The sequence below is a fragment of the Priestia sp. SB1 genome, from assembly GCF_038898415.1.
On the sequence record NZ_JBBJSS010000012.1, the window covers coordinates 62,707 to 111,015 of the forward strand.

60 protein-coding genes and 1 riboswitch (1 of these 61 only partly in view) are annotated in these 48,309 nt (G+C 38.1%); of the genes, 36 read left to right on the top strand and 24 right to left on the bottom strand.

Annotation, left to right across the window (positions count from 1 at the left end; all coding sequences use genetic code 11):
• On the top strand, positions 1-1,470 hold the 3' portion of the coding sequence (locus WKH56_RS31550) for a phospho-sugar mutase (RefSeq protein ID WP_310884171.1). It extends 285 nt beyond the left edge of the window; 1,470 of the gene's 1,755 nt are visible here — the last part of the coding sequence; its start codon lies off the left edge, out of view; its stop codon occupies positions 1,468-1,470.
• A gap of 34 nt (positions 1,471-1,504) precedes the next feature.
• Here WKH56_RS31550 and WKH56_RS31555 read toward each other — a convergent pair whose 3' ends face one another.
• Both WKH56_RS31555 and WKH56_RS31560 read right to left on the bottom strand, forming a co-directional pair.
• The gene (locus WKH56_RS31555; protein ID WP_014461709.1) at positions 1,505-2,113 is read right to left on the bottom strand and encodes a biotin transporter BioY; all 609 of its coding nucleotides are present in this window, start codon (positions 2,111-2,113) and stop codon (positions 1,505-1,507) included.
• Between the two features lie 210 nt (positions 2,114-2,323).
• Positions 2,324-2,575, bottom strand: coding sequence for a YhdB family protein (locus WKH56_RS31560; protein ID WP_013055267.1), 252 nt, complete (start codon positions 2,573-2,575; stop codon positions 2,324-2,326).
• A gap of 321 nt (positions 2,576-2,896) precedes the next feature.
• Here WKH56_RS31560 and WKH56_RS31565 point away from each other — a divergent pair, with 321 nt between their 5' ends.
• The 3 genes from WKH56_RS31565 to WKH56_RS31575 all read left to right on the top strand — a co-directional run bounded on the left by WKH56_RS31565 (position 2,897) and on the right by WKH56_RS31575 (position 5,260).
• Complete coding sequence (locus tag WKH56_RS31565; RefSeq protein WP_033580662.1) at positions 2,897-4,306, top strand: SpoVR family protein; 1,410 nt, start codon at positions 2,897-2,899, stop codon at positions 4,304-4,306.
• A 126-nt stretch (positions 4,307-4,432) separates the two neighbouring features.
• Complete coding sequence (locus tag WKH56_RS31570; RefSeq protein ID WP_063247708.1) at positions 4,433-4,762, top strand: antibiotic biosynthesis monooxygenase family protein; 330 nt, start codon at positions 4,433-4,435, stop codon at positions 4,760-4,762.
• Between the two features lie 66 nt (positions 4,763-4,828).
• Positions 4,829-5,260 carry an Rrf2 family transcriptional regulator gene (locus WKH56_RS31575; protein WP_013081642.1) on the top strand — a complete coding sequence of 144 codons (432 nt, stop codon included), beginning with the start codon at positions 4,829-4,831 and terminating at the stop codon, positions 5,258-5,260.
• A gap of 52 nt (positions 5,261-5,312) precedes the next feature.
• Here WKH56_RS31575 and WKH56_RS31580 read toward each other — a convergent pair whose 3' ends face one another.
• The gene (locus WKH56_RS31580) at positions 5,313-6,308 is read right to left on the bottom strand and encodes an NADPH:quinone oxidoreductase family protein (RefSeq protein WP_028412585.1); all 996 of its coding nucleotides are present in this window, start codon (positions 6,306-6,308) and stop codon (positions 5,313-5,315) included.
• A gap of 179 nt (positions 6,309-6,487) precedes the next feature.
• Between WKH56_RS31580 and WKH56_RS31585 the strand changes: the two genes are divergently transcribed.
• The gene (locus WKH56_RS31585; RefSeq protein WP_028412584.1) at positions 6,488-7,432 is read left to right on the top strand and encodes a nucleoside hydrolase; all 945 of its coding nucleotides are present in this window, start codon (positions 6,488-6,490) and stop codon (positions 7,430-7,432) included.
• 34 nt (positions 7,433-7,466) lie between these two features.
• Here WKH56_RS31585 and WKH56_RS31590 read toward each other — a convergent pair whose 3' ends face one another.
• From WKH56_RS31590 to WKH56_RS31600, 3 genes are read right to left on the bottom strand one after another with little or no spacing between them, the layout of a single operon-like run.
• Positions 7,467-8,201 carry an amino acid ABC transporter ATP-binding protein gene (locus WKH56_RS31590; protein WP_013081645.1) on the bottom strand — a complete coding sequence of 245 codons (735 nt, stop codon included), beginning with the start codon at positions 8,199-8,201 and terminating at the stop codon, positions 7,467-7,469.
• 30 nt (positions 8,202-8,231) lie between these two features.
• Positions 8,232-8,936, bottom strand: coding sequence for an amino acid ABC transporter permease (locus WKH56_RS31595; RefSeq protein WP_013055275.1), 705 nt, complete (start codon positions 8,934-8,936; stop codon positions 8,232-8,234).
• Positions 8,920-9,741 carry an amino acid ABC transporter substrate-binding protein gene (locus WKH56_RS31600; protein WP_034268043.1) on the bottom strand — a complete coding sequence of 274 codons (822 nt, stop codon included), beginning with the start codon at positions 9,739-9,741 and terminating at the stop codon, positions 8,920-8,922. Before WKH56_RS31600 ends, WKH56_RS31595 begins: the two co-directional genes overlap by 17 nt.
• A 323-nt stretch (positions 9,742-10,064) precedes the next feature.
• Between WKH56_RS31600 and WKH56_RS31605 the strand changes: the two genes are divergently transcribed.
• The 9 genes from WKH56_RS31605 (at position 10,065) to thiD (ending at position 16,072) form a co-directional block, all read left to right on the top strand.
• Entirely contained in the window at positions 10,065-10,481 is a 417-nt protein-coding gene (locus tag WKH56_RS31605) for a fluoride efflux transporter FluC (RefSeq protein ID WP_481861972.1), read from the top strand.
• On the top strand, positions 10,482-10,868 hold the full coding sequence (gene crcB, locus WKH56_RS31610; RefSeq protein WP_028412580.1) for a fluoride efflux transporter CrcB: 387 nt from the start codon (positions 10,482-10,484) through the stop codon (positions 10,866-10,868).
• A 51-nt stretch (positions 10,869-10,919) separates the two neighbouring features.
• Positions 10,920-11,135 carry a hypothetical protein gene (locus tag WKH56_RS31615; RefSeq protein ID WP_013055279.1) on the top strand — a complete coding sequence of 72 codons (216 nt, stop codon included), beginning with the start codon at positions 10,920-10,922 and terminating at the stop codon, positions 11,133-11,135.
• 158 nt (positions 11,136-11,293) lie between these two features.
• Positions 11,294-11,395: riboswitch (TPP riboswitch) on the top strand.
• A 121-nt stretch (positions 11,396-11,516) separates the two neighbouring features.
• Positions 11,517-12,140 carry a thiamine phosphate synthase gene (locus WKH56_RS31620; RefSeq protein WP_028412579.1) on the top strand — a complete coding sequence of 208 codons (624 nt, stop codon included), beginning with the start codon at positions 11,517-11,519 and terminating at the stop codon, positions 12,138-12,140.
• Complete coding sequence (gene thiO, locus WKH56_RS31625) at positions 12,124-13,251, top strand: glycine oxidase ThiO (protein WP_028412578.1); 1,128 nt, start codon at positions 12,124-12,126, stop codon at positions 13,249-13,251. The genes WKH56_RS31620 and thiO overlap by 17 nt, the downstream gene beginning before the upstream one ends.
• Positions 13,248-13,451 carry a sulfur carrier protein ThiS gene (gene thiS, locus WKH56_RS31630; protein WP_028412577.1) on the top strand — a complete coding sequence of 68 codons (204 nt, stop codon included), beginning with the start codon at positions 13,248-13,250 and terminating at the stop codon, positions 13,449-13,451. The genes thiO and thiS overlap by 4 nt, the downstream gene beginning before the upstream one ends.
• A gap of 5 nt (positions 13,452-13,456) precedes the next feature.
• Entirely contained in the window at positions 13,457-14,224 is a 768-nt protein-coding gene (locus WKH56_RS31635; protein WP_013055283.1) for a thiazole synthase, read from the top strand.
• Positions 14,221-15,240, top strand: a complete 1,020-nt coding sequence (locus tag WKH56_RS31640) for a thiazole biosynthesis adenylyltransferase ThiF (RefSeq protein WP_028412576.1) — start codon at positions 14,221-14,223, stop codon at positions 15,238-15,240. Before WKH56_RS31635 ends, WKH56_RS31640 begins: the two co-directional genes overlap by 4 nt.
• Positions 15,241-15,262: 22 nt before the next feature.
• The gene (gene thiD, locus WKH56_RS31645; RefSeq protein ID WP_028412575.1) at positions 15,263-16,072 is read left to right on the top strand and encodes a bifunctional hydroxymethylpyrimidine kinase/phosphomethylpyrimidine kinase; all 810 of its coding nucleotides are present in this window, start codon (positions 15,263-15,265) and stop codon (positions 16,070-16,072) included.
• Positions 16,073-16,102: 30 nt separating this feature from the next.
• Here the strand turns inward: thiD and gpmA are convergent, their stop codons facing one another.
• Positions 16,103-16,828: a 2,3-diphosphoglycerate-dependent phosphoglycerate mutase gene (gpmA, locus tag WKH56_RS31650; RefSeq protein ID WP_028412574.1), complete on the bottom strand. Its 726-nt coding sequence runs from the start codon at positions 16,826-16,828 to the stop codon at positions 16,103-16,105.
• A gap of 181 nt (positions 16,829-17,009) precedes the next feature.
• Between gpmA and WKH56_RS31655 the strand changes: the two genes are divergently transcribed.
• Positions 17,010-17,207 (top strand): hypothetical protein, encoded by a 198-nt coding sequence (locus WKH56_RS31655; protein WP_016762958.1) that lies wholly within the window; start codon positions 17,010-17,012, stop codon positions 17,205-17,207.
• Between the two features lie 38 nt (positions 17,208-17,245).
• Here the strand turns inward: WKH56_RS31655 and WKH56_RS31660 are convergent, their stop codons facing one another.
• On the bottom strand, positions 17,246-17,866 hold the full coding sequence (locus tag WKH56_RS31660; RefSeq protein ID WP_243495369.1) for an NAD(P)-dependent oxidoreductase: 621 nt from the start codon (positions 17,864-17,866) through the stop codon (positions 17,246-17,248).
• Between the two features lie 184 nt (positions 17,867-18,050).
• Between WKH56_RS31660 and WKH56_RS31665 the strand changes: the two genes are divergently transcribed.
• Positions 18,051-19,316: a hemolysin family protein gene (locus tag WKH56_RS31665; protein ID WP_028412572.1), complete on the top strand. Its 1,266-nt coding sequence runs from the start codon at positions 18,051-18,053 to the stop codon at positions 19,314-19,316.
• 65 nt (positions 19,317-19,381) lie between these two features.
• Here WKH56_RS31665 and WKH56_RS31670 read toward each other — a convergent pair whose 3' ends face one another.
• Positions 19,382-19,600: an alpha/beta-type small acid-soluble spore protein gene (locus tag WKH56_RS31670; RefSeq protein WP_013055290.1), complete on the bottom strand. Its 219-nt coding sequence runs from the start codon at positions 19,598-19,600 to the stop codon at positions 19,382-19,384.
• On the opposite strand from WKH56_RS31670, the gene WKH56_RS31675 reads away from it, so the two are divergent.
• Both WKH56_RS31675 and WKH56_RS31680 read left to right on the top strand, forming a co-directional pair.
• Positions 19,594-19,746 (top strand): hypothetical protein, encoded by a 153-nt coding sequence (locus WKH56_RS31675; RefSeq protein ID WP_155404575.1) that lies wholly within the window; start codon positions 19,594-19,596, stop codon positions 19,744-19,746. The genes WKH56_RS31670 and WKH56_RS31675 overlap by 7 nt on opposite strands.
• Positions 19,747-19,892: 146 nt before the next feature.
• The gene (locus WKH56_RS31680) at positions 19,893-20,135 is read left to right on the top strand and encodes a hypothetical protein (RefSeq protein WP_034268022.1); all 243 of its coding nucleotides are present in this window, start codon (positions 19,893-19,895) and stop codon (positions 20,133-20,135) included.
• Between the two features lie 23 nt (positions 20,136-20,158).
• Here the strand turns inward: WKH56_RS31680 and WKH56_RS31685 are convergent, their stop codons facing one another.
• From WKH56_RS31685 to WKH56_RS31715, 7 genes are all read right to left on the bottom strand, one after another.
• The gene (locus tag WKH56_RS31685; RefSeq protein ID WP_025752961.1) at positions 20,159-21,268 is read right to left on the bottom strand and encodes an ABC transporter ATP-binding protein; all 1,110 of its coding nucleotides are present in this window, start codon (positions 21,266-21,268) and stop codon (positions 20,159-20,161) included.
• A 139-nt stretch (positions 21,269-21,407) separates the two neighbouring features.
• Positions 21,408-22,310 carry a PucR family transcriptional regulator gene (locus WKH56_RS31690; RefSeq protein ID WP_048020602.1) on the bottom strand — a complete coding sequence of 301 codons (903 nt, stop codon included), beginning with the start codon at positions 22,308-22,310 and terminating at the stop codon, positions 21,408-21,410.
• A gap of 29 nt (positions 22,311-22,339) precedes the next feature.
• Positions 22,340-22,549 (bottom strand): YheE family protein, encoded by a 210-nt coding sequence (locus WKH56_RS31695; protein ID WP_028412569.1) that lies wholly within the window; start codon positions 22,547-22,549, stop codon positions 22,340-22,342.
• Between the two features lie 66 nt (positions 22,550-22,615).
• Positions 22,616-23,776, bottom strand: a complete 1,161-nt coding sequence (locus WKH56_RS31700; RefSeq protein WP_028412568.1) for a YheC/YheD family endospore coat-associated protein — start codon at positions 23,774-23,776, stop codon at positions 22,616-22,618.
• Positions 23,773-25,122: a YheC/YheD family endospore coat-associated protein gene (locus WKH56_RS31705; RefSeq protein ID WP_310884172.1), complete on the bottom strand. Its 1,350-nt coding sequence runs from the start codon at positions 25,120-25,122 to the stop codon at positions 23,773-23,775. Before WKH56_RS31705 ends, WKH56_RS31700 begins: the two co-directional genes overlap by 4 nt.
• 4 nt (positions 25,123-25,126) lie before the next feature.
• Positions 25,127-26,206, bottom strand: coding sequence for a YheC/YheD family endospore coat-associated protein (locus WKH56_RS31710; RefSeq protein WP_310884173.1), 1,080 nt, complete (start codon positions 26,204-26,206; stop codon positions 25,127-25,129).
• Complete coding sequence (locus tag WKH56_RS31715; RefSeq protein ID WP_168761451.1) at positions 26,203-27,549, bottom strand: YheC/YheD family endospore coat-associated protein; 1,347 nt, start codon at positions 27,547-27,549, stop codon at positions 26,203-26,205. Before WKH56_RS31715 ends, WKH56_RS31710 begins: the two co-directional genes overlap by 4 nt.
• A gap of 187 nt (positions 27,550-27,736) precedes the next feature.
• On the opposite strand from WKH56_RS31715, the gene WKH56_RS31720 reads away from it, so the two are divergent.
• The 6 genes from WKH56_RS31720 to WKH56_RS31745 all read left to right on the top strand — a co-directional run bounded on the left by WKH56_RS31720 (position 27,737) and on the right by WKH56_RS31745 (position 33,915).
• A complete protein-coding gene (locus WKH56_RS31720) occupies positions 27,737-28,087 on the top strand; it encodes a YlbF/YmcA family competence regulator (RefSeq protein WP_013055299.1) in 351 nt (116 codons plus the stop codon).
• 179 nt (positions 28,088-28,266) lie between these two features.
• Positions 28,267-29,145 (top strand): Cof-type HAD-IIB family hydrolase, encoded by an 879-nt coding sequence (locus tag WKH56_RS31725; protein WP_028412564.1) that lies wholly within the window; start codon positions 28,267-28,269, stop codon positions 29,143-29,145.
• 344 nt (positions 29,146-29,489) lie between these two features.
• Positions 29,490-30,992 (top strand): coproporphyrinogen III oxidase, encoded by a 1,503-nt coding sequence (locus tag WKH56_RS31730; RefSeq protein ID WP_196763254.1) that lies wholly within the window; start codon positions 29,490-29,492, stop codon positions 30,990-30,992.
• 114 nt (positions 30,993-31,106) lie between these two features.
• Entirely contained in the window at positions 31,107-32,720 is a 1,614-nt protein-coding gene (locus tag WKH56_RS31735; protein WP_310884174.1) for a long-chain fatty acid--CoA ligase, read from the top strand.
• Between the two features lie 6 nt (positions 32,721-32,726).
• Positions 32,727-33,530 (top strand): enoyl-CoA hydratase, encoded by an 804-nt coding sequence (locus WKH56_RS31740; RefSeq protein WP_310884175.1) that lies wholly within the window; start codon positions 32,727-32,729, stop codon positions 33,528-33,530.
• A 112-nt stretch (positions 33,531-33,642) separates the two neighbouring features.
• Positions 33,643-33,915, top strand: a complete 273-nt coding sequence (locus WKH56_RS31745; protein ID WP_013055305.1) for an HU family DNA-binding protein — start codon at positions 33,643-33,645, stop codon at positions 33,913-33,915.
• 40 nt (positions 33,916-33,955) lie between these two features.
• On the opposite strand, the gene WKH56_RS31750 is transcribed toward WKH56_RS31745, so the two are convergent.
• Positions 33,956-34,141: a YhzD family protein gene (locus WKH56_RS31750; protein ID WP_028412560.1), complete on the bottom strand. Its 186-nt coding sequence runs from the start codon at positions 34,139-34,141 to the stop codon at positions 33,956-33,958.
• Positions 34,142-34,282: 141 nt separating this feature from the next.
• Here WKH56_RS31750 and WKH56_RS31755 point away from each other — a divergent pair, with 141 nt between their 5' ends.
• From WKH56_RS31755 to WKH56_RS31775, 5 genes are all read left to right on the top strand, one after another.
• Complete coding sequence (locus tag WKH56_RS31755) at positions 34,283-35,182, top strand: ABC transporter ATP-binding protein (RefSeq protein WP_028412559.1); 900 nt, start codon at positions 34,283-34,285, stop codon at positions 35,180-35,182.
• On the top strand, positions 35,175-36,428 hold the full coding sequence (locus WKH56_RS31760; RefSeq protein ID WP_310884176.1) for an ABC transporter permease: 1,254 nt from the start codon (positions 35,175-35,177) through the stop codon (positions 36,426-36,428). The genes WKH56_RS31755 and WKH56_RS31760 overlap by 8 nt, the downstream gene beginning before the upstream one ends.
• Positions 36,429-36,572: 144 nt before the next feature.
• A complete protein-coding gene (locus tag WKH56_RS31765) occupies positions 36,573-36,725 on the top strand; it encodes a hypothetical protein (protein WP_342837373.1) in 153 nt (50 codons plus the stop codon).
• A gap of 172 nt (positions 36,726-36,897) precedes the next feature.
• The gene (yhaM, locus tag WKH56_RS31770) at positions 36,898-37,839 is read left to right on the top strand and encodes a 3'-5' exoribonuclease YhaM (RefSeq protein WP_013055309.1); all 942 of its coding nucleotides are present in this window, start codon (positions 36,898-36,900) and stop codon (positions 37,837-37,839) included.
• Positions 37,840-37,904: 65 nt separating this feature from the next.
• Entirely contained in the window at positions 37,905-38,087 is a 183-nt protein-coding gene (locus WKH56_RS31775; RefSeq protein ID WP_013055310.1) for a sporulation YhaL family protein, read from the top strand.
• A gap of 42 nt (positions 38,088-38,129) precedes the next feature.
• On the opposite strand, the gene WKH56_RS31780 is transcribed toward WKH56_RS31775, so the two are convergent.
• Positions 38,130-39,053: a peptidylprolyl isomerase gene (locus WKH56_RS31780; RefSeq protein ID WP_258358409.1), complete on the bottom strand. Its 924-nt coding sequence runs from the start codon at positions 39,051-39,053 to the stop codon at positions 38,130-38,132.
• Between the two features lie 307 nt (positions 39,054-39,360).
• On the opposite strand from WKH56_RS31780, the gene WKH56_RS31785 reads away from it, so the two are divergent.
• The gene (locus WKH56_RS31785; protein WP_074682953.1) at positions 39,361-39,450 is read left to right on the top strand and encodes a YjcZ family sporulation protein; all 90 of its coding nucleotides are present in this window, start codon (positions 39,361-39,363) and stop codon (positions 39,448-39,450) included.
• Positions 39,451-39,486: 36 nt separating this feature from the next.
• Positions 39,487-39,582 (top strand): YjcZ family sporulation protein, encoded by a 96-nt coding sequence (locus tag WKH56_RS31790; protein WP_016762974.1) that lies wholly within the window; start codon positions 39,487-39,489, stop codon positions 39,580-39,582.
• Between the two features lie 35 nt (positions 39,583-39,617).
• Here WKH56_RS31790 and WKH56_RS31795 read toward each other — a convergent pair whose 3' ends face one another.
• Complete coding sequence (locus WKH56_RS31795; RefSeq protein ID WP_013055312.1) at positions 39,618-39,797, bottom strand: hypothetical protein; 180 nt, start codon at positions 39,795-39,797, stop codon at positions 39,618-39,620.
• A gap of 476 nt (positions 39,798-40,273) precedes the next feature.
• Between WKH56_RS31795 and WKH56_RS31800 the strand changes: the two genes are divergently transcribed.
• A complete protein-coding gene (locus tag WKH56_RS31800) occupies positions 40,274-40,618 on the top strand; it encodes a DUF1878 family protein (protein ID WP_033580648.1) in 345 nt (114 codons plus the stop codon).
• A gap of 3 nt (positions 40,619-40,621) precedes the next feature.
• Here WKH56_RS31800 and WKH56_RS31805 read toward each other — a convergent pair whose 3' ends face one another.
• Positions 40,622-41,218 carry an HTH-type transcriptional regulator Hpr gene (locus tag WKH56_RS31805; protein ID WP_014461677.1) on the bottom strand — a complete coding sequence of 199 codons (597 nt, stop codon included), beginning with the start codon at positions 41,216-41,218 and terminating at the stop codon, positions 40,622-40,624.
• 113 nt (positions 41,219-41,331) lie between these two features.
• Positions 41,332-41,727 (bottom strand): YtxH domain-containing protein, encoded by a 396-nt coding sequence (locus WKH56_RS31810; RefSeq protein WP_028412556.1) that lies wholly within the window; start codon positions 41,725-41,727, stop codon positions 41,332-41,334.
• A gap of 118 nt (positions 41,728-41,845) precedes the next feature.
• On the opposite strand from WKH56_RS31810, the gene yhzF reads away from it, so the two are divergent.
• The gene (yhzF, locus tag WKH56_RS35195; RefSeq protein ID WP_465119511.1) at positions 41,846-42,019 is read left to right on the top strand and encodes a membrane protein YhzF; all 174 of its coding nucleotides are present in this window, start codon (positions 41,846-41,848) and stop codon (positions 42,017-42,019) included.
• Between the two features lie 257 nt (positions 42,020-42,276).
• Here the strand turns inward: yhzF and WKH56_RS31815 are convergent, their stop codons facing one another.
• Together WKH56_RS31815 and serC are read right to left on the bottom strand one after the other, a co-directional pair.
• The gene (locus WKH56_RS31815) at positions 42,277-42,807 is read right to left on the bottom strand and encodes a tryptophan transporter (protein ID WP_033580647.1); all 531 of its coding nucleotides are present in this window, start codon (positions 42,805-42,807) and stop codon (positions 42,277-42,279) included.
• 124 nt (positions 42,808-42,931) lie between these two features.
• Positions 42,932-44,029, bottom strand: a complete 1,098-nt coding sequence (gene serC, locus WKH56_RS31820) for a 3-phosphoserine/phosphohydroxythreonine transaminase (RefSeq protein ID WP_033580646.1) — start codon at positions 44,027-44,029, stop codon at positions 42,932-42,934.
• A 253-nt stretch (positions 44,030-44,282) separates the two neighbouring features.
• Between serC and WKH56_RS31825 the strand changes: the two genes are divergently transcribed.
• From WKH56_RS31825 to WKH56_RS31835, 3 genes are all read left to right on the top strand, one after another.
• Positions 44,283-44,837 (top strand): PadR family transcriptional regulator, encoded by a 555-nt coding sequence (locus WKH56_RS31825; RefSeq protein ID WP_275211656.1) that lies wholly within the window; start codon positions 44,283-44,285, stop codon positions 44,835-44,837.
• Positions 44,838-44,854: 17 nt separating this feature from the next.
• Positions 44,855-45,298, top strand: a complete 444-nt coding sequence (locus WKH56_RS31830) for a GNAT family N-acetyltransferase (protein WP_274863230.1) — start codon at positions 44,855-44,857, stop codon at positions 45,296-45,298.
• 302 nt (positions 45,299-45,600) lie between these two features.
• Positions 45,601-47,496: an acyltransferase family protein gene (locus tag WKH56_RS31835; RefSeq protein WP_310884177.1), complete on the top strand. Its 1,896-nt coding sequence runs from the start codon at positions 45,601-45,603 to the stop codon at positions 47,494-47,496.
• A gap of 85 nt (positions 47,497-47,581) precedes the next feature.
• On the opposite strand, the gene WKH56_RS31840 is transcribed toward WKH56_RS31835, so the two are convergent.
• A complete protein-coding gene (locus WKH56_RS31840) occupies positions 47,582-48,016 on the bottom strand; it encodes an HIT family protein (protein ID WP_014461670.1) in 435 nt (144 codons plus the stop codon).
• Between the last annotated feature and the right edge of the window lie 293 nt (positions 48,017-48,309).

The window sequence follows — 48,309 nt, forward strand, 5'->3', positions numbered from 1 at the left end:
CACAAATCGCCTGAATTTGCGATGGAAGCAGCAAAAACATTAGCAAGTCAAGGAATTAAAACGTATGTATTTGAAGAGCTAAGACCAACACCTGAACTTTCATTTGCAGTGCGTGAGTTAAACGCATTTGGAGGTATTGTTATTACAGCGAGCCACAATCCTCCTGAATATAATGGATACAAAGTATATGGCCCAGACGGTGGTCAGCTGCCGCCAAAAGAAGCTGATGAACTAGTTGGCTTTGTAAATGCTGTGGAAAATGAACTTACATTAGCTGTTCAATCTGAAGCGGAGCTAAAAGAAAAAGGTCTTATTGAAATGATTGGTTCAGCGATTGACGAAGCATACAATGAGAAACTAAAAACGATTTTAATTAATCCAGGGCTAGCTTCTGAAACAGGTAAAGACTTAAAGGTAGTTTTTACACCTCTACATGGTACAGCTAATAAGCCAGTTCGCAACGCGCTTCAATCAATCGGTTACGAAAATGTCACGGTTATTGAAGAACAAGAACTTCCTGATCCGAATTTCTCGACGGTTAAATCTCCGAATCCTGAAGAGCCGGCTGCATTTGAATATGCTGTTCGTAAAGGAAAAGAAATTGATGCAGATCTCTTAATCGCAACGGATCCAGATGCAGACCGTTTAGGAATTGCTGTCAAAGATCCAAGCGGCGAATATGCGTTATTAACAGGAAATCAAACCGGTGCTTTATTGCTTCACTATTTGCTTTCTCAAAAGAAAGAAAAAGGCGTGCTGCCTGCTAATGGCGTTGTGTTAAAAACGATTGTAACGTCAGAAATCGGCGCACAAATTGCTCGCTCATTTGGATTGCAAGTTGTTGACACTCTAACAGGTTTTAAATTTATCGGTGAAAAAATTAAGCAATATGAGAAAACGGGCGAGTATACATTCCAATTCGGTTATGAAGAAAGCTACGGCTATTTAATTGGTGACTTTGCTCGTGACAAAGACGCTGTACAAGCAGCCATTCTAGCGGTAGAAGCTTGTGCTTATTATAAAAAGCAGGGCATGACGCTATATGAAGCGCTTCAGCAAGTGTTTACTAAATATGGTTTCTATCGTGAAGGTCTGAAATCTTTAACGCTTAAAGGAAAAGAAGGATCTGAGCAAATTCAGCATATTTTGGCTACATTTAGAAATGAGCCTCCTACTGACATTGCAGGGTTAAATGTTTCGGTTGTAGAGGATTATACATTAAGTGAGCGCCAGCATATTAAAGCAGTAAAAGTAGAAGAGATTACATTACCAAAATCAAATGTATTAAAATATATCTTAGAGGACGGTTCTTGGTTCTGCCTTCGTCCGTCTGGTACAGAGCCAAAGGTGAAGTTCTATTTTGGCGTTGTGTCAGAAGATGAAGCAACGAGCATTGCCCATTTAGAAGCTGTACAAACAGCTGTAATGGGTGAAGTGGAGCGTGTACTAGATAAAGTGAAAACGGTATAAAAATAAAGCCTGCTCAAACTTGAGCAGGCTTCTTTTATGATACTTTATTTGATTGTGTATTTGACAAATATGAAGAAGATCGTAGGGCTTTATAAATTCTCGGAGCAAGCATAGCCCCAAGAACAGTGAAAATAAGATCCTTTACAGCAAACCACGACATAATCTTCCAAGCAGCTGCATATGTCATTGCAGGAGCTTCAAGCCAGTAGTTAACCGCTATATACATATACGTAGTACCAATTAAATAAATAACGGCAATACCAACTAGGGATGAAATTAAAAAGATAGAAAAAGTCGGCTTGCCGCGCATTTCCATAATTTTTCCTGTGATAAATGCAGCGACAATATAAGAAAGCAAAAAGCCGCCGGTGCTTCCAAATAAAATACCAATTCCTGCTTTAAATTGAGCAAATACCGGAGCGCCGGCAATGCCAATTAATACATATACAATCATCGAAATAGAACCCATTCGGCTCCCAAGTAAAAGTCCTGCTAATATAACAAAAAAAGGCTGAAGCGAAAGAGGCACGCCGCCTACTTGTAAAAAAGGTGCCCAAGAAGTAATGTTTGCACCAATAGCCATAAGAGCTGCAAACATACCGGCTAATGTTAAATCTAATGTGCGAAACCTTTTAGTATTCATATATGTTCCTCCCAGTATGTACTGAAATATCTTAGCGTATGTACTGAAGATTGTACGTCGAATTCACTTTTATGTCAACGATAAAAATAAATATGTTTACATATATTATTTGATGTTTTTTGAAATGAAATATGCATATTTTTAGTGCAACATAAAAAAATAAAGAAGGGAATTCATCCCTTCTTTGTCCAAGTGTGTGTATCAAAAATACTAGTACAATGATTCTTCCAGAAGCTCCGGGTTGTGCTCCGAATATTCCGTTGCATGATCAATGTAGCGTAGTAAAGAATAAAGCTCTTCTTGAATGATGCGGTAGTTTCGTTCAAAATTGTAGGCGTGCAAAAAATGTTCAATCTTTTTTGAAAGAAAATCGTCGTCTGTTCGAACCATTAAAATTAATAAGTTATCCCATTGTGAACGGTGTGTGTAATATAAAGCTCGATCATAATCAATTACATCCATTAATAACGTTCCTCCTTTTGAGGAGTTGAAATTAGTGTATGATATTTGCGGGAATTCTTACGCTGTAAATGTTGGGCAAAAGACCAGTGCATAATTAAAAGAGGTTGTAGTCATTATGTAAGAAGAATAAACGTACAGCACCGGATAAATGATAAGAAAGGCAACGAATAACGAAGCGTAACAGTTACATTACATCCATTATTTAAGACAACTAAATAAAAATCCCCTTTTCTTGAAAAAATAAAGCTTCTTTTTGATGAAAACACATGAATTGACATGTTTGTACATAGATTGAAGTAAGGAGTGAAAGGGGGAGCTGTCGTGAAAGAAGCAGATTATAAGCAATTATACCGTGCGATTGATGAAATTACGGAAATAGCTAGCGGTTTCGGTTTGGATTTTTATCCGATGCGCTATGAAATTTGCCCGGCAGATATTATTTATACGTTTGGTGCATATGGGATGCCAACTCGTTTTTCACATTGGAGCTTTGGAAAACAATTTTACAAAATGAAATTACACTACGATCTTGGATTGAGTAAAATTTATGAATTAGTTATCAATTCAGATCCTTGTTATGCATTTTTATTGGATTCCAATGCGCTTATTCAGAATAAATTAATTGTAGCTCACGTGTTAGCTCACTGTGACTTCTTTAAAAATAACAGCCGTTTTGCCAACACTAAACGGGATATGGTAGAAAGTATGGCAGCGACCGCTGATCGAATTAAAGAATACGAAGTAAAGCACGGTAAGCGTGAAGTAGAAAAGTTTTTGGATGCTGTCTTATCGATTCAGGAACATATTGATCCGTCTCTTATGCGTGCCAAGCTTTCTTGGAGCATAGATGATGTAGAATCATCGGAAGAAGAAATCACTTCTCCTTATGATGATTTATGGAATTTGGATTATAAAGAAAAGAAAAAACCAAAACCTCCAAAGTCTTTTAAAAAATTTCCGCCTCAGCCTGAAAAAGACATCTTATTATTTATTGAAGAATACAGTCCTTATTTAGAGGATTGGCAGCGGGATATTTTAACGATGATGCGAGAAGAAATGCTTTATTTCTGGCCGCAGCTTGAAACAAAAATTATGAATGAAGGCTGGGCTTCTTTCTGGCATCAACGCATTATTCGAGAAATGGACTTAACGAGTGATGAAGCGATAGAATTCGCGAAGCTAAATGCAGGGGTTGTGCAGCCGTCCAAGACGGGAATCAATCCATATTATTTGGGATTAAAAATCTTTGAAGACATTGAAGAACGCTACAACAATCCAACCGAAGATATGATTCGCCGGGGCGTCGAGCCCGGGTCAGGAAGAGAGAAGATGTTTGAGGTACGTGAGGTTGAATCAGATATTTCCTTTATCCGCAATTACTTAACAAAAGATTTAGTTATGCGGGAGGATATGTACTTATTCCAAAAACAAGGAAAAGACTATAAAATTGTCGATAAAGAGTGGACAGAAGTTAGAGATCAGCTTGTTAATATGCGCGTAAACGGAGGATTTCCTTACATCACAGTAACCAATGGAGACTATTTAAAAAATGGAGAGCTCTATTTAAAACACTGGTATGAAGGAATTGAATTAGATGTCAAATACTTAGAAAAAGTGGTACCTTATGTTCATCAGCTTTGGGGCCGCCCCGTTCATTTAGAAACGATGATGGAAGGCAAGCCAATTGCCTTCACGTATGACGGGAAAACAGTGCATCGAAAACATTTATAAAAAGGAGACCGCTTAAATAGCGGTCTTTTTGTGCTTCTGTAATTTTATTATCCATATAAATTGAAAAAATAAAATTACTATGCAATAATTTGGTGAGAATCATTTTCATTTAGAAAGGGAGATAAGATGTTTGTTGTAAACGCAAGTTTTGAAACAGAAAAGAAATTTGAAGAAAAGCTCAAGCAAAAAGCTAAGAAAAACAAAACAGAAATCGAGGAAGCCAAAGGAAATTTATCGTTCGAATGCTGGAAAAAAGATTCCGCGGATAAAGTCGAATATGTCTTTGTATCAAAGTGGGAAGACAAGCAGTTCTTTCAAGCGTGGATCTCAAGAGAAGAACATGTGAACGAACATAAAGAAGCGAATAAAAAGAAAACGAAAGCATTTTCTGAAGCTATGGAAATCAAGAAAACGCTTCGTTTTTATGAGGCGGTAGAAGAAGACATTCTTTCCTAAAAAAGCACGCTTGACTTTCATAAATGTTGTAACTATAATGATTACAACAAAATAGGAGTGAGAGTAATGAAAATTAGCAGTCGATTCACCGTGGCCGTTCACATACTGTCTTTAATTAAAGTAGATAGCAGTCATCCTAGTACTTCAGAGTGGATTGCTAGCAGTGTAAATACAAATCCTGTTGTTATAAGACGAGTAATTGGGATGTTAAAGAAAGCTGGACTTGTGGGCGTAAAAGCCGGAGCTGGCGGAGCTTATCTATTGAAAGATTTAGAAGAGATAACGTTGTTAGACGTTTATCGAGCGGTAGCGGCTGTGGAAGAAGGAGAATTGTTTCAAATGCATGAAAATCCGAATGTGGAGTGTCCTGTAGGAGCCAATATTCAAAGTGTCCTTGAATTGATTTTAAAACGTTCTCAAGATGCCATGGAACAAGTCTTAGCCGATGTGACGATGAAAGAATTAGTGACGGATTTAATAGCAAAAATAGATGCATAATAACATGCGTCTGTTCGTAAAAAAACGGAGAAACCCAGGTTTCTCCGTTTTTTTATAGCTTCACAATTGTTCGTCCTCGAGCTTGTCCTTTTAATAAAGTAGGAAGAACCTGAGGGAGATCTTGTAAAGAAACTTCCTGCTGAATGAAAGGTTCGAAGCTTTCAGGTTTAAAGTCATTAGCGAGTCTATTCCAAATCTCTTTTCGAGTAGGCATTGGACAGTAAACAGAATCGATGCCGAGTAAATTAATCCCTCTCAAAATGAAGGGAAAGACCGTTGTTGGCACTTTGCCTCCAGCTGTTAGCCCGCTGACCGCTACAGAGCCTCCGTACTGAATTTGACTGAGGACAGAAGCTAGGGGCTCTCCACCCACAGGATCCACCGCAGCGGCCCATTTTTGCTTGCCTAATGCTTTTAATTTGCCGTTATAAACGTCTTCACGCGCTACAATAGAGGAAGCGCCAAGCTCTTTCAAATAAGCTGCTTCCGAGCTTTTTCCTGTACTTGCTTCCACTGTGTAGCCTAATTTTGAAAGAATGGCAACCGCAAAGCTTCCTACACCTCCCGTAGCCCCTGTTACAAGCACAGAGCCGTTAGATGGACTAGTATGGTTTTCCTCTAAGCGATGCACAGATAAAGCAGCTGTGAAGCCAGCTGTTCCGATAATCATTGCTTCTTTTAACGTCAAATTTTCAGGAAGAGGGACAATCCATTCGCTGCGTAAGCGCGCATACTCACTGTAGCCTCCAAAGTGTGATACGCCAATGTCATAGCTTGTTGCGATGACACGATCACCTTCTTTAAAATCAGGGCTGTCAGAAGATACAACGATTCCTGCTAGGTCAATACCTGGAACAAACGGATAGCTTGTCACAATATTGCCGTTTGCGATGCTGGCTAAGCTATCTTTATAATTCACCCCTGAATAATGAACGCGAATAAGTACATCGCCTTCTGGCAAATCGTTTAGCGTCAGTTCTTGGACAGACGCCTCCACTTGTTCTTCACCTGTTTTATCTACTACTAATGCTGAAAATGATTGCTTCATTTTATTTCTCCTTTCTATACTGAGATGTATATGCCTATACATAGATTACCTTATTTCTATACCCATTATAGAAAATAGTAAAAGAAGTTCATAATACTTTGATTACCAAAGAGGCCATTTCATTATAAAATAGCGGTACAGCTATTACGTAGCGATACATAGAAAAGAGGAGAAGAGACATGAGCACAAACATATATTTTAACCATGATGCAGGGATTGATGATTTAGTATCCCTTTTTTTACTGCTGCAAATGGATGATGTAAAGGTAACGGGGGTATCTGTCATTCCTGCTGACGGATACTTAGAGCCAGGTATCAGCGCAAGCCAAAAAATTATTGATCGTTTTGGAAGTTATGATATCGAGGTAGCCAAATCTACTTCACGTGGTATGAACCCATTTCCAAAAGAATGGCGCATGCATACGTTTTATGTAGATGCACTGCCAATTTTAAATGAAAAAGGGAAAGTGCAAACAAAAATAAGTCAGCTGCCTGCTCATGATCATTTAATTGAAACATTGCAGCACACAGACGGAAAAACGACTTTATTATTTACAGGACCGCTAACTGATTTGGCAAGAGCACTTGAAAAAGCGCCTGAAATAGAAGAGAAAATTGATAAGTTAGTGTGGATGGGCGGTACATTTCAAGAAGTAGGAAATGTGCAGGAGCCTGAACATGATGGAACGGCGGAATGGAATGCTTTTTGGGATCCAGAAGCAGTAGCAAGAGTATGGGAAAGCAGCATTAAAATTGAGATGGTTGCTTTAGAAAGCACGAATCAAGTTCCATTAACGCCGGCTATTCGCCAAATGTGGGCTTCACTTCGCAGGTATGAAGGAGTAGACTTTGTAGGGCAGTGCTACGCGGCTTGCCCGCCGCTTGTGCATGTTGAAACCAATTCGACTTATTATTTGTGGGACGTACTCACAACAGCATTTACAGGGAATTCAACACTTGTGAAGGTAAAAACCGTTTCGAGTATTGTGTATACAGAAACACCAAGACAAGGAAGAACAGAAATTTCTGAAGAGGGACGACCTGTAGACGTCGTGTATGACGTCACAGCTGAAGCATTCTTTACGTACATTACAGATTTAATGAAAAAAGCAGTAGCCAAATAAAGAAAAAGGTTGCACGTGAAAATGTGCAACCTTTTTAATGAATCATATTCAAGAATTGACGTGTCCGCTCTTGTTGAGGATTTGAAAATATTTGATCCGGTGTACCTCTTTCCATAATGACACCTTGATCCATAAAAATAACTTCATCTGCTACTTCACGGGCAAAGCGCATTTCATGAGTTACCACCACCATCGTCATTCCTTCTTTTGCCAGGTCTTTCATCGCTTGAAGAACGTCTCCTACAAGCTCAGGGTCAAGAGCTGAAGTAGGCTCATCAAATAGCATAACTTTTGGGTCCATCGCCATTGCTCTGGCGATGCCAACACGCTGTTGTTGTCCGCCAGACAGCTGGAAAGGGTAAAAGTCGAGCTTATCGCCTAAGCCAACGCGTGTTAACAATTCTTTACCTCTTTTTTCTGCCTCTTGAGTAGAAACGCCTTTTACAATTACAGGACCTTCCATAACATTTTCAAGCGCACTTTTATGAGGAAATAAGTTATAGTTTTGAAAGACCATACCTGTTAGGCTTCGAAATGAAGTAATGTCTTTTTTACGAACAGGTTTGGTGAAATTCATGCTTTTTTTATCAAGTTCAATCGTGCCGTCTGTTGGGATTTCTAAAAGATTTAAGCAACGTAAAAAAGTAGTTTTACCCGATCCAGAAGGACCAATTAATACAATTACCTTGCCCTGTTCAACTTCTAAATCAATCCCTTTTAATACTTGCAAATCACCGAATGATTTATGCAAATTTTTGATATTAATCATATGAAAAACTCCTTTAGCTACTCGAAACGGTTATTTAGATACGTAACGATCTAGTCTTATTTCAATGCGTCCTTGGATAATGGATAAGATTGTACACATAATCCAGTACAAGAGCGCTGCTTCACTATAAAGAAGTAAAAATTCATAGTTAGTCGAAGCAATTTCTTGAGCTTTACGGAACATCTCAGAAACAAGAATAAGCGATGCAAGTGACGTATCTTTAATAAGGCTAATAAAAGAGTTAGATAATGGCGGAATCGATACACGTGCTGCTTGCGGTAAAATAATCCGTCTTAACGCTTGGGAATAGGTCATACCAAGTGAGTAGCCAGCTTCCCACTGTCCTTTAGGAATAGATTGAATCGCTGCTCGGATAATTTCAGATGCATACGCACCTACACTTAATGAAAATCCAATAATAGCAGAGATAAATGGGTCAATTGTTATATCTAAATTGGGTAAGCCGTAGAAAATAATAAATAATTGCACAAGCAGCGGTGTACCTCGAATAATCGATACATAGATGCGCGCAATTATATTTAAAACTTTTATAGATGATAAACGAGCCAAGGCTGTTAAGACAGCTAAAATGATACCGAGTACAAACGTGATTAATGTTAGTGGAATAGAATATTGAATAGCTCCCTTTAGCATTGGTAAGAGAGATGATTGAGCGATTGAAATCAATTGATTCAATCGCTCTCCATCAGGAAAAATATTATTTAGGAGAAACATCTTCGCCAAACCATTTCTTAGAAATTTTTGCGTATGTTCCGTCTTTTTTCATATCTTTCAATGCTTTGTTTACTTTATCCACTAACTTACCGCTGTCTTTTCTAAACATAAAGCCGCTTGCAGCACCATCGGATTTTTCATCCGCGATTTTGATAGGTGCGTTAGGGTGCTTTTTCTTATAGTCAAGGAACGATAATTTATCGTTGATTGTAGCATCAACACGGTTTGCGCTCATTAGTTCTACTGCTTGAGCAAAACCTTCAGCACTCGTAATGTTTGCACCATAAGATTGAGCCATGTCTTTGTAGTTACTTGTTAATGACTGTGCTGATTTTTTTCCTTTTAAATCTTTAAATGATTTGATATCTTTTTCGTCTTTACGAACAATTAATACGGCGCCTGACTGGATGTATGGGTCAGAGAAATCGTATTTCTTTTGACGATCTTCACGAATACCCACTTCATTAGCAATCATGTCAAAGCGTTTAGCATCTAATCCGGCAAACATGCCATCCCACTGTGTTTCTTTGAACTCAGCTTTTACGCCAAGACGTTTAGCTACTTCTTGAGCCAATTCTACATCAAACCCAGTTAGCTTTTGTTTGTCATCATGAAAAGTGAACGGAGGGTATGTACCTTCAGTTCCAATTGTTAATACGCCATCTTTTTTCACTTTATTATATAAATCCTCTTGTGAAGATTTATTGTCTCCATTGTTTGCTTCATTTTTTGAGCTAGAACCGCATGCGGCAAGCACAACTGTGAAAGCTAATAGTAGCGACAAAAGTGCAGCAAATTTCTTCATTTTCTAAACCCCCTAGTATTCTGATAGGAAATGATACTCTGTGATACTAAACAAGAACACAGCAAAAGTCAACAAAAAAAACTTATACGATTAATGTGACTTAAAATAAGGGAAATATACCTTCTATACACGGTTTGTCATAAGGATACAGAAAGATTTTAAAATTTGGATTAAGTGGATTTTTAAGGGATATTTGAGGAGTAAAAAGGAAGTTTCATGCGACGATTTTCTCTTTCATTTTTTCATGACTTTTGGTGCAATAAACATATAGTTAAATGTTAAGGTAGAAATAAATTCCTTATGGTACACTTAAAGAAGAATTTATGAAACGGAGCGATATGATGAAAGCCATAAACTTAATCTCAATTGCCTTTGGTGCTATCGCTGGTACATATGCGCGTTATTTGCTAAATATTTCCTTATTATATACGGGCTATCCAATAGGAACGGTAATTGAAAACCTATTAGGAAGCTTCATACTAGGCCTATTAACAGGATTTTTTGCGTGGAAAAAGCCAAAAGAATGGATAAAGCTTGGACTAGGAGTTGGCGTGTGCGGCGGTTTTACAACGTATTCAACCTTTGCAGGAGACGTCATTTCTCTCACTCAGCACCATTTATTTTGGGGAGCCATTTATGTCATTGTCTCTTTAGTAGGTGGAATCCTTCTTGCTTTAGCAGGCTATCTATGCGGTGAAGCGGCAGGGAAAAATTTAGTGAAAGTACATGAGGTGAAGTAAATGAGCATAGTGAGCTTGGCACTTGGCGGGGCAGCTGGAGGAATATGCCGTTATCTTTTGGGTTTAAAAGTTACAAAAACAGTTTCAAACCCTCCTTTTCCAGTCTCAATGCTGTTTGTAAACTTGCTCGGTGCGTTTGGGCTTGGTCTTTTTTACGGTAGTTATTATGGAAAGGTTCCGAGTCATGCTTATGATGATTCAATATTTTTAATGATTGGCATTGGGTTTTTTGGTGCCTTTACCACTTTTTCAACGTTTAGTGTGGAAACCGTACAGTTAATTCGGGAAAAATCTTATCGGAAAATGTTGGCGTACGTGGGGATTTCAGCATTTGGAACAGTTGGTTTATTTACAGTCGGTTTACTGGCAGGAACGTTTTTATTATAAGTAAAGAGAACGTTTCTAGTAGGGAAAAACAAAAAGACGGAGAAGTAGAGAATGGATAGAAAAGCAGAAGTTTGGAAATACATTTTGTTGATTGTAGCTGTTGCAGGTCAGATCATTGGTTTTTTATTTTTATTTATAAATGTTGTGGCGGCATTTATTTTTTACGGTTTTTATATTCTAACTTTTATTATGTTACTCCTGCTGTTTATATGGGATCGGAAAAAGGAAAAAGACAAAGAAGAATTTGACGACTATACCGATTACTAACTATATAAAAAGCAGAATGATTCGGTGCGCCGGGCCTCTTAGTAAAGAAGCTTAAAAGATACATCTATAAAAGGAAGAGAGCCGTAAGAGCATAAAGAGATATTGTATTTACATCTAGTTGTGTTATAATTTTAAGTGCAAAAACAAAATCAATAAATAGCAATCACTAGGGGAGCTTTTTGAAGCTGAGACGGATGTATTTCGGACCCTTTGAACCTGATCTGGTTTGGACCAGCGTAGGGAAGTGGCGATCATGTTTACATAACGATGCATGCTAACCACTCTACGTTGTAGAGTGGTTTTTTGTATGTAATAAAGCCCTCTGCACAAGATGAAGTGATTGAAATTTCTCTTTATTCTGAATGGAAAGGTTTCGATCATGTGGATATTCCTAAATTTCATGTCATTACAACAGATAAGCAGCCAATCGAAGAGCTTCAAAAAATTTTAACGGCTATCGCGCCTTTTGCGGGCGCCATTCATATTAGAGAAAAAAAGAAAACGGCAAAGCAGATTCAATGTTTACTAGAAAGCCTACCATTTTGTCGCTCTAAAATTATTGTGAATGACCGAGTTGATGTAGCGCATGCTTTAAAAGCAAAAGGTGTACAGCTTGCCTATCATAGTTTAGACGTTTCGTTTGTTATAGACGCATTTCCTTCTCTTATTGTTGGAAAGTCAGTTCACTCTGTGGAAGAGGCTTTAGAAGCTGAAAAAGATGGTGCTCACTACATTTTATACGGACATATTTATTCAACACATTCAAAAAAAGAATTAAAAAGTCGAGGGATAGCGGCACTAAAAGAAGTAGTAGACGCTGTGCAGATACCGGTTATTGCCATTGGAGGAATTACACCTGTAAATGCCAAAGAGGTACTTCAAACAGGAGCACACGGTATAGCCGTGATGTCTGGTGTCATGCTTGCGCAAGATCCCCTGAAAGCGATTAAACAATATTCTCATATATGGACATCTGGAGGTGGAGAAAATGAAGCAGCATTATGATGTACTGTTAATCGGAGGAGGTATAATCAGCTCTTCTATCGCTTATCATTTGTCAAAACAAGGAGCGTCAGTAGCTATTCTTGAACGCAATCAAGTTGGTTGTGAAGCTTCAAGTGCAGCCGCTGGTATTTTAGGTGCTCAAGCTGAAATTGATGAAGAAGGTCCTCTTTTAGACCTTGCTATTAAGAGCAGAAGCATGTTTCCTGAACTGGTGAAGGAACTAAAAGAAAAAACGGCTATCGACGTAGAGCTCATTCAAAAAGGCTTATTAAAAGTCGCTGTAACAGAAGAAGATGCACACGTATTAAAGAAAAAAGCCGCTCAGCACCACCGGTGGGACAAAGATGTAAGATGGATCGATGTAAAAGAAGCGCGTTTGTTAGAACCCGGGCTCTCTCCAGACATATACGGAGCCATTACAATACCGGGAGACGGCCAGCTAGCTCCGGCTAAGTTAACACAAGCTCTTGCTCATGGAGCCTTGTATCACGGAGCAGATGTATTTGAATACTGTGACGTTCACTCTCTTATTATGGAAAATGAAACAGTAAAAGGGGTACAGACGTCCAAAGGCTCTTTTTATGGAGAAAAAGTAGTGATTGCAGCAGGCTCATGGGCTAAACGCTTTATTTCTTCTGAACATTTAGGCGAGGTGTTTCCTGTAAAAGGAGAGTGTATTGCTCTGCAAAGTCATAAGCCCCTGCTTTCTAAAACGATTTTTTTAGATGAAGGTTTTTACTTAGTCCCTAAGACTGGTGGAAGAATCGTAATCGGGGCAACTAAGCTGCAGCATGATTTTACTAAGACCGTTTCTGCACAAGGTATTCAATTTTTGCTGAATAAAGCTTCTGCGCTTCTGCCGGCCATTAAAGAAGCCACATTTGAAAAAGCATGGGCTGGTCTTCGTCCACAAACAAATGATGGCTGGCCTTATTTAGGAGAGCACCCTGAAATAGCGAATCTGCACATGGCTTTTGGCCACTACCGAAACGGTATTTTATTAAGCGCTGCAACTGGAAAAATTATGGCTGATGCTTTGTTAGGGAAAAAGCCAAATCATTCATTCTTTACATCATTTCAGCTAACGAGAGCAATGGAGGGAGTTCATTGAATCTAATTATTAACGGTAAGACCGTCACTGTCGGAGATGAAATTGAAACGGTCGAGCACTTGCTGCAGGCTCAGAGTCTGCATGAGCGAGTTGTAATTGTTGAATTAAACAAGAATATTTTGCAAAAAGAAGAACATAGCGATGCATGCTTAAAAGATGGAGATACATTAGAAGTTGTTTCATTTGTTGGAGGAGGATGAAGAGTATGTTAAAAATTGGACAATATACATTTAATTCACGTTTATTATTAGGAACAGGGAAATTTCCGGACTTTACGACTCAGCGTCAAGCGGTAGAAGAGTCGGAAACAGAAATTTTAACATTTGCTGTTAGACGAATGGATATTTTTGATCAAAATCAGCCTAATTTATTAGAAGCACTTGATGTGAAGCGTTTCACTCTTTTGCCTAACACTGCTGGAGCAAAAAATGCAGAAGAGGCCGTACGTATTGCTAAATTAGCAAAGGCTTCTGGACTTTGTGACATGGTGAAAGTAGAAGTAATTGGATGTGATAAGACGCTGCTTCCTGATCCAGTTGAAACATTAAAAGCTAGTGAAGAACTGTTAAAAGAGGGCTTTACCGTTTTACCTTACACATCAGATGATGTTTTACTTGCGCGTCGTTTAGAGGAGTTAGGCGTACATGCCATTATGCCAGGAGCGTCGCCTATCGGTTCAGGTCAAGGTATTATTAATCCGTTGAACATGCGTTTTATCATTGAACAATCAACCGTTCCAGTAATTGTAGATGCAGGTATTGGAACGGCTTCAGACGCAGCTCAAGCTATGGAGCTAGGAGCAGATGGTGTGTTATTAAATACAGCTGTTTCAGGAGCAAAAGATCCTGTGAAAATGGCTCGTGCTATGAAGCTAGCGATTGAGGCAGGAAGAGCAGCATTTGAAGCAGGACGTATTGAAAAGAAACAATATGCAACGGCAAGCAGTCCAACAGAAGGGATGAGTATCGGTTGATTAATCGTTATTCCCGCCAAGAATTGTTTCAACCTATTGGAAAAGGCGGACAGCAGCAAATTCAAGAAAAGCATGTTCTGATTGTAGGAGCAGGTGCTCTTGGAACAGGGAACGCCGAGGCCCTTGCACGAGCGGGAGTAAAGAAAATAACGCTCATTGACCGCGATTATGTAGAGTGGAGCAACCTTCAGCGTCAGCAATTGTATAGTGAAAAAGATGCTGATAAAAGAATCCCAAAAGCAGTTGCCGCTAAAAAAAGGCTTCACGATATTAATCATGATGTAAAAGTAGAAGCCCACGTAGCGGACGGTACCCCTCAAGTTTTAGAACAGCTTGTTGAGGGGGTAGATGTTATGATTGATGCAACCGATAATTTTGACACACGCCTTGTAATGAATGATTTATCACAAAAATATGATATTCCTTGGATTTACGGAGCATGTGTAGGAAGTTACGGAATTAGTTATACTATCATACCAAGTGAAACACCGTGTTTATCCTGTTTGCTTGAATCTGTACCGCTTGGAGGATTAACATGTGATACAGTGGGGATTATTAGTCCTGCTGTACAAATGGTAGTCGCTCATCAAGTAACAGAGGTGTTAAAAATATTAGTTGGAGACTGGAATGCGCTCAGGAGGGAACTTGTTTCGTTTGACGTATGGAAAAATGAGTATACGAGCATCAATGTGAACGTATTTCGCAAATCTGCTTGCCGCTCATGCGGCAGTGAACAAACGTATCCCTTTTTACAATATGAAAATCAAACGAAAACAGCTGTGCTATGCGGAAGAAACACGGTACAAATCCGTCCGGGCAAATCAGCCAAGCAGCCACTGCAGTCTTTAGGTGAACGATTAAAAGAAAAAGGATATAAAATTGAACAAAATCCGTATCTGCTTTCTTTTTATGTAGATGATTACCGTTTAGTGATGTTTCAAGATGGGCGCGTCTTTGTCCATGGAACAAACGATATAGTAGAAGCAAAGTCACTTTATCATCGGTATATTGGGTAAGAAAGAGATGGAGGTTTCAAGCATGACAGTACCAAAAGCATTAACCATTGCTGGATCAGACAGCGGTGGAGGAGCGGGCATTCAAGCAGATTTAAAAACATTTCAAGAGCGTGACGTTTTTGGCATGTCTGTTATTACAGCTGTGACTGCACAAAATACAGTTGGCGTTCAAGGAGTTTATCCTTTAGAAGTAGAAGCAGTTGAAACGCAGTTAGATTCAATTGCGACTGACTTATTTCCTAATGCAGTGAAGACAGGTATGTTGTTCAGTGCTGATATTATTTACGCAGTGGCTCGTAAAATCAAACAGCACGGACTGCAAAATGTTGTAGTTGATCCCGTTATGATTGCAAAAGGCGGTCAATCTCTTCTTCAAAGAGAAGCTATACAGGCGCTAAAAGAATTATTGCCCCTTTGTGAAGTCATTACGCCGAACATACCGGAGGCGGAAGTCATCACGGGGAAAGAAATTCACACGATTGAAGACAGAAAAGAAGCGGCAAAACAGATGCATGAGCTAGGTGTAAAGCACGTGGTAATTAAAGGCGGACATGACCAATCTCATCAGGATATGATTGATCTAGTGTATGATGGTCATACGTATGTTGAAATCAAGCATGAAAAGATGAATACAAAGCATACACACGGGACGGGATGCACGTTTGCTGCTTGCGTCACGGCTGAACTAGCGAAAGGCAAAAGCGTAGTTGAAGCAGTTCAAACCGCTTCGGATTTTGTTCACTATGCGATTAAGCATACGCTTGAACTTGGTTCGGGACACGGTCCTACTAATCATTGGGCGTATAGAAAATACTTTCGTTCAAATATATAAAAAAACGTGCCTACAATCTAGGCACGTTTTTTATGAAGAAGGAATATGTGTCGGAATTTCTCCATCGATGCCTAAATAATAATGTCTAATGGGCTTTAAATTATCATCAAGCTCATACACAAGCGGTACGCTTGTGGGAATATTCAAGTTCGCAATGCCATCAGGTGAAATGTTATCCAAATACTGCATCAGAGCTCTAATCGTATTACCGTGAGCGGAAATAATAACCTTTTTGCCAGCTTTAATAGAAGGAGCAATAGTTTTGTTCCAATATTCTAGAACCCGCTTTTCTGTATCGGCTAAGTTTTCCGTTACAGGAAATTGTCCCTTGGCTAATTCCTTATACTTAGGGTTGGAAGCTTCATAGCGAATATCTGTTGTCTCTAAAGCAGGAGGGCGTTCGTCCATCGACCTTCTCCACAAATGCACCTGCTCTTCTCCAAATTTTTTTGCGGTTTCTTCTTTGTTCAAACCTTGAAGAGCCCCGTAGTGTCGTTCATTCAGTCTCCAAGATTTATATACAGGAATCCACATGAAGTCCATTTGATGTAAGACAATCCATAGAGTACGAATGGATCGTTTTAAAACAGAAGTATAGGCGATATCAAAAGCATATTCGTTTTTCTTTAGCACTTTTCCGGCTTCTCGCGCTTCTTGCAATCCATTTTTAGAAAGGTCTACATCCGTCCAGCCTGTAAATTTATTTTCAAGGTTCCATACGCTTTGTCCATGCCTAATCAACACAAGTTTTATCATCATGTTCTCCTTTCAACAATGACTAAGGACTCTATTCTTTTTTATTATGAGAAGGAAAGTGTTTTTTATCCTAAAGCCGGGGAAAGGAGTTTTTAACATTTAGAAAAAGTGATGCTGAAAAGTAAAGCTTTAACTTTTTTACGCATATGATAAAAATAAAAAAGGGAAGGGAAGATAGTGGATGAGTGACCAAGAACGTCAGATTCAAGCGCTGCACGGCCAGATTGAAGATTTAAAAGAAGAAATGTATCAGATGAAGCTTGATATTAGCACATTAGAGAAAGAAAAAGGAAAGCCTGTTTTGACACCGGCTCTCGTTGGTCAAATAGGAGGTTTTGTTCTAGGTGGATTAGCTATAATTGGTATTTTTTGGATGTAGAACTTTTCGTTTTGAAAACGAAAAGTTCTCCTGATTTTTCAATAAGCAATTCCAACGCGGCATTTTGGGAATTTTTGAGCCCATATTTCATGGTAGGTAAAGTGAGCGGTATCTCCCGTTGAAATTTTAACGGCATCTGCTGGCAAAATATCTTTTTCCACTCGGTATGTGCCTGTTACTTCACCATCAGGCAAGTAGGTTGGGCATATAACGGTCCAGTTTAGGTCACTTTCCTTCAAGTGTAAGTATCCTTTTAAATGATCTTCTGCTGCTCTGGTCGTTTTACGCTTCGATTCATTTGATTGAAAACGATACTTTTCCGGTTCTGTCCGTGACTGTAAAATACCTGCAGTTCCGATAGTAAGAATACGATGAACCCCGTAATGCTTCATGCTGTTTATAATAAGCGGAATACTTTTTGAAATGGTCTCTGCACCATCTGTATTTAACGCGCTGACTACGATATCTTGGTGCTTGAGGGCAAAGCTGATATTTTCTTGATCAAGGACATCGCCTTGTAAGATATGTAGGTTTGGATGACTAATCTTTAGCTTATTGCGGTCTCTAACAAGTACCGTAACATCGTTTTCATCTTTTAGCATCATTTTTAATAAAGACTGTCCAACTCGTCCTGTTGAGCCAAATAGTAAAATTTTCATTGGTTGCACCCCTCTATAAAAGATAGTATCTATTCTTTAGAATATACAATTTGTATACTTATTCATAATAAAAAGCATGCGTAGCATAAAGTAATACAAAGTTGATGAAGAAAATATTCAACATCAAAAAAATTTGATATGATAAAAAGACAGAAAAATCAAAAAATAGGAGAGTGAATGTCTTTTGGGAGACTTGCCTCTGAATCAAATGATGATATTAGTCGTTTTGCTTATGTTATCAGCTTTCTTTTCATCTGCTGAGACAGCCTTTTCAAGCGTAAATAAAATTCGTTTAAAACATTACGCTGAGAAAAAATATCGAGGAAGTAAAAAAGCGCTGCATATTGCTGAACACTTTGAGCAGACGCTATCGACAATTTTAGTAGGAAATGTTGTCGTAAACATTGCTGCGTCCTCTTTGGCAGCTAAAATTGCCCTCGATGTGTTTAAAGGAAACCTAGCACTTGTGATTAGTATCATCGTTATGACCATCATCATTTTGATTTTTGGTGAAGTCTTACCGAAATCGTTAGCGAAAGAGCATGCCGAATCTTTTGCGCTGATGATTTCTTCCTTGTTATTTCTTATTATTAAATTATTAACCCCGATTTCCTTCTTATTTTTACAGGTGAGAAAAGGAGCTTCTCACTTGTTAGCGTCTGCTCCCACACCAACGATCACAGAAGATGAAATTAAAGTGATGGTAGATTTAAGCGAAGAAGAAGGAACGATTAATAATATTGAAAAAGAGCTAGTTCATCGCTCACTCAATTTTAATGACATTGTGGTGGGGCAAATTTTAAAACCTAGAATAGATGTCACAGCAGTTGACGTAAATGCTGATATTGATTCGGTTTGTCAAATGTTTCTTGAAGAGAGATATTCGAGAGTCCCTGTATACGAAGATCATATTGATAACATTATTGGCATTTTATCAGAAAGAGAATTTTTAACCTGTTTAGTCCAAAGAAAAGAGATTTTTATTCGTGATTTGTTGAGACAACCTATTTTTGTAGTAGAATCCATGAAAATATCTGTACTATTGCCAGAGCTTCAAAAAAGTAAGGTGCACATGGCAATTGTAGTTGATGAGTTTGGTGGAACGGCCGGTCTTGTGACCTTAGAGGATATATTAGAAGAAATTGTGGGAGAGATTTGGGATGAACATGATGAAGCTGTTAAGTATGTACATCAGATAGGGGAAAAGGAGTACGAATTTAACGCAGACATCCCTATTGATGAATTTTTAACCTATGTAGCAGTTAGTTCTCCTGACAGTACGTGCCATACCTTAGGGGGATGGATATATGAGCAGTTTGATCATATTCCTGCTAAAGGAGACTTTTTCTCATATGAAGAGATATTGTTTACCATTAAGGAAGTAGAAAATCGACGCATTCGCAAAGTTTCTGTAAAATCATTTGCGAATAAGAATGAGGAAGCTGATTAAAAGAAATTAGAAAGCGCTCCAAGAGATCTTGGAGCGCTAAAGCCATAATATGAAATTAGTTAATATTAGTACTTGCCGCCTAAGTTTTGCTCAGCTAATTGTACTAAACGTTTTGTGATTTCGCCACCAACAGATCCGTTCGCACGAGCTGTTGCATCTGGTCCTAAGTTTACACCAAACTCACTAGCGATTTCGAACTTCATTTGATCGATAGCAGCTTGAGCACCAGGCGCTACTAACTTGTTTGATGAATTTCTGTTTGATGCGTTTTGATAATTTGCCATGTGTATTCATCTCCTCGTTAGATAAAATAGATTTAATGGTTGAGTTAGCTGGAGTTGAACCAGCCGAGCAGATGCATCGATTAGATCTGCTTGCCTACCGCGGCGTAACTCAATGTTTGCGAGCTGTTGTGCTCGGTTGTTACTAGTATTATGGCGAAAGGGAAAAAAACATATACATAGAATTTTATTGGTAATTTATAGAAATTTTTGTGTGGAGTTTGATAAAGAGTAAGAGAGTTTTATTCCGTGCATATTATAGGTACATATTGATCAGGTAAAGCGAGGTGTGCGGATGTCGATTTGTTCTTTATGTAATGGGTTTAGTGATGTACAAATGACGTGCAAAGCATGTGGAGAAGTGCTAGGGGATATGGGAAAAGTCAGCGATTATTTTGATGATTACAGTGCTTACATGGAAATCGATCAGTTAAAAGTAGAAAATGGGTATCCTAGTGATTTAGCAAATCACCAATGTATTCATCTCTTTTACTGCTCTACTTGTCACAGTGAGGAATTGAAGCAAATACAGGAATAAAAAAAGACCCCTAAGGGTCTTTTTTATTCGTGTTCAGCACGGATGCGCTGTTCGGATTCTGCATCAAAGAAATGCGCTTTGTTCATATCTAATGCTAAGTCTAGAGACTGAAGCGGTTTAATATCTGTTCTTGAATCTACGCGTGCTACAAAATCTTGTCCGCCGAGTTTAGAATAAAGCATGGTTTCAGCTCCCATTAACTCGGATACATCGACTTTAATAGTAACTTTTGTGCCGGGTGAAGATTCAATAAATACAGGTTCATCATGGAAATCTTCAGGACGGATGCCTAAAATAATTTGTTTATTTAAATATCCTTGCTCGCGAAGTATTTTCATTTTACCTTCCGGAACTGCAAGAAGAGAATCGCCTACTTGAACCTTTCCGTCTTTTAACGTTCCGGTTAAGAAGTTCATAGCAGGAGAACCAATAAACCCGCCTACAAATACATTTTCAGGTTTTTCATATACTTCTTTTGGTGTACCAACCTGCTGGATAATCCCATCTTTCATAACAACCAGACGAGAAGCCATTGTCATTGCTTCGGTTTGGTCATGTGTTACGTAAATTGTCGTTGTACCCAAACGCTGGTGAAGCTTCGCAATTTCAGAACGCATTTGCACACGTAATTTCGCGTCTAAGTTTGATAAAGGTTCGTCCATTAAGAAGACCTTAGCATCACGAACGATTGCACGACCTAGAGCTACACGCTGACGCTGTCCGCCGGATAATGCTTTTGGCTTGCGCTCTAAGTATTGCTCAAGTCCTAAAATACGAGCGGCATCTTTTACGCGGCGTTCGATTTCATCTTTTGGTAATTTACGAAGTTTTAAGCCGAAAGCCATGTTGTCATATACGCTCATATGCGGATATAATGCGTAGTTTTGGAATACCATTGCAATATCGCGATCTTTTGGAGCAACGTCATTTACACGCTTGCTGTCAATATAAAAATCACCTTTGGAAATTTCCTCTAGCCCTGCAACCATACGAAGCGTTGTCGATTTCCCGCAGCCTGAAGGCCCAACAAATACAATAAATTCTTTATCTTGAATGTGAAGGTTAAAATCTTTTACCGCCGTCACATCTTTATCATACATTTTATAAATATGTTCTAAACGTAATTCAGCCATTTCCATTTCCCCCTTGTATGTACTCTGTGAAACCGTTTTCTTAACTCTAGTGTAATTTTTTTTAATGAAACGGTAAATGGCAAACATGCACAAAAAAAAGAAAGAGTTTTCGTGCACTATTTACGAAAACCCTTTCATTTTATTTTTTATCCTGTGAATTTTTTAACGCAAGAATAGCTAAGTAAGCAGACACAGCTCCTGTGAAGTGTTTGATATCAAGGTGTGTGCGATCAATAAATTTCTCAATTCTATACTGCAAGCTGTTGCGATGCATGTACAAATTCTTAGCAGCAAGAGATACGTTTAAATTACATTCTAAATAAACTTTAATCGTTTCTAAAAGATCTCCATCATCTTTTACTAAGTCAAGTAAATGTATCATATGATTTTGGATTGCCTCTGAAGACTCTTGCAGAACCAAATGGGGTAAAACGTCGGTAAAATGGATAACATGGTTTTGTTCGACTGTATGCTTAATTTGATAAAACCATTTCTTTTCACGCTCAAAAATTAATCGCGGTGAAGACGGAAAAAAGTGAATTTGTCCTTCAAAGAACTGAATTGAAGTTTCAAAATCATGACATAGCACCTCGATAGAATCTGATAAATTTTCAGTTAAGTCATTAGGATCATCAAAGGTTTCGATAACGATACCTGATTGTTTATCAATCCACAACACAGTAATCGAGGTAGAATACAAGGCGTGAAGCGCATTTTCAAACTCTATTTTTTGTTCAAACGAACGTTTAATTAAAAACTGGGTAAAGCGAAAAGAATGGTGCGTATGATGAGAGTGAATGACTTTTTCAGGTGCTTTAAATAACAGGTTTGACCAATACAATTGTTCTGGCGTCAGGAAAGAAACTTCCTCATCATAAGGCGTTAAAAAAGCAGAAAGTAATGCCTGCTCTTTTTGAGACAAAGCCGTGTGTTCAATTCCAATGAAGCCTTCATCACATGAAAACCATTTGTATCGTTCAAATTGAGAAGGGATTTTAGCCTTAATCATTTTATCCCCAAATAGTGTGTGCAGCTGTTTCATCTGTGCTCGTTCCCTTCGGTGAAAGCTTACTATTCATAAACGTGAAAAAGCATAAGCTCATGAATATAATCAATTAATTGTGTTTCATCTATTTGATTAGAAAGCGCAGTTTTCCATACAATTTGTCCATCTTTTAAATAATCAGCCTCGTAATAAACCCGATTCATATAAAACGAGATGTGCCAGCCCGGCATTCGATTATTTTGATACAGTGGTTTAACCTGAAAATGTGCAACCATAAAGAAAATCTCCTTTCTCAAGTAGTTATTATAAGCTTACCATGAGAAAAGGAGATGAAAAATCATTTAATCTAAAAATTTTGTTAATTTGTAAAATATGTTGCATATGTGTTTAGCACCTTGCGTTTGAATGTCTGTTTCATCAAAAATCATCGGTTTTGCATTCACTTCAAACAGATAATAATGACCTTGGACTGACTTTGCCATATCAAGAGAAAATTCTTCAATGAGAGGGAAGGACTTTTGAAGGACTTGCCCGCACGTATTTACAAAAGACGAAAGAAAGGAAGTATCTACTTCATCTTCAAGATCTTGAGAAGGTGAAATGCTTCCGCCGTTTAACGTATGTGTTGTAATGGAGTGATAGGGACTATGTCGAATACCGACGCCGCTAATAACATACCGGCTATCTTTGTGATGCGCTAAAATACGTAAGTCATAGCGCCGGTCTTTGAATGGCTGCGTCTCAATTGCTTCTTGAATGAGATAAGCAGACCTGGGAAGGTCAATTGCTTGTAAAGAAGAAAATTCTTCTTTGCGTGTATGATCTTGATAAATAATCGTATGCTTATCGGAAGATAATCGGAAAATTCCAGCGCCTTTACTGCTGTTAATAGGCTTAAAATAAAGAGAAGAGTGTTTTTGCAGAAGCTTAGCAATATCAATTTCTGGTGTTAAACGATAGGTTTTAGGAAGGTGAGAAGATAATAGTGGATGTTTTGAAAATAACTGATACACTTTCCATTTTGAAAAAAAAGCGGAATTAAAAAGGGGGATGTGCCTGCTTTTTATTTTTTTGTGTAAAGATTTCAGCTTTTTGGTTTCTGATTTTCTTCCTGGATAACGATTATATATAACGTTTGGCAGCGGCAAAGTTGTTTTGATCCACTGCTTTTTTGCCCCGTCAAAGCAATACCCTTCAAAGAAGTGATGAGACATTGTTTCTTCAGCGAATAAAGCAAGAAGCCCGCCTTTCTCTTGCAGGGTATGATGTAAGAGTTCTAATAAAGGACGCTGTTTTACATTCAGTTTTTCCAAAACAGCTTTGTTCGTTAAAACTCCCACAATAGGACCTGCTTTTTCTCCTTTTAAACGAAGAAAAGCTTGAGTAGAAGAAATACTTTGAGTAAAGGGAAGTTCAATTTCTTGAACTCCCCATGTGTAAGATGCTGAAGGATTATTATGAAACCACTGCTGCTTTTCTTTGTGATAGTAAATTGTAATCATATGCTGATGCCTTCAGGTGTATTTAGATAGTATCCAGATAAGTAAATCGCATATTCTAGAGAAAGTTTTCTAGTTTGTTGATCCGCTTTTCGTAAGGCAGGGTGTGAAAAAATAGAGCGACCGGGCTTAGAGTTAGCTTCAAACAGCCACACGTTTCCTTGATAATCCACTCCAAAATCGAATCCAAGCTCTCCAATTAATCCGTTCAACTTCTGTTCAAGTATATGACTAATTGAGATAGCGGCATCTTTTAGCTTATTTTCAATTTCTTTTTTGTAAGAAGGGTTAGTGAATATTTTGGCTGTAGCTTCAATTTCTCCGCCGTAATCAAGATGCGTAGTGATGCTGTTGGGACCGGCTACTTTAGCAGCTAGAGCAGTAAGCACCCATTGGTTATTCCCGTCTTTATTCGTATGCACGCGAAAGTCTACACAGCGCTTTTCTTTTTTGATTAATGAAATACCTTGCTGAGCAATGTATGAAGGATTAGTAAGTAAATATTCAAATTCTGATAATAGTTCCTCTAAGGTTTCTTTTTCTTGAACATGAAGACCTTTTTCTCCTTTGTAAGTCAGCGTGTACATGGAATCCTTAAAAGCTAGCGTATAAATGCCGCGGCCTAAGCTTCCGTTTTTCGGCTTTAAATAAACGGTTTGATGAAGAAGCAGAAGTTTTTTTATTTGCTCACACGAAGGACTTTCAACCGTGTAAGGTAACAAATAGGCTGTCTGCTCGTTCAGTTTTAAAAGCTCATGAATTTCCCACTTGTTGAAAAAATCAGGATTAAAAAATGGAATGCCGTAATCAGTCATCATCTTTTCTTTAATGAACTTAAAAGGAGCTAACCCCTCTGTTTTTCGATTTGGCAAACGGTTATATACAACGTTAGGAAGCGGGACTTCATGCTGTGTCCAGCCGCTTTCCTCGTAAAAATAGCCGTTTATGGTCCCGGTTTCCCAGTTGATATGATGAGTTCCAAAAATAAAAGGAAGTCCCCCTGTTATACTTGCAGTAGAAAGAAGTTTAGCTAAGTGAAGGGAACGCTTTCCAATTGGCCGCAGCAGAGAACCAGTAAAACCAGCTGATAACACACCAATTAAAGGTCCTAAGTGAATGGTCTCATTCACAATAATAGGGTGCATCATATGAGCGAAAGGAATTTGCAGTTTTGTCATTAGCTCAGCTGAAATCTGAATTTCTTCACATTCTGAAGATTGTATAAGGCATGGAGCTGTCATTGTTCCAAAAGCTGCTTGTTTCAAGGAGTCTTTGTAAAGAGATGCAGGAACAGAAAGATCGCATCCTAGCTGCTCTACTACAACAAGGCGAGTAAGAGTTTTTTTCATAGCATTACTCCTTACGATACGATAGTGTGTTAGCTAAATAGATGCAGTAAGACAGGACATTTTTATACATGACTTCTTTTTGTTCAGGAGCTGTCTCCATTACGATTTTTCTTCCTGGTTTCGAATTTAAATCTAGAATCCAGATGCTGAAGTCTCTCGAGATACATAAATCAATACCTAATTCAAAAAGAGAAGGAAAATGTTTTTCCAGTACGGACGGAATCGTTTTACAAATGGTGTTGATTTCATCCATCACATATTGACGGTGAACGCGAGGGATGCGAGGCAGCAAGTTCTCAAAAGGTACAATAGAGGCTCCTGAACTTACATTTGTTACGATGGAGTCTCGTTCACCTTGTCTAATTCCTCTTCCAATTTCTTTCCAAGCACCATCGTTTCCTTTTTGTAATAGCAGTCTTATATCAAAAGGAGTGCGCTCATAAGGGAAAAATGAAATATGGGGCTGAGCAATATACAATACATCACGGGCCGTTTTCGTAAACCAGTTCTTAAACTCCTGAAAAGAGGAAAATAGAATGGTGTTTACAATGTCATTTTGTTGATAAGAAGCTTCAATTTCACGTCCACGCTGTCTTAATTTCACAATTCCTTTACCTTGTGAGCCGTTAGCAGGCTTAATCATTAGGCTATCGTTTGTTCGAAGCAGCTGAACAAGCTGCTCTACACTTTCGATTGGAGTGGTAGGAGGAATATATGAAGATAAATAGCTATCGTTTTTAATGGCTTCATAGACATCTAGCTTATTGGGCAATCCATGGCCTAAAAATGTAACATCTTCCCGCTGTTTAAGCCAGTTTACAATAGGGCGAGCCTTATTAGACAGCGAGTCTTTTCGATAAAAGCAGCGATCGTAAATAAACGAAGGAAGTAAAAAGGAATCTTCTATCCATTTCTTTTGTTGTAAATCGTAGCGGAAGCCTTCAATATTTTCGGTGTTAGGATGAATGTTAAAAGGAGTAAAACGGTATATTTCAATTGAAAACTCAGAAGCATGTTTAGCAACTTCGGTCACATACTCCACTTCTTGCTGTGGGTGAATCGTTAAAAAGCCTAATGAAATCATCGTAAATCCTCCTTGGCAAATTGAAAATTCGTTGCATGCAGACAATAATCAAGCAGTGCTTTTGTTGAGGGACGAACAGAGAAAGCGCTGGAATCTAATTGTTTGGAAGGTTTGACATTTACTTCAATAATCCAAGGCTTTCCTTCTTGATCAATCGCTAAATCAATACCAAATTCTGCATAAAGTTCAGCCGGGTGAGAAAGCTGTGTGCAAATTTCAATCGCAATCTCTTTTAAAAGTGAAAGGATATGGCGCGTCGTTTTTGAATCATAGAGCTGAGTTAAAACTTGCTGAGGAGGATGAATATCCCCTCCACGAGCAAGATTTGAGACGAAATTGCCGGGTTTTGATACACGTGTGACAATGGACGTGATTTTCCACGTCAAGTCGTCTTTTTTATGACAGAGAATGCGGAAATCAAAAGGGCACTGTTTGTATGTCTGCAGTGAAATTCCTTCTTGGATAAGAAATCCTTGCCTTTTTAATTGACTATAAAGCGTTTCAAATAAGTCATAGAGAGATTCATATTCTTTTTCATACGTCTGTGTAAACGTTGTATAGTCTAAAATATACTTCTCTTTCTTTGAAATTTTAAAAATATTTTTTCCTTGGCTACCATGAACAGGCTTCAGAAAAACATCGTCATGAAGTTCCAAAGCGTCAAGAAGATCTTGACGTGAACGAAGCTGATACGTTTTTGGCAAATATGGAAGCAAGTGTACAACATCTTTAAGCTGTTGAAAAACCGTCCATTTATTTAAGTAGCGTGCGTTAAAGAAAGGAACGTCATGCTCTTTCAAAAATGTTTTAAAGGTTTGAAAATCAGCGCTTTGCTCGGTTTTCCTGGCATGAATCCGGTTGTGTACTATTCCCGGAAAGGGAACGTCTGAATAAACCCATCGATCACCGCGATAAACATATCCTTTAGGGGACAATGACTTCACGTCGCTCAATTTGCTCACATAGCAAAAACACCCTAACTCCTTGCAAGCTTGAACAAATTCCTTACAAAATACAGAAATGGAGCCAAAGGGTTCTTCATCTTCTCGAACTTCTGTTACGATGCTAATCACGGGTCCCATCCTAAACGTGTTCTCTTCGTAAATGCCTCTCAGCTGATGCGTTTCATACGGAAAGCAAAAGTCTGCAAATAGAGCTTCCGACATCATGAAGCAGCATTCTCGATGCTGAAAAACAGTGGCTTTAACTTCTTTCGTGATGGAGCCTACTGTTAACGTAAACTCGTGCTTGCATTTCACACGTGAGAACAGAGCAGAACTAATGTAAATGTCGTCGCTCATATGGTTCTCTAGTGGTTTTAGAGAAATGGTAAAAGTATTCATAAACGAATCCTCTTTTTCTTTCCTTTAGTAGGCGAATGCTGATATATACTATGAGGAATTAGCCCAATCTGTGAAGAGAATTTATCGTTTTCTGAGAAAATAAAGGTCTTAAGCTGAATTTTATATAATAATTTGTTATAGTTAGGGAAGTCAAGAAATTATAGAACTGAATTAGGAGGAACTTAACGTGTCTGTAAACTTACATGATGTAGCAAATGATTTAGAAAAAGCAATTCGTCAAAGCGACGATTACACAAACTTAAAAAACTTATATGCAGCAGTAAACGCTGATCAAGGTTCAAAACAATTATTTGAGCGTTTCCGTACAATGCAAATGGAGCTGCAACAAAAGCAAATGATGGGCCAAGAGATCACTGAAGAAGAAGTTCAGCAAGCTCAACAAACAGTTGCAATCGTTCAACAAGATCAAAATATCGCGAAGCTAATGGAAGCTGAGCAACGTATGAGCATGGTAATTGGTGAATTAAACAAAATTATCATGAAGCCACTTGAAGAACTTTACGGTGCGGCTGAATAAGAGATAGAGAAAAGAGGAAAAGAGAAATCTTTTCCTCTTTTTTTATGCGGAAATTCCTTCTAATTGTGCAGTTCTGCTCATAAGCTTAGTAACAAGGCTACACATGCCGACTATCATGAAAAGGTCATTTATAACCGTATCCTAACGGATTAGACATCTATGAAAGAAGGGGTTCTCATATGGCTTATCGATTGCTAGCGTTGAATATTGATGGAACCATTTTAAATAGCCAAGGGCGCGTTACAAAAGAAACGAAAGACGCAATTCAATTTGTGAAAAATAAAGGGGTTTACGTTACGTTAGTAACAAACAGGCATTTTCCGTCTGCTAAAAAAATTGCTCGATCACTTAAAGTTCATCCAGCAATGCTCATTACTCATAGCGGTGCCTTTATCGGAACATCGATAGACAAACCGATACTAGATAAGAGAATTAGCGAGGAAAAAACATTTAATCTCATTCAGCTTTTTGAAAATTTTAATTGTCATGTCCGCATTTTGCATGAAAGGTTTTCAATTGGAAATCGTGTAAAGCTTCCTAATAATATTGTAGCTAAAAGCGTGTTAAAAACGGGAGAACCGCTCTTTTATCCCGTGCAGTTCGTAGATTCATTAGGGGATACGCTTCGTGATGAACCTGTTTCTACTCCAAAAATAGAAGTGTATTTTGCAGATCGTAGAGAAAAAGAATACGCTGAGCAAACAATTGCCAGTGCAGTTCCGGATATTGAATGGTTTTCGTATCCAAATGAAAATAGATGCTATATTACGCCAAAAGGAGCCACAAAAGCTGCCGGCGTTCGTTATGTAGCAAATCGTCTAGGGATACCGATGGAAGACGTAGTAGCCATTGGAAATTGCTATGATGATGTAGAAACGATTGAACACGCGGGAATGGGTGTGGCCATGGGCAATTCACCAACGGAATTAAAAATGCTTGCGGATTGGGTTACTCGTTCTAATAATGAAAATGGTGTAGCCTATATGGTGAAAGAATTATTTAGAAAGCAGCAGCGTCTTGGTTATCTTCATCAAATTGACAGCTTTCGTTTAAAATAAATAAAAGTATGTTAGTTGAAGGGAAATCCGAACGAAGAATCCAACTCGTTCGGATTTTTTTCATTGGTAGGATAAACGTCAGCTTCACGTATGTAGCTGTTTCTAACTGTTGATTGAAGGGCAAGGCGAAGACTCCTGCGTAAATCAACAGAAGTGTAACAAGCAATTCATATGAGCTTATTTATCCCATTTGTTCGTCTGTAGGTTGAATTAATGTAATTATGGCTCAATCTCTTTTTCCGTTTGTTTCCTGTCCGCGTATTCCCTTGAGCTGAGCACCTTGACCGGACATACGTAGGTTTTGTAAACTGATTACTTAGATAGAATTGATTTGAAAGGTGATTATATTGAACATTTATATAAAAGGTATAGAAGATGAGCGTTTTTTACGTCCGCTTCACCGAATTTCAGATTTGTTTTTTGAAGAAAGCAACGTCTCCTTTGAGGATGATAATGAAGCTCAGCTGAAGGTTGAAGTAGAGCTAAAAGTTCATGAAGAAATTTATGCGAAAGCAGTGCTGCATGATGCTGCAACGGACAAGGTGTTTACAGAAGAGCTTTCTAAATCGTTTACGCCGTATGAAACAGAAAAAGAAAAATTTAAGCAAATAAAAAATGTGGTGCTTCGCGTCTACTTATCTGTGTTACAGGAGTATACAAACATTGTTCAAAAATGGGGTATTTTAACCGGTATACGTCCAACGAAGTTGCTTCATATGAAACTGCAGTCAGGCAAAAGTAAAGAACAAGCACATCGTGAGCTAAAGGAAGAATATTTAATCACTGATGACAAAATTAATTTAATGCAGCATATTGTGGATCGTCAACTAGCAGCTATTCCCGATTTACATGAGTTAAAGAACGAGGTAAGCATTTATATAGGCATTCCGTTTTGTCCGACGAAGTGTGCATACTGTACATTCCCAGCCTATGCGATTAACGGACGTCAAGGATCTGTTACGTCATTTTTAGGCGGCTTGCATTATGAGATGCGTGAAGTAGGGAAATGGTTAAAAGAAAATGACGTCAAGATTACAACCGTCTATTATGGCGGAGGCACACCAACGAGCATTACGGCTGAAGAAATGGACATGCTGTATGAAGAGATGTATGAATCGTTCCCTGATGTACAAAATATCCGTGAAATTACGGTAGAAGCAGGAAGACCCGATACGATTACGGAAGAAAAGCTAGCTGTTTTGAACAAATGGAATATTGACCGGATTAGTGTAAATCCGCAATCTTATATTCAAGAAACCTTAAAAGCTATTGGACGTCATCATACAGTTGAAGAAACGATTGATAAATTTCATCTTTCTCGAAAAATGGGGATGAATAACATTAACATGGACTTAATTATTGGGCTTCCAAATGAAGGTGTAGAAGAATTTCAGCATACGCTAGACGAATCTAAAAAATTGCTTCCTGAATCTTTAACTGTTCATACGCTATCGTTTAAACGCGCGTCTGAAATGACTCAAAATAAACGGAAATACAAAGTAGCAGATCGCTATGAAATTGGTAAAATGATGGATTTAGCGACTGAGTGGACTCAAGAACAAGGATATGAACCTTATTATTTATATCGCCAAAAAAATATTTTAGGTAATTTAGAGAACGTTGGATATTCATTCCCTGGTCAAGAGAGCCTGTACAATATTATGATCATGGAAGAAAAGCAGACGATTATTGGCCTTGGGTGCGGGGCATCCAGTAAGTTCGTGCATCCAGAAACAGGCATTATTACAAGGTTTGCGAATCCAAAAGACCCAAAATCGTACAACGATGGATTCGAGCACTATACGCAAGAGAAACTCAAGATTTTAGATGAATTGTTTAGGAAATAAAAAGGTCACTTTTTAGTGATCTTTTTTATTTTCAGCAGGGAAATGTCGGAATCTGTTGAATATATAAGAAAGTTGTAAGCGTTTTCTTATTATGGCGATGCGAGGTGCCGCTTAATGATGAATGTACAGTTAACCGTACCATCTATGATGGAAAGAGCTGAAAAGCTGTTTGGTAAAAAAGAAGTGGTTTCTAAATCTTCAAAAGGGATTCAACGTTTAACTTATAATCAGTTAATAAAACGGACTCGGCAGCTCTCTAGTATGCTAGAACGAATTGGAGTGAAGCGAGGAGAAAGAGTCGGAACGTTTGCATGGAATCATCATAGACATCTAGAGGGTTATTTTGCTGTGTCGGGAATAGGCGCTGTGCTTCACACAATTAATATCCGGTTAGATTCTGAGCAAATTGTATACATCATTAACCATGCACGCGATAAAGTCATTTTACTTGATGAATGCTTTTTACCTTTATTTGAAAGCATTCATCAAAAGCTTCCACATGTTGAAGCCTATATCCTTATGTCAGATGAAGGTGAGCTGCCAGAAACAGAGTTGCCAGTGTATCATTACGAAAATTGGATTCAGCAAGGGAATGCATCGCATTCCTTTGTTCAAGATTTAAGCGAAGAAGAACCAGCAGGTCTTTGTTATACCTCTGCTACTACAGGAGAGCCAAAGGGCGTTGTATATTCTCATCGCGCTATTTATTTACACTGTATGGCGCTAGGACTTGCTGATAGTGCTGGATTATCAGAAGGTGATACCGCTATGCCTATCGTTCCAATGTTTCATGTAAATGCATGGGGAATTCCTTTTGCTGCGGTCTGGTTTGGGACAAAGCTCGTGCTGCCGGGCGCTTTTTGTACCTCAGAGACGATTGCCTCTCTCATTGAACAAGAGAAAGTAACTCTTGCTGCAGCAGTACCTACCGTTTGGTTAAATTTTTTACAAGAGTTAGAAAAAAAGCCTTACGCAGTTGATAGTTTGCGGGCTATTTTATGCGGCGGATCAGCGGCCCCAAAAAGCGTCATTCGAGAATTTCAGGAAAAATATCAAATTGAATTTATGCATGCATACGGAATGACGGAAACAAGCCCTGTTGTAACCGTCTCCCGCTTAAAAAGCTATCAGTACAGCGAAGACCCTGAGTATCAGCTCAGCGTAAAAGCGAAGCAAGGTTTCTTAGTTCCTGGCGTTGAAATGAAAGTAATAGGTCAAAATGGAGAAGTTGCTTGGGATGGAGTGGAAATGGGTGAGCTATTACTAAAGGGGCCATGGGTAGCTTCTGAATATTACAAGGATAAAAGAACAGAAGATACGTTTAAAGACGGCTGGCTGTATACGGGAGATATTGTGACGGTTGACGAAGAGGGAACGATCAAAATTGTAGACCGAACAAAAGATTTAATTAAAAGCGGAGGAGAATGGATTTCATCGGTTGATCTAGAAAACGCGCTGATTGCCCATGAATCTGTTTTCGAAGCCTGTGTCATAGCAGTCCCTCATAAGGTGTGGCAAGAGCGTCCAGTTGCTTGTGTCGTGTTAAAAGATGCATATAAAGGTGTCGTTTCGTCAGAAGAGCTGCTCAAATTTTTAGCGCCGCAGTTCGCAAAATGGTGGCTTCCAGATGACATTTTATTTATGGATGAAATCCCAAAGACAACGGTCGGAAAGTTTTTAAAACGTACGCTTCGTGAACAAGTCCTCAATCATTATCAGAAAGGGTGAGTAAATATGACCGTCGAATTAAAAGTAGTAGAACTAGTTTTGCAAGAGCGTGTCGCCACAATTTCGTTTAACAGGCCGGATGCGTTAAATGCATTAAACGAAGAAGTGCTAGAGCAGTTTATTCAATGTTTAAAAGTTGTCGAAGAAAGTGAAGTGGACTTCTTAGTAGTAAAAGGAAACGGAAAAGTGTTTTCAGCAGGGGGAGATATTAATATGATGATGTCACCTTCACAATCAGAACGTTTTGAGCAGGTGATGGATTTAATTAATGAAGCCGTGCTGACTTTATACAGCCTGCCTCAAATGACGATAAGTGTACTGCACGGTGCGGCAGCAGGGCTAGGGCTCAGCATTGCGCTTGCTTCTGATTATATTATTGCAGAAAGACACACGAAAATTGCGATGAACTTTATCGGCATTGCTCTAATTCCAGACGGAGGCGGTCACTTTTTACTAGAAAAGCGCATCGGTTCTCATCGTGCGAAACAGCTGATTTGGGAAGGAAAGACATTAAAAGCAGAGGAAGCTCATCAATTTGGTATAATTGATGAAATAAAAGAAGGAGATTTGGCGAAGCGTGTAGAAGATTATCTCTCATATTGGCTAAAAAAACCTTCACGTGCTTTGAAGGAAACAAAGCGAATTTATGTGGAGACATCTATTTCACAATTAAAGCAAGTGCTTGCGCTTGAGAAAAGAAGTCAGTTTACTATGAGCCAAAGTTCGGATCATAAGGAAGGTGTACGTGCGTTTCTGGAAAAGCGAGCGCCTGTTTTTAATCAAAGTGAAAAAGATATTTCCGAAAATTAAGTGAACTAGTTTAAAAGCCAATATTTTTGTCTATCATATTGATAGAGCATGTTTAAAAGTTGCAAAACAGTGGTAACACAAGATAATGTAGAAACTAATGAGGTGATTGGAAATGAACAAAACAGATTTAGTAAACGCAGTGGCAACAAAATCAGAGTTAACAAAAGCAGATGCATCTAAAGCAGTTGACGCATTACTAGAAACAATTTCATCAACGCTAGGTGAAGGTGAAAAAATTCAGTTAATCGGCTTCGGTACATTTGAAGTACGCGAGCGTGCTGCTCGTACAGGCCGTAACCCTCAAACGGGTGAAGAAATGCAAATTCCAGCATCAAAAGTACCGGCATTTAAAGCTGGTAAAGAACTAAAAGAAGCTGTAAAGTAATATAAAACGCCGGAAAGCTAAACCTTTCCGGCGTTTTGTATTAACGATGAAATAATACAAGTTTTCCGCTAGAGCTAACGCATCGATGTGTTTTTTCTAAGTAGGCAAGCTCTTCTAACTTTTTGGTGCCGATTGTCTTTGCTTCTGTTTCAGAAGCTGCTTCGAAGCTTTCATCTATTAATTTTTCTCCAGTCTTTTCAAAAGCGGTTAATGTATAAGTACTCATAAAATCTACTCTCCTCTTATAGTATAATTGTAAGCGTATTCAACATATTTCTCGTCTTATTCCTCTAAATCCTGCTAAGGTTTACAGATATCATTTTTTTCCATACAATAAACATAGGTTTATTTACAAAGGAGGAATTAAATGTCTCTTTCTATCCGTGAAGTTTCAAAAAGGTACGGTGAATTTACAGCTGTAAATGAACTATCCTTGCAAATTCCAAAGGGTGAAGTGTTTGGTTTTTTAGGTGCAAACGGTGCTGGCAAAACAACGACGTTTCGAATGATTTTAGGGCTCATTGAACCAACCTCAGGTCACATCCAATGGAATGATAAATCTTTAACTTACAGTAGAAGCCATCTAGTTGGTTACCTTCCAGAAGAAAGGGGATTATATCCGAAATTAAAAGTCAAAGATCAGCTTGTTTATCTAGGACGGCTGCGCGGGATGAAAAAAGCTAACGTGCTGCAAGAAATGGAGCGCTGGTTATCTCGATTTAATATTCCTCAATATGCTTCAAAAAAAGTAGAAGAGCTATCCAAAGGAAATCAGCAAAAAATTCAATTTATCGCTTCCGTTATTCATCGTCCCGAGCTGCTTATTTTAGATGAACCTTTTAGCGGTTTGGATCCTGTAAACGTAGAGGTACTAAAAGAAGCGGTACTTGATTTGAAAAAACGCGGGACGACGATTGTTTTTTCAAGTCATCGAATGGAACATGTGGAAGAACTTTGTGAATATTTATGTATTATGCATCATGGTACGCCTGTTGTATATGGAAGACTGCCGGAGATCAAGCGTTCATTTGGCAAGAAAAACGTCATTATACATGGGAAAGGTCCGTTTGAGAGAATTACGGAGCTTGAAGGTGTTGTAAAGGTGAAAAAAACGGTTGAAGGCATGATTGTTCAAATTCAGCATGAATCCGTATCGCAACTCATTTTTCAAGAACTTAAACATTTTTCATTTGTATCTAAATTTGCAGTGGAAGAGCCTTCATTAAATGATATTTTCATTGAAAAGGTAGGTGCTTCCTATGAATAAATTTTGGGTCATCGTTTTTCATACATATCTTAATAAATTAAAAACAAAATCTTTTATTATTACGACGATTATTACTGCTCTTATTCTAGTTGCTCTTACAAATATGGAGAAAATTATCGACGTTTTTAATTCAGACGATAATGGCACAAATGTGGGTGTCATCTATGAAGTGGAAAGCGTATATACGTTGTTCAAACAAAATGTAAATGCTATGGATTCAGACATTCATTTAAAAGAATTTACGTCTGAGTCTAAGGCAAAGCAAGCGGTAAAAAGCGGGCAGCTCGATAGCTATTTACTTTTATCTTTAAACGATAAGCAGCTGCCTCAAGCTGTGTACAAAGCTAACTCTTTGGCCGAATCAAATCTTTCATCTACCTTAGAACAGGCGGTACAGCAAACAAAAGTGGCTATGGCTACAGTGAAAATTGGTTTAGAAGAAAAGCAAATTGATCAGCTTTACAGCCCTGTTTCATTTAAAAAAGAAGCGTTAGTTGAAAATGCCAAAACAGAACAAGAGCTAAATCAAGCAAGAGGTCTTGTGTATGTTCTGCTGTTTGTTATTTATTTTGCCGTTATCATGTATGGGAGCATGATTGCGATGGAAGTAGCTACTGAAAAATCATCCCGCGTTATGGAGATCCTCGTATCGAGCGTATCACCTATTACACAAATGTTTGCTAAAATCATTGGAATTGCACTGCTCAGCTTAACACAGCTTGCAGTGATACTGAGCGTGGGCTACACATCGTTAAAAGCCAGTGTGGAAACAAATCATAACGGCATCTTTTCTTATCTCGGATTTAATGATGTTCCGCTGACTACATTCGTGTATGCATTTGTCTTTTTCATATTAGGGTACTTTCTTTTTGCTACGCTCGCGGCTTTTTTAGGTTCTCTTGTGAGCCGTATTGAAGATGTACAGCAAATGATTACGCCCATGACCCTTGTGATTGTGGTCGCTTTTTTAATTGCTATGTTTGGACTTGGTGATCCTGAAACCACAATCATTACGGTCACATCTTTTATCCCGTTTTTTGCTCCGATGATTATGTTTTTGCGTGTAGGTATGTTAAATGTTCCTATGTGGGAAGTGAGTGTATCGATAGGGATTTTGGTTGTGACGATTACTGCTTTAGCTATATTTGGTGCCCGTGTGTATAAAGGAGGAGTCCTTATGTATGGTCAATCTACCTCTTTTAAAGATATTAAAAAGGCGCTGCAGTTAACGAAAAAAGAAACATAAAGAAGTGAGAGGCTGAGACAAAAGTAGATTAGTTGAAGGGAGGTCCGGACGAACAATCTAGATTCTTGATGGAGAATCCAACTCGTCCGGATTTTTTTATTGGTATGGTGACCATAGTTTGCATGTATGTAGTTGTTTCTAGCTGTGTATTGGAGAGCAAGACGAAGACTCCTGCGGAGAAAGCGGAAGCGACGAGGAGGCTCAGCGGCTGCCGGAAAGAGAAGTCTTGCACGGAAATCAACAGCGGTGCCTCAAGCGATTCATACTCGCTCCTTTATCCAACCTGTTTGTCTTTAGATTGTATTGATTTTGTTGTGTCATAATCTCATCTCTTATGAAAAAGCGTCTACCCGTGCATTCGGTGCCAAGCGATGGTAAAATGAAATGTAAAGAGCTGTAAATAAGCGGACGAAGCGATAAGAGCTTTGCTATCAAATACATAGAATGAAGTGGTAAGGAGGAAAAGGGCATGACAAAAGGAATTGCTCAATACGAAGTAGGAGAGCAAGTTGATCTTTATTTTTTAATTAAATCCTCAACGAGAGGAATTGCAAGCAATGGAAAACCATTTTTAACGGTAATCCTACAGGATAAAACAGGTGATATTGAAGCCAAGCTGTGGGATGCATCCCCAGATGACGAGGAAAATTATGCTGCTCAAAAGATTGTGCGAGCTGCTGGAGAAGTAATGAATTACCGCGGGCGCAACCAGCTGAAAATACGCAACATTCGTCCTGCACAGCCCCAAGACGGAGTGCGCACATCTGACTTTTTAGAAGTGGCGCCTTTATCTCAAGAAGAAATGGTGGAACATATTACAAAGAGTATATTTGAAATGAAAAATTCAAATGTCCAGCGCATTACTCGCCATTTGTTTAAAAAATATCAAACGGAATTTTTAGAATATCCGGCAGCAACTAAAAATCACCATGAGTTTGTATCTGGGCTTGCCTACCATGTGGTGTCTATGCTGAAGCTGGCTGAGTCATTTTCAACCCTTTATCCAAGCTTAAACCGCGACTTGCTGTACGCTGGAGTTATTCTTCATGACCTTGGCAAAGTATTTGAACTTTCAGGTCCTGTTTCGACGATATACACAGTCGAAGGGAACTTGCTTGGCCATATCTCGATTATGGTGAATGAAATTGGAAAAGCGGCGGAAGAATTAGCGATTGAAGGAGAAGAGGTCATGCTTCTTCAGCACCTTGTATTATCGCATCACGGTAAGGAAGAGTGGGGAAGTCCGAAAAAGCCGTTAATTAAAGAGGCTGAGATGCTTCATTTGATTGACAATGTAGACGCTAAAATGAATATGCTGGACCGAGCATTAACAAAAGTGAAGCCTGGTGAATTTACAGAGCGTATTTTTGCACTTGATAATCGTTCATTTTATAAACCAACGATTGATTAAAAAGGTATAAGTCTTTCTTCCTTCGCATATAGTGGTTGTAAATAACTGTGATGGGGGATCAATATATGGTGACACTACCAATTTGGATTTATTTAGTTGTAGCAGGCATTTTCTTTAGTGGATTTATGGCGATTCGTGCTGCACAACATGATAAGCAAGTGGATGATTCGTTTATTGAAAAAGAGGGACAAGTCTTCATCGAAAGAATGCAAGTGGAAAAAGAAAGACGCAACAGCGATTCTATCTGATTATATAAAAGAGCCTGTCACATGAGTGACAGGCTCTTAGCATTACTGCTGAGGAGTTTCTACGCCAGATTGACTGTCTGTCGCACCTTCTTCGAAAATTGGTTTTACATCCTTATCTTTTGGTTTCACTTTTGCTTTATCAAGCTCTTTTTGAATCTTCTTGTTCGCTTCTGCTTGATCTACTTTTGAACGTTTGATTTGCTGCTCAAGTTCAGGTTTCTTTTTCTCAAACGATTCTACTTTCTTTTTATCGACTAGTTTAATGATATGGTAGCCGTATTCCGTTTTGATCGGCTTGCTTACTTCACCTTTTTTCAGCTTATAAGCTGCTTCTTCAAATTCTTTCACCATTTGGCCTTCACCGAAGTAGCCTAAATCGCCGCCGTTAGCTGCAGACTGCTGGTCCGTTGAGTATTCTTTTGCCAGACTAGCAAAGTCATCGCCTTTTTTGATTTTCGCTTCTACTTCATTTGCTGTTTTTTCGTCTTTTACTAAAATATGACTTGCGCGAATTTGAGGTTTTTGAGCTTTATATTCATCATAAGCTTTTTTCAGTTCTTTGTCCGATACCTTAATGCCTGCCGTAGCAGCTTTTTCACGGAGAATATCAACTTTTAGCATATCTTTGACTTCTTTTTCGCCTTTTTGCTTAATAACTGAATCCACCTGATCACCGTATTGTTCTCTTAGAATGTTCAGCTGCTGATCAAGCTCTTTATCCGTTACTTTATATTTTTTACTCAATACTTTTTCTTCGGTAACGCTTCGTACGAGTGTATTAAATTGGTCTTGTCCGATTGTATCTTTCATTTGCTTATACAAATCACCTTGAGTGATATTGCCTGCTTTTGTTTCTACAATTACTTTTGAAGAATCGTTTGCATTTGAAGCATCATTTCCCCCACTGCATGCTGATAAAGCAACGAGGCTGGCTGCCGTTGTTAGTGCAACTAAGCTTTTTTTCATACGTAAACACTCCTACTCATCATTTTTACTTATGTAGCTTGACTCAAGATTTACTATATCACATTTCCTGATGTTAGCAAATGAAGTTAAAACCACGTAAATTTACATTTATTTTCCACTAAGCATGGAGTGATTATACGCTTATGATGGCTTTTTTATAAAGCGTTTTCAAAATGGTGGACAAACTCACAGAGTAATCTCCAAACGAGAAGCAAGAGAAATAAATTATGGAGTTTGGGCTAAAAGCCTAGACGTTTTTTGAGCTGATGCATAAGATGCAGTATTAGTAAACAAAGGGGGTGCTCAAATGAGCGGATGCGGATATGGAGGCGGTTTTGCACTATTAGTTGTACTGTTTATCTTATTAGTCATTGTTGGTTGTGCATGTTACCACTAGGAAACAGATGAATATAAAAGGAAAGGGGCGATAGATATGGGTTCTTACGGATGCGGATACGGCAGTGGATTTGCTCTATTAGTCGTATTATTCATCTTATTAGTTATCATCGGCGCTAGCTGTTTTTGCTAAGCCTATAAAAAAGCGGTGAGACATCTCACCGTTTTTTATGTAAATGATACTTCAATATAAGATGAAACTAATAAAATGGTAATTAATACATTAATCGTACGAAAAACTTTAGGCTGTTTTTCAGCTGGAATTTCTTTTTGAATACACAATGTATTTGTTAGTGCATTGATGTAGAATAAAATGAATAGTGCAAATACAATAAAGAATATGTACATAAAAATCCCCCTAACAAAATCAGTGTGACGAAGACAAAAAGTCTTATAGTCATTTATATAGTACAGCTTTGTATGAATTTACAAATATCTATATTAACATTACCAAAAAAGCGGTAAAATAGATAGTTATATATACAGTTGAGCAAAGAATTTCAAAAGGTATTTACACAGAAATGCGGTTTTTATTTTATAAAGGGTAGTTAAGAAGTTGAGAAATAGGTTTTAAACGAAATAGCAAAGTGAATGGATAAGAAATGAGTAACAATCAGCCATTGTGCAAAAGGATTGTTAAAAAGGACAGAGGGATTTATATTAATATATGCAGTGAGTACATAATCAGTATATGAAAATCTTTATACGGTGCTACTCAAACAGGAAATGTGATTGACGAAGAAAGAATTATTTGGAAGAACATGAATGAATCATGTACAATATGGAGTAGAGATATATGAACGTTGAAGGAGTAGGGGAAGCGGATGGAAACTTTAGAATCTCGAGTATCACGTTTAGAATATTACATAAAACTGTTATCTGGGACATCTGAACAAGAAGCTAAACCATTTATTGATTTAGTGGTAAGAAATCAGCTTACAAAGAAGGAAGTAGAGGAAATTTTAATTCTGTGTGAAGATACAAAAAGCGAATATATTGAGCAAAAAGCGGAAGGCCTAACAGACTTTGTTCCGCTTCTTACACAATTTGTTGGTATGCTGAATTATAAATTAACTCCCAGAGAGACGGTCGAATCGCTTCGTTATCAACCTTCTTATCAAGATGTGATGAATGAATTTTTTGAAATTATTCAATGGATAAGGGACTAACCATTAAGAGTTTGAAATAGTCTCCTGGTGGTTCTCTTTATCTTTCTTGACAAGCTTGCCATCTTCTTCAGTGAATTCTTCTTCGATATGATGGAAAGATCGCTCGAAGATATCCATAAAATCTTCACCGTAAATTTTGCGGATGACGGTCATTAGTTCCATAAACTCAGGGAATTTGCCGTACAAGTCGCGCAACGGAAGTGCGCCGCTGAATACTGAATTATTAGAAGGTTCGTAATGTTCCATTAAATCCAGTAAAATGGCCTCGCCTTTATCTGTCAGCTGAATGTACGTATTTCGCTTGTCGCTTTCTTTTTTAGAAAACTCAAGTAAACCTCGTTCTTCTAGTTTTTTGGAGAAGTTAAATGCAGTAGAAACATGCATAACTCCAAACTTGGCAATTTCGGAAATGGAAGCCCCGTTTAAATGATATGAAATCCACAAAATATGATGCTCGTTAATATTAAGGTCATAAGGCTTAATCCATTGCTGCCAATCCTTCTCTACGGTTTTCCAAAGGGCTTTACTTAATTGGGCAATACGTTGGCTAAATAGAAGTGCTTCTTTCAAACTGTAATCCTGATCACTAGTCTTTTTCATCTTCTCCCACCTACTTAGTCTCTTTTTTTATTTATCTTCTATTATGCCAATAAAATAAAAAATTATAAAGATGTAAATTTACAAAATTTTAAAAAATTAAAAAAGAAGGCGCTTTAACCTTCTTTTTTGTCAATTTTTTCATTGGGATTTTTAGTTGTCTGTACATGTTCCTCTAGGTTTGACAAAGAATTTTGGATTTCTTTCAAATGATGCTGAATGGATTCCTTATGAGGGACAATTTCTTCTTTAAACTGACCAAGGGTAGTAGAAAGGTCACTTGCGATATTTTTCACTATAGTATTTCCTTCTCTGGCGGTCATTTGTACTTGTTGAGAAACAGCTTTTATTTTTGTTGAGAGCTCTTGTTGTGAAGCGTTAACTCGGTCTTTTCGAGAACTGACGCGCTGTTTAAGTTCTCGTCCTGAATATGGAGTAATAAGAAGCGTTGTAATAGCGGCTACGGTGCTTCCAATTGCTGCTCCAGCTGCTAGTTTTTTCATTCTACTCATTATTTATTTCCTCCTATGTAGTAAAGTAATTGCTAACACTTCCTTCTGACATAATCATAAAAAAATAGCATAGATTTATACAAAAGAAGGAGGTTATCAACATGGGATAGCTTTATTCATTCTTTTGATGATTAGCCTGAGTTTTTTTCTCGCTGCTTTTAAATGGTTTAGCCTTACGACTAGAACGGCATCATATCCACCTAAACATGTGCTTAAACAAAAGTCTCTTACATGTGCGACAGTGGCTTTTGCGAGTTTTTTATTGGCGCTTATACTTTATTATGTAACCTAGGATGGGGAACTTAAACCTTTATTACATAGTAAGTCTTCATACCTATTGTATGAGCTGCAAATGAAATTTAAGTGAAAAGCATCCTGTATCATTTCTTTTTAAACAACAAGTTAAGAGCCGGACTTTAGATTGTCTCTAAAAGATCAGCAACATACTATAAATGAACCGTTTTATCTAAAGGTCCGCCACGCTTTGGCGGGCCTTAGCTTTTGGTGTAAAAAAAGAGCCTGATTCTTAACTAAATCAGGCTCTTGACGTTACGATAATTTTGCTTTGATGCTTGTGCGTTTTAGAACGGATTGAACAATTGGATAAATAACGACCATAACGATTGTATTCACTACTGTTGCAGGTAATACAACCGCAGCAACAAGCGCCATGACGCTGTTTCCGCCCGGTAAGCCGACGATTAGCGCGGCAGCAGACAAGAATACGGTTCCTGATACGAGCGTGCCAACAGCTGTTAAAGCAGCGGCAACTGGTGTTTTGATGCCTGTTGCTTTTTTCACAAGCATAAATAATGCAAAGAAAACAAATGCTGTAATTGGTTTATCAATTATGTTTGCAATATGTCCTCCCGGGAAACTAGACGTTAAAGCAGAAATAAAAGCTGTTGTGAAGCTTACTAGTACTACATTTTTTACGCTAGGAAACAACAGGATTGCTAAAAACATCATTGTTAACATCATATCTGGCTTCATTCCAAATAAAATAGGAGGTACCACCGTGTGGAGAACCGCTCCAATTCCGACTAATAACGCTAAAGAAACTAAAACTTTTGTATTCATTTCTCATCTCTCCTCTTCTAAGCTAAGCTCGAAATATACCAATAGTGCGTCTATGCCCATTGCATATATTTACATACTGATTATAACATATTTATGTGAAAAAAGAATCAGCTAATTCTGCCAATTACGCGTTTGCCTGCGCAAATTCATCCATAAAGACGGCAAGAGCTTCACACGCTTCAAGCGGCACAGCATTGTAAATAGAAGCGCGGCATCCGCCGATTGAACGGTGTCCAGCTAATCCTACAAAGCCTTTTTCTTTTGCTTGCTGTAAAAACTCAGCCGTTAGCTCATCGTTTGGTAAAGTAAATGTGACATTCATAATTGAACGGCTTTCCTCTGTAGCGTGAGGAGTATAGAAACCGTTTGAACGTTCCATGCTTGCGTAGAGTAACTTAGCTTTTTTATGATTTTGAGCTTCAATGGCTTTAACGCCCCCTTGTTCTTTAATCCAATCTAAAACAAGTGAAAGCATATAAATACCAAACGTTGGAGGAGTGTTGTAAAGAGAATTGCTCTTTACGTGAGTCTCATAGTTCAGCATTGTTGGTAAACCTTCAGGGATACGTTTAAGCAATTCTTTCTTCAAAATGACAACTGTTACACCAGATGGTCCGAGGTTTTTCTGAGCACCAGCATAAATGAGTGAGAACTTAGATACATCAATTTGACGGCAAAGAATGTCGCTTGACATGTCAGCAATTAAGTCTACTCCTTCAATAGAAGGGTAGTCAGCCCATTGTGTACCAAAAATGGTATTATTGGACGTGATATGCAAGTATCCAATCTCTTCTTTTGGAAGCTTTATATCATCTAAAGCTGGAATAGAGCGGTAGTTCTCTTCTTTAGTAGAAGCAACAACTGCTGTTTTTCCAAGTTTCTTTGCTTCTTTTAACGCTTTTTCCGACCATGATCCCGTTAGCACATATGCCCCGACTTGATCAGGAGCTAAAAAGTTCATTGGAATCATAGAGAATTGCAGGCTTGCTCCGCCCTGCAGGAATAAAATTTCATGTGTATCTGGAATATTAAGCAATTCCGTTAGTGTTTCTTTAGCATGTGTTAATACATCTTCAAACTCTTTGCTGCGATGTGATAATTCCATCACAGACATACCTGTATTTTTGAAGTTAACTAGCTCCTCTTGAGCAAGTTGTAAGACAGGTAGGGGAAGCGCAGATGGACCTGCATTAAAATTATAAGCTCTGTTTAACGTAATCACATTAATTCCTCCTCAAATTAGTTCGAACACTCATCATACAAAATGGCTAATGACTGATGTCAGAAAGAATATCATTATACTATCATGAAAACTCTTAGTTGTGGAGGTAACTTTTCAAAAATTTAAATTAATCTGTAAAGAGAAAATAATAGAAAAAAGATAAATAAAAAGTATACGTAAACATGTTTTGGCAAACATGTAAATGAAATGTTTATATGCTATACTGATGGAAGAAATAATGTGGAGGAACAGAATGAGAGTATTAAAATATGCAATATTAGGGCTCTTAAACCAGGAGGAGCTCAGCGGGTATGACATTACCAGACTTTTTAAAGAAGAGGTTGGTAATTTTTGGAGCGCTAAACACAGCCAGATTTATCCCGAGCTAAAGCGATTAACAGAAGAGGGATTTATTCGCTATGAAACGGTGATTCAAGGCAAAAAATTAGAAAAAAAGATGTATTCGATAACGAAAGAAGGAAGAGTCGAGCTAAGCAAGTGGCTCACTACGATTGATCCTATTCCTGAAACAACTAAAGATGAATTTATGTTAAAAGCTTATTTTGCTTCATCCATGTCAATAGAAGAGTTAAAGCAACAAATAGATAACCAATTATCAAGCAGGAAAATGAAGCTGACTTTTTTAAAGAAACGAATGGATGATCTTTTAGAAGAAGTTAATCACCACATTACCGTTTCTTCTCCTCAATTTGGTCATTACTTGGTGCTATCTCGCGCTCAAGACCGGGAGACAAGCTATATCAATTGGCTTGAACGTACGCTGAATTTAATTGAAAAAGAACAATAAGAAAAGGTGAGCAGATCATGAGTTGGTGCATAAAATCATTTCAAGAGCTGACAAACGATGAGCTTTATGAAATTCTACAGCTTCGCACCTCTATTTTTGTTGTGGAACAGAAGTGTGCTTACTTAGAAGTAGATGGAAAAGACAAATTTGCTTATCATTTGTTCAAAAAAGAAGATGAGAAAATTATCGCATACCTTAGAGTTTTACCAAAAGGAATTAGCTATAAGGAAGCTTCTCTTGGACGTATTATTGTAAAACAAGCACAGCGCGGTACAGGTCTCGGAAGAGAACTAGTAGCAAGAGGAATTGCTTTTCTAGAGAATGAATTGCACGAGAAGACAATTAAAATTCAAGCTCAAAGCAGACTTCAAACATTGTATGAATCGTTTGGTTTTAGACCTATTTCCGATATTTATTCAGATGAAGGACTCCCACACGTCGATATGCTAAAGACACCTTAGAAACTTCACCATTTGTGTGAAGTTTTTCTATTTTTAAAACGGGTAAGGTGAAAGAAACGTGTAGGGTTTAGTGGCATGCAGATAGAATCGATATGACTACTACTAAATTAGTAATTTATGAATAAGATAGATAGTGAATTTGTTTCTTTTTACTTATTCTTTGATTTTCAGTAAGTGATATATTGAAGAAAGTAATAATATTGTATATAATGATTTTTGTAACAAAAATGTAACAATTACGTAATATTCTTAATATTTATTGGAAAAGAAATTTGTTGTACATATTGCTTGGAGGCATTTTTATGAGTGCAAAAGAAAAGAAAAATAGGTATATATATAGTTTGGACGGACTTCGGGCCTTTGCTGTCATGGCTGTGATTGCTTATCACTTAGGCTTTGGATGGGCGTCTGGAGGATTTTTAGGAGTTGACGTTTTCTTTGTATTATCTGGGTATTTAATTACCTCAATTTTACTGGTGCAATCTTGGGAAAATCCTTTAAAGAATTTGAAGCATTTTTGGATTAGCCGTACGAGAAGACTTCTTCCAGCTGTGTATGTGATGGTCGTATTAACTGCAGCGTGGGTTATTTTATTTAATCGACCATTGTTAACAACGCTACGAGGCGATGCATTATCGTCTATTTTTTATATGAGTAACTGGTGGTTTATTTTTCATAAAGTTTCATATTTTGATAGTTTTGGATCACCGTCACCATTAAAAAACTTATGGTCACTTGCTATTGAAGAGCAGTTTTATATTGTATGGCCACTTGTTTTATTGTTGGGTTTGAAATTTATTAAAAAGAGAGGAATTCTTTCTCTATTTATTTTAGCTGGAGTAATGGCCTCAGCCATTCTGATGTCTTTTTTATATGAGCCAGGAGGAGATCCTAGCCGCATTTATTATGGAACCGATACTCGGCTGTTTGCCCTTTTAATCGGTTGTTTACTTGCATTTGTCTGGCCGATGTATCGTTTATCATCAAAAAATCTTCCAGCTGTGGGCAAGCAAGTATTAAACGCAGTAAGTATGGTAAGCTTCTTTGTATTTATTCTCTGCGTATGGAGCGTTGATGAGTATACGCATGCATCTTTTCTTTATCAAGGCGGCATGCTGCTGATTTGTTTAAACGCTGCTGTGCTGGTTGCAACGATTAGTCACCCTAGTAGTTTTTTAGGAAAAGCTTTGTCGTTTAAACCGCTTCGCTGGCTTGGTACTAGATCATACGGTATCTATTTGTGGCATTATCCGGTTATTGTTCTTACAACACCTGTAGCCGAGATTGGCCGCCCGGTCTATTGGCATGCGCTGTTACAAGTAGGAATTACATTTATCATTGCTGAACTTTCGTACCGTTACATCGAGGTGCCTATTCGCACACGCGGTTTTCGCTATTATTTCCGGCATTACCATCCGAGAGAGCTTTTTAAATGGCGTAATCTCTCTCGTTCGAGACAAGCGGTTTTGGGCAGTCTCATTTTCTTTTTGGCGTTGTTTACAGCGGATATGACAAGCTTTGCTATTAGTACGCAGCAAAAGGATGAGACCGAAGCAAAACAAACAGAGGTTAAAATTCAAACGAATCATAAAGAAAATGCTTCAACTTCTGTCAAAGACAAGAACAAAGCGGAGGATGAAAAAACAAAGAACGCGGAAAAGAACTCCGCAGAAGAAAAATCTGATGCAAAAGAAGAACAGCAGCCGAATTCTTACAGAGATGTTCTTGCGATTGGAGATTCGGTCATGCTGGATATTGCTCCTAATCTTAAAGAGATGCCGCTTAGTATTACGATTGACGGAAAAGTAGGAAGGCAGCTCAATGAAGCACTGCAGCTAACTCCTAGTTATGAAGCATTTAATAATCCGAACAGCGCAGTGATTATTGAGTTAGGAACGAACGGTTATTTTACCAATGAAGAACTTGAACAACTGTTAAAAGCTTTTTCACAAGCGGACGTTTACTTAGTGAATACGCGCGTTCCTCGTTCCTGGGAAAGCACCGTGAACAAGAACTTGAAAGCTGCTTCTGAAAAGTTTGATCACGTCACGCTTGTAGATTGGTACTCTGAGGCTTCTAAGCACCCTGAATACTTTACATCAGATGGTGTCCACTTGGTACCTAAAGGATCAAGAGCATTAACAAAATTGATTGAAGAGCGTATGAATTTAGAAGTTGAGGAAGAAAATGGTTCATAATGAGCGAGAGACGTATTGAGTTTTAAATCATAAACTGATTAATAGATAAAACAAAAAAAGCTTACATGTGTAAGCTTTTTTTGTTTCAAGAAAGGCGAGAAGAAATATTGCCAGCAATTTCTTGAAGTTTTTCAGGCGTGTATTCGCTTGTATGCTCTTTCCATACAGCACCGAATCCATCGCCTTCCCCGTAGCGTGGAATAATGTGCATATGATAATGAAACACGGATTGACCAGCTTTTTCACCATTATTATTTAAGATGTTTAAGCCGATTGGGCTGTATGTTTCTTTAATTGCGTTTGCGATTTGAGGAACCACTTCAAATAAATTGCGCGCAATTTCCGGTGTTAGTTCGTGAATGTCTTTTTTATGTACTTTTGGAATCACCAGCGTATGACCTTTTGTTACTTGACTAATGTCTAAAAAAGCTAATACATGTTCGTTTTCAAATACTTTTGCACCTGGAATTTCACCGCGAATAATTTTGCAAAAAATACAGTTTTCATCATGTGTGCTCATTATGTTCACCTTCCGTTACTAATATAAATGTATGGGTATACATGTACGTTTATTTTACCACAAAGTAGAAATGCAATCAGCAGGCACGAAATAGCCACTCATATTTTATACACAAAAACGGGATGCAAACGATTATGCATCCCGTCATGTGAAGAAGGAAAAAATAGCTTTTAATGCAGCATATGATCTTTAAGGAACACCTCATTTACGTAATTACATTGCCTAATGAAACAGTCACTTGAAAAAGTATATTCTCTTTAACAAACACCTCATTTAAGCATTGAGCTAAAAAA

What these genes read in the sequence shown, in the direction of transcription:
- WKH56_RS31705 (WP_310884172.1), bottom strand. Translation starts at nt 25,122, where the DNA reads ATGAAAAAAACTCTTACTCGCCTTGTTGTAGTAGAGCAGCTAGGATGC.
- WKH56_RS31835 (WP_310884177.1), top strand. Translation starts at nt 45,601, where the DNA reads ATGAGTGCAAAAGAAAAGAAAAATAGGTATATATATAGTTTGGACGGA.
- WKH56_RS31690 (WP_048020602.1), bottom strand. Translation starts at nt 22,310, where the DNA reads ATGAAACAGCTGCACACACTATTTGGGGATAAAATGATTAAGGCTAAA.
- WKH56_RS31575 (WP_013081642.1), top strand. Translation starts at nt 4,829, where the DNA reads ATGAAAATTAGCAGTCGATTCACCGTGGCCGTTCACATACTGTCTTTA.
- WKH56_RS31585 (WP_028412584.1), top strand. Translation starts at nt 6,488, where the DNA reads ATGAGCACAAACATATATTTTAACCATGATGCAGGGATTGATGATTTA.
- WKH56_RS31825 (WP_275211656.1), top strand. Translation starts at nt 44,283, where the DNA reads ATGAGAGTATTAAAATATGCAATATTAGGGCTCTTAAACCAGGAGGAG.
- WKH56_RS31580 (WP_028412585.1), bottom strand. Translation starts at nt 6,308, where the DNA reads ATGAAGCAATCATTTTCAGCATTAGTAGTAGATAAAACAGGTGAAGAA.
- thiO (WP_028412578.1), top strand. Translation starts at nt 12,124, where the DNA reads ATGAAGCAGCATTATGATGTACTGTTAATCGGAGGAGGTATAATCAGC.
- WKH56_RS31655 (WP_016762958.1), top strand. Translation starts at nt 17,010, where the DNA reads ATGAGTGACCAAGAACGTCAGATTCAAGCGCTGCACGGCCAGATTGAA.
- WKH56_RS31775 (WP_013055310.1), top strand. Translation starts at nt 37,905, where the DNA reads ATGGTGACACTACCAATTTGGATTTATTTAGTTGTAGCAGGCATTTTC.
- WKH56_RS31670 (WP_013055290.1), bottom strand. Translation starts at nt 19,600, where the DNA reads ATGGCAAATTATCAAAACGCATCAAACAGAAATTCATCAAACAAGTTA.
- WKH56_RS31840 (WP_014461670.1), bottom strand. Translation starts at nt 48,016, where the DNA reads ATGAGCACACATGATGAAAACTGTATTTTTTGCAAAATTATTCGCGGT.
- WKH56_RS31815 (WP_033580647.1), bottom strand. Translation starts at nt 42,807, where the DNA reads ATGAATACAAAAGTTTTAGTTTCTTTAGCGTTATTAGTCGGAATTGGA.
- thiD (WP_028412575.1), top strand. Translation starts at nt 15,263, where the DNA reads ATGACAGTACCAAAAGCATTAACCATTGCTGGATCAGACAGCGGTGGA.
- WKH56_RS31590 (WP_013081645.1), bottom strand. Translation starts at nt 8,201, where the DNA reads ATGATTAATATCAAAAATTTGCATAAATCATTCGGTGATTTGCAAGTA.
- WKH56_RS31805 (WP_014461677.1), bottom strand. Translation starts at nt 41,218, where the DNA reads ATGAAAAAGACTAGTGATCAGGATTACAGTTTGAAAGAAGCACTTCTA.
- WKH56_RS31615 (WP_013055279.1), top strand. Translation starts at nt 10,920, where the DNA reads ATGGATAGAAAAGCAGAAGTTTGGAAATACATTTTGTTGATTGTAGCT.
- WKH56_RS31725 (WP_028412564.1), top strand. Translation starts at nt 28,267, where the DNA reads ATGGCTTATCGATTGCTAGCGTTGAATATTGATGGAACCATTTTAAAT.
- WKH56_RS31700 (WP_028412568.1), bottom strand. Translation starts at nt 23,776, where the DNA reads ATGATTACAATTTACTATCACAAAGAAAAGCAGCAGTGGTTTCATAAT.
- WKH56_RS31600 (WP_034268043.1), bottom strand. Translation starts at nt 9,741, where the DNA reads ATGAAGAAATTTGCTGCACTTTTGTCGCTACTATTAGCTTTCACAGTT.
- gpmA (WP_028412574.1), bottom strand. Translation starts at nt 16,828, where the DNA reads ATGATAAAACTTGTGTTGATTAGGCATGGACAAAGCGTATGGAACCTT.
- WKH56_RS31560 (WP_013055267.1), bottom strand. Translation starts at nt 2,575, where the DNA reads ATGGATGTAATTGATTATGATCGAGCTTTATATTACACACACCGTTCA.
- WKH56_RS31685 (WP_025752961.1), bottom strand. Translation starts at nt 21,268, where the DNA reads ATGGCTGAATTACGTTTAGAACATATTTATAAAATGTATGATAAAGAT.
- yhaM (WP_013055309.1), top strand. Translation starts at nt 36,898, where the DNA reads ATGACAAAAGGAATTGCTCAATACGAAGTAGGAGAGCAAGTTGATCTT.
- WKH56_RS31735 (WP_310884174.1), top strand. Translation starts at nt 31,107, where the DNA reads ATGATGAATGTACAGTTAACCGTACCATCTATGATGGAAAGAGCTGAA.
- WKH56_RS31760 (WP_310884176.1), top strand. Translation starts at nt 35,175, where the DNA reads ATGAATAAATTTTGGGTCATCGTTTTTCATACATATCTTAATAAATTA.
- WKH56_RS31830 (WP_274863230.1), top strand. Translation starts at nt 44,855, where the DNA reads ATGAGTTGGTGCATAAAATCATTTCAAGAGCTGACAAACGATGAGCTT.
- WKH56_RS31635 (WP_013055283.1), top strand. Translation starts at nt 13,457, where the DNA reads ATGTTAAAAATTGGACAATATACATTTAATTCACGTTTATTATTAGGA.
- WKH56_RS31710 (WP_310884173.1), bottom strand. Translation starts at nt 26,206, where the DNA reads ATGATTTCATTAGGCTTTTTAACGATTCACCCACAGCAAGAAGTGGAG.
- WKH56_RS31555 (WP_014461709.1), bottom strand. Translation starts at nt 2,113, where the DNA reads ATGAATACTAAAAGGTTTCGCACATTAGATTTAACATTAGCCGGTATG.
- WKH56_RS31660 (WP_243495369.1), bottom strand. Translation starts at nt 17,866, where the DNA reads ATGAAAATTTTACTATTTGGCTCAACAGGACGAGTTGGACAGTCTTTA.
- WKH56_RS31795 (WP_013055312.1), bottom strand. Translation starts at nt 39,797, where the DNA reads ATGTACATATTCTTTATTGTATTTGCACTATTCATTTTATTCTACATC.
- WKH56_RS31740 (WP_310884175.1), top strand. Translation starts at nt 32,727, where the DNA reads ATGACCGTCGAATTAAAAGTAGTAGAACTAGTTTTGCAAGAGCGTGTC.
- WKH56_RS31780 (WP_258358409.1), bottom strand. Translation starts at nt 39,053, where the DNA reads ATGAAAAAAAGCTTAGTTGCACTAACAACGGCAGCCAGCCTCGTTGCT.
- WKH56_RS31755 (WP_028412559.1), top strand. Translation starts at nt 34,283, where the DNA reads ATGTCTCTTTCTATCCGTGAAGTTTCAAAAAGGTACGGTGAATTTACA.
- WKH56_RS31695 (WP_028412569.1), bottom strand. Translation starts at nt 22,549, where the DNA reads ATGGTTGCACATTTTCAGGTTAAACCACTGTATCAAAATAATCGAATG.
- WKH56_RS31570 (WP_063247708.1), top strand. Translation starts at nt 4,433, where the DNA reads ATGTTTGTTGTAAACGCAAGTTTTGAAACAGAAAAGAAATTTGAAGAA.
- WKH56_RS31750 (WP_028412560.1), bottom strand. Translation starts at nt 34,141, where the DNA reads ATGAGTACTTATACATTAACCGCTTTTGAAAAGACTGGAGAAAAATTA.
- crcB (WP_028412580.1), top strand. Translation starts at nt 10,482, where the DNA reads ATGAGCATAGTGAGCTTGGCACTTGGCGGGGCAGCTGGAGGAATATGC.
- WKH56_RS31680 (WP_034268022.1), top strand. Translation starts at nt 19,893, where the DNA reads ATGTCGATTTGTTCTTTATGTAATGGGTTTAGTGATGTACAAATGACG.
- WKH56_RS31605 (WP_481861972.1), top strand. Translation starts at nt 10,065, where the DNA reads ATGAAACGGAGCGATATGATGAAAGCCATAAACTTAATCTCAATTGCC.
- WKH56_RS31715 (WP_168761451.1), bottom strand. Translation starts at nt 27,549, where the DNA reads ATGAATACTTTTACCATTTCTCTAAAACCACTAGAGAACCATATGAGC.
- WKH56_RS31810 (WP_028412556.1), bottom strand. Translation starts at nt 41,727, where the DNA reads ATGAGTAGAATGAAAAAACTAGCAGCTGGAGCAGCAATTGGAAGCACC.
- WKH56_RS31595 (WP_013055275.1), bottom strand. Translation starts at nt 8,936, where the DNA reads ATGTTTCTCCTAAATAATATTTTTCCTGATGGAGAGCGATTGAATCAA.
- WKH56_RS31790 (WP_016762974.1), top strand. Translation starts at nt 39,487, where the DNA reads ATGGGTTCTTACGGATGCGGATACGGCAGTGGATTTGCTCTATTAGTC.
- WKH56_RS31785 (WP_074682953.1), top strand. Translation starts at nt 39,361, where the DNA reads ATGAGCGGATGCGGATATGGAGGCGGTTTTGCACTATTAGTTGTACTG.
- WKH56_RS31800 (WP_033580648.1), top strand. Translation starts at nt 40,274, where the DNA reads ATGGAAACTTTAGAATCTCGAGTATCACGTTTAGAATATTACATAAAA.
- WKH56_RS31745 (WP_013055305.1), top strand. Translation starts at nt 33,643, where the DNA reads ATGAACAAAACAGATTTAGTAAACGCAGTGGCAACAAAATCAGAGTTA.